51 protein-coding genes, 2 tRNA genes and 3 rRNA genes (1 of these 56 running past the window's edge) are annotated in these 57,671 nt (G+C 41.0%); 29 read left to right on the top strand and 27 right to left on the bottom strand.

Going from position 1 to position 57,671, the window contains the following annotated elements:
* Positions 1–520: the beginning of an amino acid permease gene (locus J671_RS15175; RefSeq protein ID WP_031982752.1), read on the bottom strand. The gene continues 869 nt to the left of window position 1, outside the view; 520 of the gene's 1,389 nt are visible here — the first part of the coding sequence; it begins with the start codon at positions 518–520; its stop codon lies beyond the left edge, outside the window.
* A 357-nt stretch (positions 521–877) separates the two neighbouring features.
* On the opposite strand from J671_RS15175, the gene fahA reads away from it, so the two are divergent.
* The 4 genes from fahA (at position 878) to J671_RS15155 (ending at position 4,447) form a co-directional block, all read left to right on the top strand.
* Positions 878–2,185, top strand: a complete 1,308-nt coding sequence (gene fahA, locus J671_RS15170; protein ID WP_031982751.1) for a fumarylacetoacetase — start codon at positions 878–880, stop codon at positions 2,183–2,185.
* Positions 2,172–2,804 carry a maleylacetoacetate isomerase gene (maiA, locus tag J671_RS15165; protein WP_002053862.1) on the top strand — a complete coding sequence of 211 codons (633 nt, stop codon included), beginning with the start codon at positions 2,172–2,174 and terminating at the stop codon, positions 2,802–2,804. The genes fahA and maiA overlap by 14 nt, the downstream gene beginning before the upstream one ends.
* 16 nt (positions 2,805–2,820) lie before the next feature.
* Positions 2,821–3,369, top strand: a complete 549-nt coding sequence (locus tag J671_RS15160) for a VOC family protein (protein WP_004711359.1) — start codon at positions 2,821–2,823, stop codon at positions 3,367–3,369.
* A 298-nt stretch (positions 3,370–3,667) separates the two neighbouring features.
* Positions 3,668–4,447: an IclR family transcriptional regulator gene (locus J671_RS15155; RefSeq protein WP_002053886.1), complete on the top strand. Its 780-nt coding sequence runs from the start codon at positions 3,668–3,670 to the stop codon at positions 4,445–4,447.
* Between the two features lie 66 nt (positions 4,448–4,513).
* On the opposite strand, the gene hppD is transcribed toward J671_RS15155, so the two are convergent.
* A complete protein-coding gene (gene hppD, locus J671_RS15150; protein ID WP_002053927.1) occupies positions 4,514–5,569 on the bottom strand; it encodes a 4-hydroxyphenylpyruvate dioxygenase in 1,056 nt (351 codons plus the stop codon).
* Between the two features lie 521 nt (positions 5,570–6,090).
* Here hppD and J671_RS15145 point away from each other — a divergent pair.
* Positions 6,091–6,561 carry a DUF523 domain-containing protein gene (locus J671_RS15145; protein ID WP_000924621.1) on the top strand — a complete coding sequence of 157 codons (471 nt, stop codon included), beginning with the start codon at positions 6,091–6,093 and terminating at the stop codon, positions 6,559–6,561.
* A 20-nt stretch (positions 6,562–6,581) separates the two neighbouring features.
* On the opposite strand, the gene J671_RS15140 is transcribed toward J671_RS15145, so the two are convergent.
* From J671_RS15140 to pncA, 3 genes are all read right to left on the bottom strand, one after another.
* Positions 6,582–7,925: an MATE family efflux transporter gene (locus J671_RS15140; RefSeq protein WP_031982750.1), complete on the bottom strand. Its 1,344-nt coding sequence runs from the start codon at positions 7,923–7,925 to the stop codon at positions 6,582–6,584.
* A 180-nt stretch (positions 7,926–8,105) separates the two neighbouring features.
* Positions 8,106–9,038 carry a bile acid:sodium symporter family protein gene (locus J671_RS15135; protein WP_031982748.1) on the bottom strand — a complete coding sequence of 311 codons (933 nt, stop codon included), beginning with the start codon at positions 9,036–9,038 and terminating at the stop codon, positions 8,106–8,108.
* 54 nt (positions 9,039–9,092) lie between these two features.
* On the bottom strand, positions 9,093–9,737 hold the full coding sequence (gene pncA, locus J671_RS15130) for a bifunctional nicotinamidase/pyrazinamidase (protein ID WP_017393104.1): 645 nt from the start codon (positions 9,735–9,737) through the stop codon (positions 9,093–9,095).
* Positions 9,738–10,066: 329 nt separating this feature from the next.
* Between pncA and dapA the strand changes: the two genes are divergently transcribed.
* The 5 genes from dapA (at position 10,067) to J671_RS15105 (ending at position 13,863) form a co-directional block, all read left to right on the top strand.
* The gene (dapA, locus tag J671_RS15125) at positions 10,067–10,960 is read left to right on the top strand and encodes a 4-hydroxy-tetrahydrodipicolinate synthase (RefSeq protein ID WP_002054045.1); all 894 of its coding nucleotides are present in this window, start codon (positions 10,067–10,069) and stop codon (positions 10,958–10,960) included.
* Between the two features lie 15 nt (positions 10,961–10,975).
* The gene (locus J671_RS15120) at positions 10,976–11,575 is read left to right on the top strand and encodes a hypothetical protein (protein ID WP_002053789.1); all 600 of its coding nucleotides are present in this window, start codon (positions 10,976–10,978) and stop codon (positions 11,573–11,575) included.
* 36 nt (positions 11,576–11,611) lie between these two features.
* The gene (purC, locus tag J671_RS15115; protein WP_000917863.1) at positions 11,612–12,331 is read left to right on the top strand and encodes a phosphoribosylaminoimidazolesuccinocarboxamide synthase; all 720 of its coding nucleotides are present in this window, start codon (positions 11,612–11,614) and stop codon (positions 12,329–12,331) included.
* Between the two features lie 193 nt (positions 12,332–12,524).
* Positions 12,525–12,728 (top strand): hypothetical protein, encoded by a 204-nt coding sequence (locus tag J671_RS15110; protein ID WP_002053827.1) that lies wholly within the window; start codon positions 12,525–12,527, stop codon positions 12,726–12,728.
* A 298-nt stretch (positions 12,729–13,026) separates the two neighbouring features.
* Positions 13,027–13,863: a formate/nitrite transporter family protein gene (locus J671_RS15105; RefSeq protein ID WP_004885032.1), complete on the top strand. Its 837-nt coding sequence runs from the start codon at positions 13,027–13,029 to the stop codon at positions 13,861–13,863.
* A 17-nt stretch (positions 13,864–13,880) separates the two neighbouring features.
* On the opposite strand, the gene J671_RS15100 is transcribed toward J671_RS15105, so the two are convergent.
* From J671_RS15100 to J671_RS15090, 3 genes are all read right to left on the bottom strand, one after another.
* Complete coding sequence (locus J671_RS15100; protein WP_031953573.1) at positions 13,881–15,146, bottom strand: replication-associated recombination protein A; 1,266 nt, start codon at positions 15,144–15,146, stop codon at positions 13,881–13,883.
* Positions 15,147–15,251: 105 nt separating this feature from the next.
* Positions 15,252–16,424: a PQQ-dependent sugar dehydrogenase gene (locus tag J671_RS15095; protein WP_004885036.1), complete on the bottom strand. Its 1,173-nt coding sequence runs from the start codon at positions 16,422–16,424 to the stop codon at positions 15,252–15,254.
* A gap of 109 nt (positions 16,425–16,533) precedes the next feature.
* Positions 16,534–16,992, bottom strand: coding sequence for a YcgN family cysteine cluster protein (locus tag J671_RS15090; RefSeq protein WP_004711336.1), 459 nt, complete (start codon positions 16,990–16,992; stop codon positions 16,534–16,536).
* Positions 16,993–17,185: 193 nt separating this feature from the next.
* Here J671_RS15090 and J671_RS15085 point away from each other — a divergent pair, with 193 nt between their 5' ends.
* The 8 genes from J671_RS15085 to ahr all read left to right on the top strand — a co-directional run bounded on the left by J671_RS15085 (position 17,186) and on the right by ahr (position 22,476).
* Positions 17,186–17,344 (top strand): DUF1328 domain-containing protein, encoded by a 159-nt coding sequence (locus tag J671_RS15085; protein WP_002053759.1) that lies wholly within the window; start codon positions 17,186–17,188, stop codon positions 17,342–17,344.
* Positions 17,345–17,514: 170 nt separating this feature from the next.
* Positions 17,515–18,252 carry a dienelactone hydrolase family protein gene (locus J671_RS15080; RefSeq protein ID WP_004885039.1) on the top strand — a complete coding sequence of 246 codons (738 nt, stop codon included), beginning with the start codon at positions 17,515–17,517 and terminating at the stop codon, positions 18,250–18,252.
* Positions 18,253–18,439: 187 nt separating this feature from the next.
* Positions 18,440–18,802 (top strand): HIT family protein, encoded by a 363-nt coding sequence (locus J671_RS15075; RefSeq protein ID WP_002053765.1) that lies wholly within the window; start codon positions 18,440–18,442, stop codon positions 18,800–18,802.
* A gap of 142 nt (positions 18,803–18,944) precedes the next feature.
* Entirely contained in the window at positions 18,945–19,979 is a 1,035-nt protein-coding gene (gene mutY, locus J671_RS15070; RefSeq protein ID WP_004885042.1) for an A/G-specific adenine glycosylase, read from the top strand.
* A gap of 47 nt (positions 19,980–20,026) precedes the next feature.
* Positions 20,027–20,563 carry a M23 family metallopeptidase gene (locus J671_RS15065; protein ID WP_004885044.1) on the top strand — a complete coding sequence of 179 codons (537 nt, stop codon included), beginning with the start codon at positions 20,027–20,029 and terminating at the stop codon, positions 20,561–20,563.
* A gap of 9 nt (positions 20,564–20,572) precedes the next feature.
* Positions 20,573–20,818 carry a hypothetical protein gene (locus J671_RS15060; RefSeq protein ID WP_001287365.1) on the top strand — a complete coding sequence of 82 codons (246 nt, stop codon included), beginning with the start codon at positions 20,573–20,575 and terminating at the stop codon, positions 20,816–20,818.
* 30 nt (positions 20,819–20,848) lie between these two features.
* The gene (locus tag J671_RS15055; protein ID WP_004711326.1) at positions 20,849–21,409 is read left to right on the top strand and encodes a DNA-3-methyladenine glycosylase I; all 561 of its coding nucleotides are present in this window, start codon (positions 20,849–20,851) and stop codon (positions 21,407–21,409) included.
* A 38-nt stretch (positions 21,410–21,447) separates the two neighbouring features.
* Positions 21,448–22,476, top strand: coding sequence for an NADPH-dependent aldehyde reductase Ahr (gene ahr, locus J671_RS15050; protein ID WP_004885048.1), 1,029 nt, complete (start codon positions 21,448–21,450; stop codon positions 22,474–22,476).
* A gap of 2 nt (positions 22,477–22,478) precedes the next feature.
* Here the strand turns inward: ahr and J671_RS15045 are convergent, their stop codons facing one another.
* Positions 22,479–23,903: a PLP-dependent aminotransferase family protein gene (locus J671_RS15045; protein WP_031959804.1), complete on the bottom strand. Its 1,425-nt coding sequence runs from the start codon at positions 23,901–23,903 to the stop codon at positions 22,479–22,481.
* Between the two features lie 90 nt (positions 23,904–23,993).
* On the opposite strand from J671_RS15045, the gene J671_RS15040 reads away from it, so the two are divergent.
* Complete coding sequence (locus J671_RS15040; RefSeq protein WP_004885051.1) at positions 23,994–24,368, top strand: hypothetical protein; 375 nt, start codon at positions 23,994–23,996, stop codon at positions 24,366–24,368.
* Here J671_RS15040 and J671_RS15035 read toward each other — a convergent pair.
* The gene (locus J671_RS15035; RefSeq protein WP_031982746.1) at positions 24,352–25,254 is read right to left on the bottom strand and encodes a LysR family transcriptional regulator; all 903 of its coding nucleotides are present in this window, start codon (positions 25,252–25,254) and stop codon (positions 24,352–24,354) included. The genes J671_RS15040 and J671_RS15035 overlap by 17 nt on opposite strands.
* A gap of 120 nt (positions 25,255–25,374) precedes the next feature.
* On the opposite strand from J671_RS15035, the gene dkgB reads away from it, so the two are divergent.
* Positions 25,375–26,178: a 2,5-didehydrogluconate reductase DkgB gene (dkgB, locus tag J671_RS15030; RefSeq protein ID WP_004885055.1), complete on the top strand. Its 804-nt coding sequence runs from the start codon at positions 25,375–25,377 to the stop codon at positions 26,176–26,178.
* A 4-nt stretch (positions 26,179–26,182) separates the two neighbouring features.
* Positions 26,183–27,373, top strand: coding sequence for an MFS transporter (locus J671_RS15025; protein ID WP_016804288.1), 1,191 nt, complete (start codon positions 26,183–26,185; stop codon positions 27,371–27,373).
* Positions 27,374–27,413: 40 nt separating this feature from the next.
* Here J671_RS15025 and J671_RS15020 read toward each other — a convergent pair whose 3' ends face one another.
* Both J671_RS15020 and dapB read right to left on the bottom strand, forming a co-directional pair.
* Positions 27,414–28,067 (bottom strand): START domain-containing protein, encoded by a 654-nt coding sequence (locus J671_RS15020; protein WP_004885059.1) that lies wholly within the window; start codon positions 28,065–28,067, stop codon positions 27,414–27,416.
* 51 nt (positions 28,068–28,118) lie between these two features.
* Positions 28,119–28,940 (bottom strand): 4-hydroxy-tetrahydrodipicolinate reductase, encoded by an 822-nt coding sequence (gene dapB, locus J671_RS15015; RefSeq protein WP_002053870.1) that lies wholly within the window; start codon positions 28,938–28,940, stop codon positions 28,119–28,121.
* 184 nt (positions 28,941–29,124) lie between these two features.
* Here dapB and J671_RS15010 point away from each other — a divergent pair, with 184 nt between their 5' ends.
* A complete protein-coding gene (locus J671_RS15010; RefSeq protein WP_004885061.1) occupies positions 29,125–29,490 on the top strand; it encodes a hypothetical protein in 366 nt (121 codons plus the stop codon).
* A gap of 113 nt (positions 29,491–29,603) precedes the next feature.
* Here the strand turns inward: J671_RS15010 and dnaJ are convergent, their stop codons facing one another.
* From dnaJ to J671_RS14990, 4 genes are all read right to left on the bottom strand, one after another.
* Positions 29,604–30,716: a molecular chaperone DnaJ gene (gene dnaJ, locus J671_RS15005; RefSeq protein ID WP_001119029.1), complete on the bottom strand. Its 1,113-nt coding sequence runs from the start codon at positions 30,714–30,716 to the stop codon at positions 29,604–29,606.
* A gap of 104 nt (positions 30,717–30,820) precedes the next feature.
* Positions 30,821–31,198 carry a hypothetical protein gene (locus J671_RS15000; protein WP_002053984.1) on the bottom strand — a complete coding sequence of 126 codons (378 nt, stop codon included), beginning with the start codon at positions 31,196–31,198 and terminating at the stop codon, positions 30,821–30,823.
* 139 nt (positions 31,199–31,337) lie between these two features.
* Entirely contained in the window at positions 31,338–34,463 is a 3,126-nt protein-coding gene (locus J671_RS14995; RefSeq protein WP_004885063.1) for an efflux RND transporter permease subunit, read from the bottom strand.
* Positions 34,460–35,566 carry an efflux RND transporter periplasmic adaptor subunit gene (locus J671_RS14990; protein ID WP_004885065.1) on the bottom strand — a complete coding sequence of 369 codons (1,107 nt, stop codon included), beginning with the start codon at positions 35,564–35,566 and terminating at the stop codon, positions 34,460–34,462. The genes J671_RS14995 and J671_RS14990 overlap by 4 nt, the downstream gene beginning before the upstream one ends.
* Before the next feature lie 148 nt (positions 35,567–35,714).
* Here J671_RS14990 and J671_RS14985 point away from each other — a divergent pair, with 148 nt between their 5' ends.
* From J671_RS14985 to J671_RS14970, 4 genes are all read left to right on the top strand, one after another.
* A complete protein-coding gene (locus J671_RS14985) occupies positions 35,715–36,338 on the top strand; it encodes a TetR/AcrR family transcriptional regulator (protein WP_004885068.1) in 624 nt (207 codons plus the stop codon).
* A 170-nt stretch (positions 36,339–36,508) separates the two neighbouring features.
* Positions 36,509–39,193 carry a phosphoenolpyruvate carboxylase gene (gene ppc, locus J671_RS14980; RefSeq protein ID WP_004885070.1) on the top strand — a complete coding sequence of 895 codons (2,685 nt, stop codon included), beginning with the start codon at positions 36,509–36,511 and terminating at the stop codon, positions 39,191–39,193.
* A gap of 298 nt (positions 39,194–39,491) precedes the next feature.
* The gene (locus J671_RS14975; protein ID WP_004885072.1) at positions 39,492–40,787 is read left to right on the top strand and encodes a solute carrier family 23 protein; all 1,296 of its coding nucleotides are present in this window, start codon (positions 39,492–39,494) and stop codon (positions 40,785–40,787) included.
* Positions 40,788–40,866: 79 nt separating this feature from the next.
* Entirely contained in the window at positions 40,867–41,757 is an 891-nt protein-coding gene (locus J671_RS14970) for a LysR family transcriptional regulator (protein WP_004885075.1), read from the top strand.
* 9 nt (positions 41,758–41,766) lie between these two features.
* Here J671_RS14970 and J671_RS14965 read toward each other — a convergent pair whose 3' ends face one another.
* The 3 genes from J671_RS14965 to ilvD form a co-directional block, all read right to left on the bottom strand.
* Positions 41,767–42,498 (bottom strand): sulfite exporter TauE/SafE family protein, encoded by a 732-nt coding sequence (locus J671_RS14965; protein ID WP_004885077.1) that lies wholly within the window; start codon positions 42,496–42,498, stop codon positions 41,767–41,769.
* Positions 42,499–42,576: 78 nt separating this feature from the next.
* On the bottom strand, positions 42,577–43,866 hold the full coding sequence (locus J671_RS14960) for a hypothetical protein (protein ID WP_004885079.1): 1,290 nt from the start codon (positions 43,864–43,866) through the stop codon (positions 42,577–42,579).
* Positions 43,867–44,179: 313 nt separating this feature from the next.
* Positions 44,180–46,009 carry a dihydroxy-acid dehydratase gene (gene ilvD / locus J671_RS14955; protein ID WP_004885081.1) on the bottom strand — a complete coding sequence of 610 codons (1,830 nt, stop codon included), beginning with the start codon at positions 46,007–46,009 and terminating at the stop codon, positions 44,180–44,182.
* Between the two features lie 348 nt (positions 46,010–46,357).
* Between ilvD and fmt the strand changes: the two genes are divergently transcribed.
* Together fmt and rsmB are read left to right on the top strand one after the other, a co-directional pair.
* On the top strand, positions 46,358–47,320 hold the full coding sequence (gene fmt / locus J671_RS14950) for a methionyl-tRNA formyltransferase (RefSeq protein ID WP_004885083.1): 963 nt from the start codon (positions 46,358–46,360) through the stop codon (positions 47,318–47,320).
* Positions 47,317–48,621: a 16S rRNA (cytosine(967)-C(5))-methyltransferase RsmB gene (gene rsmB / locus J671_RS14945; RefSeq protein ID WP_004885085.1), complete on the top strand. Its 1,305-nt coding sequence runs from the start codon at positions 47,317–47,319 to the stop codon at positions 48,619–48,621. The genes fmt and rsmB overlap by 4 nt, the downstream gene beginning before the upstream one ends.
* A 41-nt stretch (positions 48,622–48,662) precedes the next feature.
* On the opposite strand, the gene J671_RS14940 is transcribed toward rsmB, so the two are convergent.
* Together J671_RS14940 and J671_RS14935 are read right to left on the bottom strand one after the other, a co-directional pair.
* The gene (locus tag J671_RS14940) at positions 48,663–48,806 is read right to left on the bottom strand and encodes a methionine/alanine import family NSS transporter small subunit (RefSeq protein WP_002053803.1); all 144 of its coding nucleotides are present in this window, start codon (positions 48,804–48,806) and stop codon (positions 48,663–48,665) included.
* Positions 48,807–48,818: 12 nt separating this feature from the next.
* Positions 48,819–50,297, bottom strand: coding sequence for a sodium-dependent transporter (locus J671_RS14935; protein WP_031982745.1), 1,479 nt, complete (start codon positions 50,295–50,297; stop codon positions 48,819–48,821).
* A gap of 628 nt (positions 50,298–50,925) precedes the next feature.
* Here J671_RS14935 and J671_RS14930 point away from each other — a divergent pair.
* A complete protein-coding gene (locus tag J671_RS14930) occupies positions 50,926–51,618 on the top strand; it encodes a TIGR04219 family outer membrane beta-barrel protein (protein ID WP_004711287.1) in 693 nt (230 codons plus the stop codon).
* 28 nt (positions 51,619–51,646) lie between these two features.
* Here the strand turns inward: J671_RS14930 and J671_RS14925 are convergent, their stop codons facing one another.
* The 6 genes from J671_RS14925 to J671_RS14900 all read right to left on the bottom strand — a co-directional run bounded on the left by J671_RS14925 (position 51,647) and on the right by J671_RS14900 (position 57,497).
* Positions 51,647–52,060 carry an SRPBCC family protein gene (locus J671_RS14925; protein WP_004885088.1) on the bottom strand — a complete coding sequence of 138 codons (414 nt, stop codon included), beginning with the start codon at positions 52,058–52,060 and terminating at the stop codon, positions 51,647–51,649.
* Between the two features lie 107 nt (positions 52,061–52,167).
* A 5S ribosomal RNA gene (rrf, locus tag J671_RS14920) occupies positions 52,168–52,282 on the bottom strand.
* A 179-nt stretch (positions 52,283–52,461) separates the two neighbouring features.
* Positions 52,462–55,352, bottom strand: a 23S ribosomal RNA gene (locus J671_RS14915).
* A 340-nt stretch (positions 55,353–55,692) separates the two neighbouring features.
* Positions 55,693–55,768: transfer RNA gene (locus J671_RS14910), tRNA-Ala, on the bottom strand.
* A gap of 55 nt (positions 55,769–55,823) precedes the next feature.
* A tRNA-Ile gene (locus tag J671_RS14905) sits at positions 55,824–55,900 on the bottom strand.
* Positions 55,901–55,959: 59 nt separating this feature from the next.
* A 16S ribosomal RNA gene (locus tag J671_RS14900) occupies positions 55,960–57,497 on the bottom strand.
* Together the 16S, 23S and 5S rRNA genes with 2 tRNA genes alongside form the textbook arrangement of a ribosomal RNA operon.
* Between the last annotated feature and the right edge of the window lie 174 nt (positions 57,498–57,671).

Genomic DNA, 57,671 nt, shown 5'->3' with positions numbered 1-57,671 from the left:
CAAGTAAATACGAACCGAAACCGATCATAGCTAAAATAGCTAAGATTTTGACAATGGAAAACCAAAATTCCATTTCGCCAAAAAACTTAACATGCAGCAAATTAATGCCATTAATGAGAATAAAGAACGTTAGAGCGGATGCCCACGTTGGGATTTGCGGCCACCAATATTGGATATAAAGACCAATTGCACTTAACTCTGCCATACATACCAGTACGTTGAGTACCCAGTAGTTCCATCCTGACATGAAGCCTGCAAAAGGTCCCCAATATTTATAAGCAAAATGACTAAAAGAACCACTTACTGGCTCTTCGACCACCATTTCACCGAGCTGGCGCATCATTAAAAAAGCAATAAATCCGGCAATCGCATAACCCAAGATTACCGATGGACCTGCCAATTTAATCGATTGTGATATACCAAGAAACAGCCCTGTACCAATCGCTCCACCCAATGCAATCAGCTGGATGTGACGATTACTCAAACCGTGTTTCAGGTTTCCTTGCTCTTGTGTTGACATATGATTATTCTCATCCTTGTCACGTAATTTTTTTCCAATAAATTACGTATATCATAAATTGATCAGATTTTCATAGGGATTGATGAAAAAATAATTGCGTTACTTTTCTCACAACCGCGCATGAAAACAGAAAATGCAAGAAATAACAATTATTATGCAATGTGTAATCAAATTATGTATTGCGTAATTTAATGAATTCAGTATTATAAGAACCATGAAGTAATTGGTTGTTCTCGGTCTCTATCAAACTCATAAGTAAAAAATGACCTCAATAAAGGTTAAAACTTACTGAGTAGCTCAGTCCCTAGACCGAACTTTTATTTGTATAAGACGCGAGATGAAGACAAGGAAGCGAAAATGGAACAAAAACTAAACTCTTTTATTGAAGTTTTACCTCAATCTGATTTCACTATTCATAATTTGCCTTATGGTATTTTTAGTAGAACAGCCGAAGGCGAGCGTCAGGTCGGTGTAGCTATCGGTGATTGGGTGATTGATCTCGCTGCTCTTGAAAAGCATGGTCTTTTAAAACTTTCAGATCAAGACACATACTTTAATCAATCTACACTCAATAAATTTATTGAATCTGGCAAAGCCAACTGGTCTAAAGTTCGTAAAACGCTACAGTCTCTTCTTTCAGTTGAAAACTCAACGCTTCAAGAAAATGAAGCATTACGTCAGGAAGTTTTAGTTAAGCAAGACAGCGTGACTTTACATTTGCCTGTCCAAGTTCCTGGCTATACCGATTTTTATTCTTCTAAAGAACATGCAACTAATGTGGGCTGTATGTTCCGTGACCCTAAAAATGCTTTGCTTCCAAACTGGAGCGAGTTGCCTGTTGGTTATAACGGCCGTGCTAGCTCTGTTGTGGTCAGCGGAACTCACGTCGTACGCCCTTCTGGTCAGATTAAGCTTCCAAATGAAGAACGTCCGGTTTTCTCAGCAACTCGCAAACTCGATTTTGAACTTGAGACTGCATTTATTGTGGGCAAACCAACCCAATTAGGCCAGCCAATCGCAATTGAAGATGCATGGGATCATATTTTTGGCATGGTTTTGCTAAACGACTGGTCAGCACGCGATATCCAGCAATGGGAATATGTTCCACTTGGACCTTTCAACGCTAAAACATTTGCAAGCTCGATTTCACCTTGGGTGGTTACACTTGAAGCACTTGAGCCATTTAAAGTTGAAGGACCAAAACAAGAACCGAAGCCTCTCGCTTACTTACAAGAAAATATAGCGAATAGTTACGACATTAATTTGAGTGTTGAAATTCAAAGCCCAAATTCAGCACAAACTGATGTGATCTGTAAAACCAATTTCAAATATATGTATTGGTCTATGGCTCAGCAGCTGACTCACCACACGATTGCTGGTTGTAACGTTCAGGTCGGCGATTTAATGGGTTCAGGTACTATTTCAGGTTCTACACCTGACTCTTATGGTAGCTTGCTTGAGCTGACGTGGAACACCACCAAACCGTTAACACTTGCGAATGGTGAAACTCGTGGTTTCTTACAAGATGGGGATACGCTCATTATGAAAGGACACTGTGAGAAAAATGGTATTCGCGTTGGCTTTGGTGAAGTTCGAAATACGGTACTTCCTGCATTAAATTTCGATTTTGCAGAAACTTCGGAGCCAGACTATGAAGCTGTATAGTTACTTTCGTAGCTCTGCAGCTTACAGAGTACGGATTGGCCTCAACCTTAAAAATCTCGCTTATGAAACTGCACCAGTTCATTTGGTTAAAAATGAGCAGCAAAGTGAAGACTATTTAAAGTTAAATCGCAGTGCCTTAGTGCCAACTTTAATAGACGGCGATTTAACTTTGTCACAGTCATTAAGTATTTTGGAATATCTAGATGAACAATATCCGGAAACCAAATTACTCCCAAATGATGTGAAAGAGAGAGCCAAAATCCGTGCTTTTGCACAGGCAATTGCCTGTGATATTCATCCGTTAAATAACTTACGTGTGCTGAAATATTTAAAAAATGACTTAAATGTTTCGGACGAACAAAAAAATTATTGGTATCAGCACTGGATTCTTGAAGGTTTTCAAACGCTCGAACAGCAACTTCAAGATTCAAATGGACAGTTTTGCTTTGGGCACGAAGCAACGATTGCCGATTGCTGCCTCATTCCACAGGTCTATAACGCGAAACGCTTCAAGATAGATTTATCTGCGTTTCCAAAAATTGAATCAATTTATCAACATTGTTTGTCTATCCCAGCCTTCTATAACGCGGCGCCAGAACAACAACCAGATTGGGAATAGTAAAAGGAGTTTCAACATGACATTTGCCATTAAAAAAATACATCACGTTGCATATCGCTGTAAGGATGCGAAAGAAACTGTTGAGTGGTATAAAAAAATGCTCAACATGGACTTTATCTTAGCTTTTGCTGAAGACCATGTACCTTCAACGAAAGCTTTCGACCCTTATATGCATTTATTCCTAGATGCTGGTCAGGGCAACGTTTTGGCATTTTTTGAATTACCAACCCAACCAGAAATGGGCCGAGATGAAAACACGCCTCAATGGGTACAACATATTGCCTTTGAAGTTGAAGATTTAAATGCCCTTTTAGCTGCCAAAAAACATTTGGAAGACAACGGCGTTAAAGTGCTAGGTATTACCAACCATGGTATCTTCCATTCAATTTATTTCTTTGACCCAAATGGCCATCGTTTAGAACTGACTTATAACGATGTACATGCTGAAGAGAAAATTGCAAAAATTACTGAAGAAATGAAAACTGAAATGTTAGATGAATGGAGCAAAACCAAACGTGCGCCACACCATACTCATTTCTTGCATGAAGAAGAATTAGGCGCATAATTCTTTCAAAGCAATCGTTTTAAAAGTCGGCATTGGTGGGAATAGTTTGAATGAACTGTTCTATATCAATGCCGATTTATATTGTTTAAATCTACTAAACTTCTATCAATTCACGCTATAAATGAAAGATGAAGGTGTTTGTAAGAATTGTTGATTATTAAACATGTGAATTTCGCTAATAGAAAAAGGTGATTTCTATTTTTCTATAGGCTCAGGCATGATGTAAATCGCATCAATTCCAATTTATGTTTATACGTAACTGCTTAACTGCTGAAGTAAATCGATTAAGGGTATTTAAATGATTGAAGAAAAAATATCTGGGGGGGTTCAATCACTTGAAGTTGGCTTATCCGTACTAAATGCCCTTTTAGAGCACAATCAACCGATTATTCTCAAAGACTTATCGAGTAAGCTTGAGATGCATCCTGCCAAAGTACACCGTTATTTGGTGAGCTTAATTCGCATGGATTACGCCAAACAGCTTGAAGACGGTCAATATGCTCTAGGCGATCAGGCATGGCGTTTAGGCTTAAACTGCATTCAGCACAGTGACACTTTACAGTTGGTACAACATCTAATTTACGACCTACAAAGCAAAATTGGCTGTGGCATTCAAATTAGTAAGTGGTCGCCAAAAGGCCCTGTGGTGGTTCAATCTATTGAATCTAATCACCCTATTTCGATTGTGACCAAAGTCGGTTCAATTATGCCTTTAGTCAATTCTGCTGCAGGACGTTTATTTGCTTCTTACCTTCCGGAGCATTTTATTCGTCCATTGCTAGAAGCTGAATGGCAAAAACATCAAGAACTTGGGCTAAACATTGCACCACATAATTGGGAAGAGTTTTTAGAACTTAAAGAGAAGATTCGCCAGCAACAAATGTCTGCAGCTAAAGGTGATTTACTTACGGGTATTAACGCTGTAGGTCTGCCAGTATTTAACTCAAACCAAGGGATTGAGTTTTGTATTGTGGCGCTTGATAGCGAAATGTTTTTACCCGTTGACCCACAAAGTAAAATTATTGAAACACTTAAAAATGAGATTAATTCAATTAATCAATATATTAAAAGCCGCTAAATCAATAGCTATAAAAAAACCAAGAGCATTGCTCTTGGTTTTTTTAGATTAGAGACAAAGCAAAACTTATTTTGCTTCGAGAACACCACGGCGAATTTGGTCACGTTCAATCGATTCAAACAATGCCTTGAAGTTACCTTCACCAAAACCGTCGTCATCTTTACGTTGAATAAATTCGAAGAAAACTGGCCCAATCATATTTTGAGAGAAGATTTGCAATAAAAGCTTCTTCTGACCATCTTTAGTATTACCATCAAGCAAAATACCGCGCTGTTTTAATTCATCAGTCGGTTCGCCATGCTCAGGTAAGCGATCTTCCAACATTTCATAATACGTGTTTGGCGGTGGAGTCATAAATTGCAGACCCAAGCCTTTTAACTTATCCCAAGTCGAAATTAAGTCATCACAAATAAATGCAATATGCTGAATACCTTCGCCATTAAAATCAGCTAAGAATTCTGCAATTTGGCCGTTACCTTTGTCTGAATCTTCATTTAAAGGAATACGGATCATGCCATCTGGAGCAGTTAATGCTTTAGATGTTAAACCTGTATATTCACCTTTAATGTCGAAGTAACGAATTTCTTGGAAGTTAAAAATCTTCTCGTAGAAGTTCGCCCAGTACTCCATACGGCCTTTGTAGACGTTATGAGTTAAGTGGTCAATTTCTTTTAAGCCCGCACCTTCAGGATTACGCTGGGTATCATCAAAGAAAATAAAGTCATTTTCATAAATGTCGCGGTCAACTAAGAAGATTGGCATGCCACCAATACCTTTAATTGCCGGAATGTTAAGCTCCATTGGCCCAACATTCGAATACATTGGTTCTGCACCAAGTTCAACAGCCTTTTTAAAAGCTTTTGCCGCATCACGAGTTTTGAATCCCATTGCGCAAGCAGATGGACCATGCTCATTAAAAAAGAATGAAGCATAAGATTCTGGCTGATAATTCAGGATAATATTGATATTTCCTTGACGCCATAAGTACGCTTTTTTCGATTTATGCTTGGCTACTTTTGAAAAGCCGATTGTTTCAAAAATTGGATCTAATTCATTTTCTTTTGAAACAAACTCAATAAATGCAAAACCGCATAGTTCTAATGGGTTCTCTAAAATATCCATCTAGTTTCCCTCTGGTAATTACCTGATCCGTTTACTTCTCATGCTGATCTGGTCAGCTCCTTTCTCTATAGAATACGCATTTGCTGGGAGAGTGTTTGAACCGTCAAATGCCTTAGCCCAACGCATCCTATGAGAAAAAAACCAATAACTAAAACGAAGATTGAGTGAGCGCAAAGCCGATGATTAATTTCCCTTCTATATGGTGTTTATTTTCCATATACACTGTCCTTTCTTATCTAAAAGTACGATTGAGATTTTTCAATAAACCTTTAAAAATCGTCTTTTCCTAAAGTCATTCCTAGATTTATGGAGGCCAACATCCTTGTTGGTCCTCCAATGGCCATTTACCTTAAAACAGATGCTACTAAAAACAATTAAATTATGCAATACATAATTTAATTATGAATTGTGTAATTTATTAATCAAATTACGCCATTTGTTTGTACTTGTTTTAGATTTCATATTTTATAAATCATTGGGTACACTCACATGGCTTTTAAAGTTCTAATGACGGAAAACCCATGCTTTTAATCAGTGCCTGTTTAATTGGGGAGCCTGTACGCTACGATGGGCGCTCTTGCTTGCACACTACGCTTCAGCAGTTATTTTTAAATAAAAAAGCCCATGCACTTTGCCCAGAGTTATTAGGTGGATTTAGCACCCCTCGTCTACCCGCAGAAATTGTGGGAGGAACAGGTCAAGATGTACTTGATGGCAAGGCAAAAATCGCGGATTCATCTGGTTTAGATGTAACCGAGCTATATTTAAAAGGCGCCTACCGTACTTTAGAAATTGCACGGCAAATACAAGCAACTTGCGTGGTTTTAAAAGAAAATAGTCCGTCTTGCGGTAGCCAAAAAATTTATAACGGTACTTTTCAAGGTGAGAGAATTACAGGTGTGGGGATTACCACAGCACTGTTACAGCGCCATGGCTTTAAAGTAATTTCTGAAAATGAGATTGAAGAATGGTTAGCAACACATCCTCTTTAAGGTTGTGTTGATTTACCTAATCAAAAACCTCTTAATTGCTTTCTAAAACGGAAACAGAAAGCACTCAATACACAAGCTACTAAATAGCTTATGACTGCCATACTCCAAAAACCATAAATTCCCATTGCAGAAATCGAGTGACTCCCCCAGTGCAGCCCTTTATAAGCCATCCACCAACCACCACCCAATCCGAAAAATAGCACCACGACTAAAAAAATCAGCATGGGTAAAATCGACACATCCCAACAACGCAGCAAAGAGGTTAGTAAAGACATTAAGCCATCTAGAAAATGAGACATGCAGACAATCAACAGCAGTGATGCTGCCAAAATCTGTACAGCCAAATCATCTGAATAGAACGTGACAATCAAGTCCCGTTCCAACCATAAACACAGGGACAGACTGCCACTCACTGCCATAATTACCCATATACTTTGTCTGGCAATTTTGTTTGCTTCGTCCATGTTCCCGCTGCCCATAGACCTCGACACCAAAATGCTATAAGCCGAGGCAATTGAGGAAGGAAAAATAAACATGAAGCCGCCCGTGCTTGCGACAATTTGATGGGCTGCAGACACCACACTCCCGAAAGGCAAAATTAAAATAGCAACCGAACAAAATGCAACAACATCCATCAACGCCATGATCGCGGTAGGTATCCCTATTTTTAGAATCATACGCAGACTTTGCCGGTTATCTTCAACTGACCGCTCTGGATGTTCAATAAAGATGTATCCTTTCTCCAAGAAAAACAGGTAATAAATAGCCAACATAAACCACCGAACAATAATAGTGGCTAATAAAGCTCCTATCGCACCGAGTGGCGGAATTGAAAATGAAGCAACACCATAAATTAAAAGATAAGACAAAATAATTTTAAGAATGAAGAAAAGACTATCTGATAATAAAACCTTGTGCGCATTTTCAGTGACCTGAGACAAAGCTGTAAATAAACGCATCAGTAAATGCGCAGGTAAAATAAATACCAAAGCCCAAATACAGTTTTTAGTAATTGAAACGACATGTTCAGATGCACCAAATAATTTTGGTAAATCACGGAATACGTAAAGCAGGCCAATACTGATCAATGCCGAACATAACATTAGCCAAATGCCTTGAATAAAAATCTGACGTATACGCGATAAATCATGGCAACCATATGCTTCTGAAAGCTTGAGTATCACACCTTGCAGAATCCCCATCCCAATGACATAAATCACTGTATATAAAGATAAGGTTACCGATAATGCGGCGACATGGTCATTGCTAAAATGCCCTACATACGCAATATCAACCAATCCACTTAAAACTACAATTAAATTGCTAGAAAGCATGGGTATAAATAATTTAAAAATCTGGTTCATCAAAAAAAGCCTTATTTTTTTCTTTGCGATTTATATTGATATTCACGTTATTTTTAGTGCATCAATTCAAAGCAAAAGACATACCAGTTCTAAATTCAGCTCTCCCTAAAATATTCTTTAAATAAAAAGGCCAAACTATTCGTTTGGCCTTTTTTTAATGTGTGTTGTATACAGTTATTCCTATTTGTGTTTACTTGCCCAATAAGTTGCAAGCGCCGGGCCCGAAATATTATGCCAAAGACTGAAAATAGCACTCGGTACTGCTGTAATCGGAGAAGCCGCAAAATGCACTGCTGCAAGCGCCACACCTAAGCCTGAGTTTTGCATTCCTACTTCTACCGCAATTGCTTTACTGTCTGCATAAGGCAATTTGAAGAAACGCGCTGCGGTAAAACCTAATAAATAACCCAACCCATTATGTAATATCACTACCGCCAAAATGAGCAAACCCGATTGAAAAATAGCTGCTTTACTGCCACCAATAATGGCTGCCACAATCGCAACAATTGCAATCACTGAAACTAATGGCATGACTTGAATATAGGATTCAACCTGACGTTTAAGCCAAGTTCGTAAAATCAGCCCAATCACAATCGGAAGTAGTACAACCTGCAAAATCGAAATAAACATCGAAGCCGCGTCAATCTTTAACCATTGACTGGCAAGTAGATAGAAAATCGCAGGAGTTAGCACAGGAGCCAAGAGTGTTGATACCGATGTACAGGCGACCGATAAAGCCACATTGCCTTTAGCCATATAGGTAATTACGTTTGAAGCTGTTCCGCCTGGGCAACAACCTACCAAAATAACGCCGACTGCAATTTCAGGCGGTAAATTAAATAATTTACATAGAACATATGCTAAACCAGGCATCACCACAAACTGGGCAACCACCCCAATTAAGACGGCTTTAGGGCTTTGCAATACCCCTTTAAAGTCATCAACGGTCATGGTCATTCCCATACCGAGCATAATAATCCCTAAGATCCATGGGATGTACGCTTTAAGCCAGACAAAAAACTCAGGTTGCCATAGCGCTAGAGCCGCAAAAACGATGACCCATAAAGCAAACGTTTTCTGAACAAATTGAGTAAAACGTAATAATGCAGACATGCTGTTCATCCATATCAAATCGCAATTAAAGCCCAAACAACATGAGCACTCTCTCTAACATTCACTCAACAAATCAGTCGATTGAATACGGACAACACCCTGTTGCTGCATCGCTTGCCATGCCTGTTCTAAAGAGCCGTTCAGATTAATACCCTTACAAGCATCTTCAATCACTAAAGTTTTAAAGCCGAGTTGAATGGCATCTAAAGCAGTCCATGCGACACAAAAGTCTGTAGCTATACCGACCACATAAACCGTATCAATGCCGCGCTCTTTTAAGTAACCCGTTAAACCCGTCATGGTGGTGTGGTCTGCTTCCACAAAAGCCGAGTAACTATCAATATGCGCATGAAAACCTTTTCGGATAATCAGTTGAGCTGACGGGATATTTAAATCTGGATGAAACTCGGCATCATGCGTGCCTTGTACACAATGCTTAGGCCAAAGCACTTGCGGTCCATAGTCAAGTTCAATGGTTTCAAATGGCTGCTTACCCGAGTGGTTAGCTGCAAAAGAAATATGATTATCTGGATGCCAGTCTTGTGTAAGAATTACATTTTCAAAACAACCCGCCAATTGGTTAATAGTTGGAATAATTGTATCGGCGTCGGCAACTGCTAGGTTACCACCTGGCGTAAAACCATTTTGTACATCAACTACGACTAAAGCCGCATTTTGTGGTTGTTTATTCATTTTCATGCCATCTTAAGTCCCATTCGGGAGAAATATGCATTTTATCTTGCCATAAAAAAGACTGTGTTAAGTAGAAACTGGAAGAATTGCACCATATTGTCATCTTTACTGTCTTTTACTTGAAATGATCAAATTGGCATTCTATGTTTCACTCAAGTTTACATAGGGTTTATCAGTTAAGCATATTGTTCTTATGCGTCTGATCAGTCATAATTTGCATAATTGTCATTCAACAATCTGTTATTGTTAGAACTGGACAATCAAAATACTGCAACCATCCCACATTTTGTTTTTCTTACCTCAGATTCGGATGGATAAATAGGATATTTTTTAAAATGACTCAGCAAGCACAGACCATTCAAGGCTCAATCGTCGCAATTGTCACTCCCATGTTGAAAGATGGCGGTGTAGATTGGAAGGGTCTTGAGAAGCTGGTTGAGTGGCACATAGAACAAGGTACAAACAGTATTGTAGCCGTCGGTACAACCGGCGAAGCCTCAACATTGAGCATGGAAGAGCACACACAGGTTATTAAAGAAATTATTCGTGTAGCCAATAAACGTATTCCAATTATTGCCGGTACTGGTGCAAACTCAACCCGTGAAGCAATCGAATTAACTAAAGCTGCTAAAGACCTCGGTGCTGATGCAGCTTTACTTGTAACGCCATACTATAACAAACCAACCCAAGAAGGCCTTTACCAGCACTACAAGGCAGTTGCTGAAGCTGTTGAATTACCTCTTATTCTCTATAACGTACCTGGTCGTACAGGCGTAGACTTGTCAAATGATACAGCAGTACGTTTAGCAGAGATTCCTAACATTGTGGGTATTAAAGACGCTACAGGTGACGTACCTCGTGGTAAAGCCTTAATTGAAGCTTTAAACGGCAAAATGGCTGTTTACTCAGGTGACGATGAAACTGCATGGGAACTTATGCTTCTTGGCGCAGACGGTAATATCTCGGTTACTGCAAATATTGCACCTAAGGCAATGAGTGAAGTATGCGCGGTTGCAATTGCTAAAGATGAGCCACAAGCGAAGACGCTTAACAATAAGATTGCAAATTTACACAATATTCTATTTTGCGAATCAAACCCAATTCCTGTGAAATGGGCACTACATGAGATGGGACTGATTGATACTGGTATTCGTTTACCACTCACTCCTCTCGCTGAGCAATATCGCGAACCTCTCCGCAATGCCCTAAAAGATGCGGGAATTATTTAATAAGAGCAATTTATGATGCAATTACGTCTTGGTTTAGTCCTTGCAGTTTCAGCCTTAAGTTTAGCTGGCTGTGGTCGCTTCGCACTCAATAATCACTCTTTAGATTATAAAAAAGCAAAGCAACTCGCCCCGCTTGAGTACCCTGCCGATGCAACTGTACGACCAGCGACTCCTTTGTATCCTGCACCAACAGTAGACCAGCTCGCTATCGATCATGCGCCGAAGTTTGAAAACAAACGTGGCAACCGTTTTGCATTGCCACGTCCTGAACAAACCCAAGCTGATACAGCAGATACATCTGCTCAATCAGGTAGCGCGCTTAGTCGCCCTCAACTTGTAACGGATGGTAATAAGAATCCACTGTTAAAAATTGATGGAAGTACTGCGGAGATTTGGCAATACACCAAAGCAACCTTAAGCACGTTAAATTACAATGTTATCGCTCAAGGCAGTAATCAAGCGACGATCAAAGTAAATGACAAAACTTATGTGCTTAAACTGACTGGTGTTGGCTCTAGTCATAGCCTTGCTCTCTTTAATCCAGACAACACTTTTGCAAGCCCTGATGTTGCTGCGGAAGTGTTAAACCAGATTTACCAAAATTGGCCAGCCTAGTCGTTTACTAGGCATTTTTTTTTAAAAGGTTCCCTCATGTTAAAACAAACCTTGCTCTATACTGGTAAAGCAAAATCTGTATATGAAACAGACAATGCCGACCATCTGATTTTAGTCTTTCGTGATGATGCCTCTGCGTTCAATGGCGAAAAAATCGAACAACTAGATCGTAAAGGCAAGGTGAACAACCGTTTTAACGCCTTCATCATGGAAAAGCTTGCTGAAGCGGGTATCGAAACGCATTTTGAAAAATTGCTTTCTCCAACTGAAGTTCTTGTTAAAAAACTTCAAATGATTCCTGTTGAATGTGTAATCCGTAACTACGCAGCTGGTTCTTTATGCCGTCGTTTAGGTGTAGAAGAAGGTAAAGAGCTTACTCCTCCTACATTTGAATTGTTCTACAAAGATGATGGCCTAGGCGATCCAATGGTTAACGAATCTCAAGCGATTGCTTTAGGTTGGGCGACTGCTGAACAGTTAGAACAAATGAAAGTGTTAACTTATAAAGTAAATGATGTATTAAAAGCATTATTTGCTGAAGGCAACATGATTTTGGTGGACTTCAAACTTGAATTTGGTGTTTTCCATGACCGTATCGTACTTGGTGATGAATTCTCTCCAGACGGTTGCCGTTTATGGGATAAAGACACTAAGAAGAAACTCGACAAAGACCGTTTCCGTCAAGGTTTAGGCGGTGTTGTTGAAGCTTATGAAGAAGTTGCTGCTCGTTTAGGCGTAGATTTATCTGACATCTAATTCGTCAGCTTCATTAAAAAAACCGGGCATTTCAGCTCGGTTTTTTTATTTCCAGCACCCAAGAATTTAAGGAAAGTAGACAGATTTGTATATTTAATTAAATTATGACTTGCACAATCTAAAAACAAAGCACTAAAATCTAAAAAAACATTAATTGCATCACAATAATTAAATTTAAAGTATGGTGAATCCAATGAAACTATTTAAGCCTGAAAAGAAATTAATGAATCACTCGATACATTTTGGTGAAAACCCATTAGTGATTTTATCTAATTTTAGCGACTCTGCTTTGAAACAAGGTTGGAGCCAAGCTGAAGTAGAAACCGTTATTTCTGAAGCTTCTCAAGGTGACTATATGAAGCTTATACGTACATTGAGAACATATACATTACTTTAATTCTCTGCGTTGCTGTAAGCGCTCAATCTCAAACCTAACTAGTTTATAGAGATCGCTCGCCTTTCATTCAGGCGGTAAATAGTCTTGCCATACGATACTCTTAATCTCTTTTTATACTTAATGGTCTTATCTGGTTAATTACGTTCATCCGTATATTATTTTGCTTACTGCCGTACTCTTCAATTTATAAAAAGACACATAAAGCTGGTAGGAATAAACTGGATTTATCCCGAATGCTGCCTTAACAATGAATAAAAATAATAAGTAAAAAATATTTATTCAGTGAGGAGCAAATCTGATGGATCATGAAATAGAGGAAAAAAAGGTCGAGCAAACCTTAAGCTGGCGTGAAAAAATGGCAGTAGAAGAACACGAGAAACTGTCACCCCGTTTAGTCTATGAAATTATCCGCCGTGATGGTGCGGAAGAACTGGATCGCCCAACAGCTGCACTGATCTTTTCAGGAATTGCTGCTGGTTTGGTCATTAGCTTCTCATTTGTATTTAAAGCGATTATTGCTTCTTATATCCCAACTGATGCCATCTGGACCGATTTAATCACCAATTTTGGTTATACCATTGGGTTCCTGATTGCTATTTTGGGCCACATGCAACTTTTTACCGAAAATACCATTACTACAGTTGTGCCCTTATTTAAGCCTTTTAGTTTGGACAAATTACGAGCTGTGGGGCGTTTATGGGGAATTGTGATTCTATGCAATATCATTGGAACAGCTTTGGCGAGTTTATTTTTCCTGACCACAGACCTGTTTACTCCAGACATTGATAAAGCACTAGATGAGCTGGCGCATCATGTTGCATCTTTTTCTGCAATCCAGAACCTGCTTAAAGGGGTTATGTCGGGACTTTTAATTGCCGCATTGGTGTGGATGCTGCCTTCGGTCAGCAATAAATTCCTAGTCATCTTTTTCATGACTTATCTGATAGGACTAGGCGACTTTACCCACGTTGTGGTTGGTTCTACCGAAATGTCCTATCTGGTCTGGCAAGGAGAGGCTTCTATTGGCGAATATCTATTTAATTTTCTAATTCCAACTACTATTGGAAACATTATTGGTGGTACAGGTGTGTTTACCCTACTAATTTACGGTCACGTCACTGAAGAATTGGATTAGCAAGAAGCAATAGAGAACTATTGCTCCTGCTGCCATCGGCGTTGCTGGAGGCGCTCACCTTCAACTTCACGCTTGTTTCTCGCCGACTCATAAAGTTTAGTTCCCTTCAACTCAGGTGGTAAGTAGTCTTGCAGCACAAAGTGCTCTGGGTAGTCATGAGGATAGAGATAATTAATTCCATAACCTTGCTGTTTCATCAGTTTGGTCGGTGCATTTCTCAAGTGTAAAGGCACTGGTAAATTTGCCGTTTTCTCAGCAAGTTCTAAGGCCTTATTAATCGCCAAATAAGTACTGTTACTTTTCGCGCTGGTTGCTAGGTAAACCGCGGTTTGACCCAAAATAATTCGCGCCTCAGGCATTCCAACTGCCTGTACAGAACGGAAACATTCACCAGCAAGCAATAGCGCATTTGGATTCGAATTTCCAATATCTTCTGAGGCAGCAATCAGCATACGTCTTGCAATAAAAACCGGATCTTCCCCGCCTTTGAGCATACGAGCCATCCAGTACAGAGCAGCATCTGGATCACTACCACGAATCGATTTAATAAAAGCAGAAACGAGGTCGTAATGCTGTTCACCCGATTTGTCATAACGCGCAATATTTTGCTGAGCGACTTTTACAACCACAGCATTGGTAATGGTATTTTCAACTTCTGGCTCTAAAGTACTTGCAATTAAGTCTAGTAAATTTAGTGCTTTACGGGCATCACCTGCTGCAAACTGTAAAAGAGCATCATACTCTTCAATATGAATGTAGCGTTCTTTTAAGAATTTATCGTTTTGAAGTGCATTGTTAAGTAAAGTCTGAATTGCCTCACTGTCTAAACTGTTTAAGGTATAGACCTGACAGCGCGATAAAAGTGCACTATTGACTTCAAAAGACGGGTTTTCAGTGGTCGCACCTATTAAGGTGATTTTTCCTTTTTCCACGGCACCTAATAATGCATCTTGCTGTGATTTATTAAAGCGATGGATTTCGTCAATAAAAACTACAGGTGTGAGTAAATCACCACTTTCCGCAATCACTTCACGTAATTCTTTTACGCCCGTATTCAGCGCAGATAAGCTCACAAACGGACGATCTATTGCCTGAGCTAAAAGCAAAGCAATTGTCGTTTTACCGACGCCTGGAGGCCCCCAAAAAATAATAGAAGGCAAATGTCCCTGATCAATCATTTGACGTAAGGGTGCATGTTCACCTAACAAATGATCTTGCCCAATAATTTCAGACAAGTCTCTCGGGCGCAGGCGTTCAGGAAGTGGAATATGGGTGTCTGACATCTCAAATAGCTTTATCGTCTTTTCACTATAGTCTATTGTGTCTCACAGAAATCTACAATTTGAATCTATGAGACCCATCCTTTATTTATAGGCTAACTCAAGGCCTTAAGAGAGTTTCTTACTCAGCTTGAGTAAGCGAGCATTGGGGCCATCTTCAATTATCCAAATTGAACCGTCTTGTGCTTCATGTAACCCACGAATACGTTGCTTCATCTCTAATCTTTGCACTTCTTTTACGGGCTTATGCTCTAAATCTACAACTACAATGGCTTGTGAAGACAACCCACCAATTAAGGCTTTATTTTGCCATGCCGGAAATTGTTGCCCGCGATAAATAATTAAGCTCGACGGTGAGATTACAGGAGTCCAGTCTATCTCGGGGGCTTTAAACTCTGGGCGAGTGTTATGGTCTGGAATAGGCTGACCTGAATAATGGTCGCCATTTGAAACAACCGGATACCCATAGTTTTCACCTTTGGTAATAATATTAAGCTCATCACCACCTTTAGGCCCCATCTCAACCACCCATAGCTGTCCTTGGCGGTCAAAGGCCATGCCTAATGGGTTACGATGTCCAAGTGACCATATTTCAGCAGTGACACCGCCTTGCTTATAAAAAGGGTTACCTACAGCTGCTGAACCGTCATCATTTAAACGTAGAATTTTACCCAAATTACTTTTCATGTCTTGGGCAGGGTCAAACTTTTGGCGCTCACCTGAACTGATCCAAAGCTTACCATCTGCGCCAAAAAGCATACGATGCCCATAATGACCCTGTCCTGAAACTTTAGGTACTTGCTGCCAAATCTGCTTTATATGGTTAAGTTTTGGCTGATTAGGGTTAGATAAATCTAATTTTGCACGTGAAATCACCGCACCAGATCCACCCTGCCCTTTGGCCGCAAAACTGAGATATATCCAGTGATTTTTGGCAAAATCTGGATGCAAAGCGACATCTCCTAAACCACCTTGGCCACCATAGTTCACTGCTGGAACACCCTGAACATCTTGTACTTGTTTATTTTGGGGATTAAAAATTTTTAATTTACCTTGCCGTTCAGTGACTAATAAACGTTGGTCCGGCAAAGTGGTAATTGCCCAAGGCTCATTAAAATGTGCGACTGCCTCGACCTGATAAACTTGTTTGGCACCACTAGTTTGCTCTGTTTTTGCAGTTGTATTTTGTTCAGGACTTTTTGAATTAGTATTGTTAGAACCACAAGCCATTAACAAGAAAAAGCTACTACATAATAAGGGGGCTGCTAGTCGTTTCATCATTTTTATCTCCTTCTCTTTTATTTTTTATATAACGGAGATAGTTAAAAAATTTACGATAAAAATGTTACTTTATTATACGCTGTAATTAAAAATGCCCATCGGGAGCGTATTAACGCACCCAACGCACTACATAATCTTCTAAGTCATCTTCATGTACATCGGTTTCAGGAATACATCGTCCTGCAACCGACTTTTTCGCCTTAACCACGCTTTGTCTCGTACCCGTATTTAAATAGTGCCAAGAAGGTAAATTCTTGCCTTCATTCAAACGTTTATAGGCACAGCTCGATGGTAACCAGTGTATGGTTTTTAAACTTTCCGGCGTCAACTGTAAACAGTCAGGAACTTGCTGCTGACGATTTGAATAGTCTGAACAACGTCCGGTAGAGCAATCCAGCAATTTACACGCTACCTTGGTGTAAGCTACTTCATGGGTATCTTCATCTTCTAGCTTGACCAGACAACATAAACCACACCCATCACACAAAGCTTCCCACTCAGGCGGTGTAAGCTGCTCAAGCGTATAATTTTTCCAAAACAATGGACGAAGTGAGGTCTCGGTAGACATAGGTTTTAACAGCTATATACATAAAGCAAACTCAGATTATAGCATTGAAGTAATCTCTGCTTAAGGAAAGAAACCGTATTTTTAGCATCACAAAATGATTGTTTAATATACATTTCAACCACATAAACGACACATTCCGTGTAAAAAACACGCTATATAGTAAAAACACAATGAAAAATAAGGAGGACAGCATATGTTCCGTTGGGCAATAATTTTTGCAGTGATTGCACTCATTGCCAGTCTATTAGGGTTTGGTGGTGTTGCAGGGTTATCTAAAGACTTTGCCGTGATTTTATTAGTTGTGGCTGTAATTCTCGCTGTTATTGGTTTTATTTCGCGAGGCCGAACCTAATTTAATTATGACCATATAAAAAAGAAGGAACCTGTTCCTTCTTTTTTATTGCCCAAATGTTTCTATGTTTTTCTTTTGATGTAGATTTTTACATAGTTATTTATATAGCTTTTATTTTTTATGCTTTAATCAAGTGTATTTAAACCAAGTTAAATTTCAGGATTAATGTCATGAGTACAGCAATTAAAACCCGTGAAATTCAATACACTGCACCAGATGGCAGCCATTTAATTGGTTACTTTGCAGCTCCAGAAAGTGAGCCCCCTGTACCCGGTGTCATTATTGGTCCTGAGTGGTGGGGACGTAACGAATACACTGAACAACGTGCGCGTGAACTTGCTGAACACGGCTATGCTGCACTTGCAATTGATATGTATGGCGATAAAAAAGTGACGACGACTGCTGCTCAAGCTTACGAATGGATGATGCAGACATTTGAAGAGTTAGACACAGTGACTGATCGTGCTAGTGCTGGGCTTCAAACTTTGGCTGCTCAACCAGAAGTAAATAGTGAAAAACTTGCAGCAGTAGGTTTTTGCTATGGCGGCAAAGTGGTACTCGATTTAGCTCGCTCAGGTGCTCCCCTCAAAGCAACAGCGACATTCCATGGTACATTAACTCCTAAGGCACCTGCTCAAAAAGGCAACATTCAAGGTGAAGTTTTGGTTCTACATGGTGAACTAGACAGCATGGTCACCTTAGAAGATGTTGCTAATTTTGAAAAAGAGATGCAAGCTGCTGAGGTTAAACATGAGGTAGTGGTTTTAAAGGATGCTAAACATGGCTTTAGTAACCCGCTTGCAGATGAAAGAGCTAAAGCGAACGGCGTAGATCTTGGCTACAACAGCGAAGCGGAAAAACAAGGCCTTGCTAAAATGTACGCTTTATTAGAACGTACTTTAAAATAAAAGAAGCAAATTTGGAGCAAATGGTTCTTTTTTCGCATTTGCTCCCTTAAATCTTTATGACTTTGCAATATTTTTCCTGTATTTTTTAAACCATACTTCAATAACTATACTCCCGTTGAGCTAGAGCAAAGCCTAGTCTTATTTCCCGCACTCGGGGTTTAATGGAATAACATGAGAGGATACAACAATGACTGACAAGAAATGTCCGTATTGCAATTTTGATGAATATGACATCATTGATAAGAATGAATTTGCTGTAATTTTACCTGACCCAAATCCGTTGTCTAAAGGCCACTGTGTAGTGACTCCACTGCGCCATGTAAGTTCGTTTTTTGACATTACCTCTAAAGAGCATGAAAGCTTACTGACACTTCTTGAAATTGCCCGTCATGAAACACAGCTTCGTCATCAACCAGCTGGTTTCCATATTGGCTTTAATGATGGTGAAGTGTTTGGACAAACTTCTGACCATTTCCATATTCATGTCATTCCTTACTATAAAAACCAACCGTTGAAACTTGATCAACGTTGGGGCGTAAAAGAGGATTAATCCTTTTTTATGCTTGAAGCAGAGACTACTCGTTTTAAAGTAGTCTCTGTTTTAACAGGCTCGTTCTGATTGCTTGCTTTAAACAAAACTTAACCCAAATTTCAGCTATAATTTAACCCTTACTTTTCTTCTATAGCTGTTCATGCCTGAATTTTCTTTTTCTGATGCCCTCTTAAACTGGTTCGATCAACATGGTCGTCATGATTTGCCTTGGCAAGTCGCAGATGATCCATACAAAGTCTGGGTTTCTGAAATTATGTTACAGCAAACTCAGGTAAAAACAGTTCTGCAATATTTTGATCGCTTTATGGAGCGCTTCCCAACTGTAGAAGCTTTAGGCCATGCAACTTGGGATGAAGTAGCCCCTTTTTGGGCAGGTCTTGGCTATTACGCTCGTGCACGCAATTTGCATAAAGCTGCCAGACTTGTAGCACAGCAAGGCAAATTTCCTGAAACCCTAGAAGAATGGATTGCACTACCCGGCATTGGTCGCTCGACCGCAGGCGCGCTTATGTCTTTAGGTTTACGTCAGTACGGCGTGATTATGGATGGCAATGTGAAACGCGTTTTAGCTCGTTTCTTTGCCATTGAGGATGACTTAAGCAAGCCACAACACGAACGTGAAATGTGGAAACTCGCTGAAGAGCTATGCCCAACCCAACGCAACCATGACTACACACAAGCGATTATGGACTTGGGTGCAACCATCTGCACACCTAAAAAGCCTCTTTGTTTATATTGTCCAATGCAATCTCATTGTCAGGCTTATCAGCAAGGTTTAGAACAAGAATTACCTTTTAAAAAACCGAAAAAAACACCGCCTGTTAAAACGGCAGATGTTCTTATTATTCAGTGCGAAGATGAATGGTTCTGGCAGCAACGCCAAGCTCATGGTCTATGGGGCGGTTTATTTTGTTTACCTATTTTAGAAAATGAACATGAACGCTTAAAATTAAGTCAGCAATTTAAACTACAACCTCAAGCACAAACCTTTCAGATCAGTCATAGCTTTACTCACTTCACATGGTTACTTAATGCTCATGTGTTCCACGTGGAACCTGATCAGAAAGAACATCTGGCGATTGAACTTGAAGGCCAATGGCTGAGTCCGGAACAAGCTGTCGCTAAAGGTGTTCCAACTGCTATGAAAAAATTGATCTCGACAAGCCGTTCATGACATAGTGAGCAAAATAATTTTGATATGGCTGTGACAGGGAGTATTTTGTGCGACGTTTAGTTTCCCATCTCTCACTTGGTTTTCTCATTATTCTATTAGCAGCCTGTGCCAGTGCGCCTAAAAAGCCTGCTCCGCTTTCACCAGCCCAAGTTAGCAAACTCAAGAGTATGCAGCTTCCAAGTCGGCTTCCTGTTCCGGTAAAAGGTGTCGATCGAGATGAGTTAAAAGACACATGGGGCGCTGCTCGGAGTCAGGGTCGTAGCCACGAAGGAATTGATATTTTGGCTCCACGTGGAACCAAAGTGTACAGTACAACCGAAGGGCTGGTGGCAGATCTTCGTAATAATAACCTCGGTGGCAAAGTCATCTGGATTTTAGGCCCGGCAGGAACATGGCATTATTATGCTCATCTTGATGGACATAAACGTGGCTTAAACGTGGGTGACTATGTCAAAAAGGGCGATCTGATTGGCTATGTCGGCAATACGGGAAATGCACGTTATACTTCACCTCATCTTCATTATGGTTTTTACTTAGATGGTAAAGGTCGTGGTGCTGTTAATCCTTATTCATATTTACGCTAGGAACATTTTATGTCGGAAGCGCTGATCAATCGCTTAGTAGAGTTTGCCGAGTCTGGCAACCAGCAAAAGATCATTCTAAATGGCAATAGCTATCAAGGCTGGATCATGGAAATCAGCGATGATGCCCTACTGATCAGTACCGGTTTTTCAGATAAAGTCGGCAAAGATTTTTGGCTAAAGTTTGAAGACTTAACCCAAGCCGAACTATATTATTGGGATACTCGCCCAAATGAATGGGTACCATTCAAACTCTAAAATACTAAGATAAATATAAGGAGCATCATCATGAAAATTCAACGCTGCGGATGGTGTTCCAACGATCCACTCTATATTGCTTACCATGATGAAGAATGGGGCAAACCAGAACACAACGAAGCCCGATTATTTGAAATGCTCTGTCTTGAAGGGCAACAAGCAGGTCTATCTTGGATTACCGTACTCAAAAAAAGAGAAAGCTACCGCCAGCACTTTTTTAATCATCCTATTGCTGACATTGCCGCATTTACGGATGACTTTTTAGAAAAAAAACTATCCGATGCAGGCTTAATTCGTCACTTAGGCAAACTCAAAGCCATTCGCGATAATGCGATTGCTTGGCAAGCCCTTAAAGCCCAAGTTGGTGATGTTCCTGCATGGCTTTGGCAGTTTGTAGATGCCACTCCTCAGCACAATGATGTTATAGATTATCGTAAGGCCCCTGCTCAAACTGAGCTCAGTGTAAAGCTATCTAAAACGCTTAAAAAAAATGGTTTCAAATTTGTTGGTCCAACCACCTGCTATGCGTTTATGCAGGCAGTGGGTATGGTCAATGATCATGAAAACGATTGTCAATTTAAAGCTTCATAACCCACCAGAACGGTTCAAATCCGCTTAAGGAGTTTCCGATGAGCAATAATACGATTCAGGCTTATGCAGCAATGCAGGCAGGTGAAAAACTGGTTCCTTACCAATTTGATGCAGGTGAATTACAACCACATCAGGTTGAAGTAAAAGTTGAATACTGTGGTTTGTGTCATTCCGATATTTCAGTTCTGAACAATGAGTGGCGCTCAACCGTCTACCCCGTAGTTGCAGGCCATGAAATTATTGGAAGAATTGTAGCTTTGGGTTCAGAAGCCAAAGGTTTACAAATTGGGCAACGTGTTGGTATTGGCTGGACTGCTGAAAGTTGCCAAGCGTGTGATGAATGTATTGGCGGTCAGCAAGTTCTTTGTACGGGCGAAAATGTCGCAACAATCGTGGGTCATGCAGGTGGCTTTGCCGATAAAGTCCGTGCAGGCTGGCAATGGGCCATTCCCCTTCCAGATGATTTAGATGCTGAAAGTGCTGGTCCCCTACTTTGCGGCGGAATTACCGTTTTTGACCCACTCCTCAAACACAAAATACAAGCAACGCATCATGTGGGTGTGATTGGTATTGGCGGTTTAGGTCATATCGCCATTAAGCTACTCAAAGCTTGGGGCTGTGAAATCACTGCTTTTAGTTCTAACCCAGATAAAACTGAAGAACTCAAAGCAATGGGAGCCGACCATGTAGTAAATAGCCGCGATACAGAAGCGGTAAAAGCTCAAAAAGGTAAATTTGATTTATTGCTGAGTACCGTAAATGTGACTTTAAATTGGCGAGCTTTTATTTCTACGTTAGCACCAAACGGTTCGTTGCACTTCTTAGGGCTGACTTTAGAACCTGTTCCTGTTTCTGTCGGCTCACTTATTGATGGTGCCAAATCAGTAACAGGCTCACCTACTGGTTCACCTGCTGCTCTACGCCAACTTTTAAAGTTTGCCGCACGCAAAAAAATTGCCCCTCAAATTGAGCTATTTCCAATGTCACAGCTCAATGAAGCAATTGAACGTCTACACTCAGGTCAGGCACGCTACCGTATTGTGCTTAAAGCAGACTTTGCAGAATAAAACTAACTCACTGTTTTCATCTGTTGTCGCGACCAGTCTGCCAAGCTCATAATTGCTTGGCGGACATCGGCAGTTAACTCATGGCCTGCGTTTAAACGAATGAAATGTCGATAGCGTTCATCCTCACCAAAAACATGACCCGGTACCACCGTAATTCCCTGAGCTTGAGCAGTGTAATAGAGCGCTAAACTATCTACACTCTTAGGTAACTGTATCCATAATGCATATCCGCCTTCGGGCTGGCTCAATGCAATTGGTATACCTTCAAAAGCTTTTAAAATACAGCTACGGTATTCTTCGACTTGTCGCATCAAGTTGGGTCTTAACTGCTCTAAATGCTCTCGATAACCACGACTATAAATAAAATCAGCTAGACCTAACTGCAAGGGTGTATTCACGCCAATATTACTTACCAGCAGTTCAAGTTTTAAATGTTCTAGCTTTGTTGTTAAACAAAACCCCCCTACCCGATATGCGCTCGACAAGGACTTAGAAACCGAACCACACCAAACCACATAACCTTCACGGTCCCAATATCGAATGGGTAATGGCCGCTCACTACTGTAGCCACATTCACCAAAAATATCGTCTTCAATAATAAAACACTGATACTTTGCAGCTAACTCAGCAATCTTCTGTTTCTCTGCATTACTAAAACAATATCCCAATGGATTTTGATAGTTGGCTGTCATTAAGCAAACCTTCACCAAACCTTGCTGCATTAAAGACTCTAAGCGCTCAAGATCAATGCCACGATGATCTGCCGGAATCTCAACAATTTGTCGTTTTAAACTTGCTAATAACTGTAAATGACCATTGTAGGTGGGTGTAGGTATAAGAATACTATCGCCCACTTCAGTGAGTTTCTGAATTATTAAAGACAAAGCCGGCATACAGCCATTGGTAATAAAAATATCTTCCGGAGCGATATAAATACCATCTTCACGCCAATGATCAGATAGCGCTTTTCTTAATTGTTCATGGCCTTGTTTATTACAATAAAGAAAATCTTGAGGCTGACAATTTTTTAAAGCACGTTGAATAGAACGACGTAACCCCTCTACAGGAATAAAGTGGGGCGTTAACTGAATCGATCCTAAAGGTACAAGGTGGCTTTGTAAGGCAGCTTCCTGAATTTGGTTATGCAGTTCCAGATTTGAGACATGCCGAGGCAAAGATAAGAAATCCGGACTATCCGGAATAGGGCTAGATGGGGTGCGAGCAACCACAAAATAACCTGACTTCGGCTTTACATAAATAAGCCCCCTCGCCTCAAGCAATTCATAGCAACTTTTTGCGGTACTTAAGCTAATACCATGTTGACGGGCAAAATCTCGTAAGGAAATAAGCCTCTGATGAGGTTTCAGTTCATCTTGATAAATACGGTGTGCTAACTGATTGGCAAGAACCTGATATTGGAAAGTCATTCTGTGCTGCTTTTTTAAAAATTTCTGTATCTGTATTGATTTATAGAACACCTTTAGGCTATGGAAATCAACTCAAAGAGTAGCAAACTAATGAAATTAAAAGCTATATTGTTATTTACTATTGTTTTAGCAGGTTGCCAACCACAGCCCAAAAATGAGCAGCACAGACACACGATTTGCCAAAGTTTGATTGAAGGTTATTTAAAAATGACCAACCAACAAGACTATAAAATGGAACAGCGAACTGATGACGAGACCAGTGCGATTTCTCATTATCAATATAAACGAAATAGCTCAAATGAAGTTGTCATGGTGAATTCAGTTTATTCGAACTTATATTTTAGCTGCCGAGACCAGCAAAAAAGCTATTTTCTTTCCCAACATTCAGCAGAAGGACAAACAATTCCCATTTTAGAAGTTCATTTTCCAAGTGATATCTATGGAACTTTTAGAGACAGGTTTTAAAACCATCTTTTAACTGTTCTGCCAAAAACTCAATAAATAAGCGTATTCGTTTTGGTAGATGCTCTTGTTGATAATACACAGCATGGATGCTTTGATATTGATGTTCAATTTGATCTTCAAATAATGTAATCAATCTCCCTTCTTCCATATCTTTCCAAATTTCAAATTCAGATAGCCGTGCAATACCATGTCCTCTAATCGTCAGCTGGCGCACAGTCTCACCACTAGAAGCTTTAATGTTTGCTTGTGCGAAAAAATATTCGTCACCGATTTTAATTGGCCAGCTATTGATATATGTCGGTCTGGTAAAACCAATCAAATCATGCTGCTTAAGTTCTTCAGGTTGTGTTGGTGTTCCCTTAAAAGCTAGATAGTCAGGACTTGCCACAATATATAAACGGCTCTTACATACCAATTTGGCGTGCAGACTAGAGTCATTAAGCTCCCCAAATCGAAATGCGACATCGGTTTTATGCTGAAGTAAGTCAATCACCTGATCATTACTATTTAACTCGATTTCAATATCGGGATAGCACGCACGAAACTTATGCATTAATGGTGCAATCACGTGCAAAACAAACGGTGTGGCGGAATCAACACGAATAAGGCCAGCAGTCCCCTGATCAGACTTTTGTAGTTCTTCTTCGGCCGCATTCAGTTCATTTAAAATTTTTCGAGCCTTCGTAAGGAACTGTTGCCCTTCTTGAGTGAGTTTTAGTTTACGCGTTGTTCGTTCTAACAATGTTACATCTAACTTCGCTTCCAAACGTGTTAAAGATCGACTCCCCCCTGAAGGTGTTTGCTTTAAATGTTCTGCTGCCGCCACAAATGAACCTGTATCAACAATTGTGATAAAGGCAATAAGTTCTTCAATTGTTGATTTCATGGTTTATTCTATTATTGACTAAACTTCAAAGATATTTTGCTTATTCATCTATTTTTTCGCAACAATAAAAAAAGCAAAATGCATCTCAAGTTAAACAATTATTTAATTCCAGGTGAATACATGAATATCCCACGTTTTGGTCTAGGAACTTTCCGCCTTAAAGAACAAGCTGTGATTGATTCTGTTAAAAATGCGCTAGATGTCGGTTATCGTGCAATTGATACTGCTCAAATTTATGAAAATGAAGCAGCAATTGGTCAAGCGATTGCTGAAAGTGGCGTATCACGTCAGGACTTATTTTTAACTACAAAAATCTGGGTAGATAATTTTGCCCAAGAGAAGTTTATTCCAAGCTTAAAAGAGAGCTTACAAAAGCTTCGTACTGACCATGTCGATTTAACTTTGATTCACTGGCCAGCACCGGACTTAGGCGTTTCGATTCCTGAAGTCATGCAGCTTTTACTTGAAGCAAAACAACAAGGCTTAACCAAACAAATTGGTATTTCGAACTTTAATATTGCACTTACTCAACAAGCAATTGACACAATTGGTGTAGAGCATATTGCAACAAATCAGATTGAGCTGAGTCCTTATCTTCAAAACCATAAACTTGTAAATTTCTTACAAGAGAAGAATATTGATGTCACTTCATACATGACGCTTGCATACGGCAAAGTGCTTCACGATCCTGTTTTAGCTGAAATTGCGGCAGCAAATAAAGCGTCAACAGCACAAATTGCACTGGCATGGGCATTGCAACGTGGTTTTGCAGTTATTCCATCTTCGACTAAACGTGAAAACCTGATTAGCAACTTAAAAGCACAGGATATCGAGTTAACTTCAGCTGAAATGCAAATGATTGCTGAGCTCGACCGTAATGGCCGTGAAGTTAGCCCAGAGCCATGGGCACCTGTTTGGGACTAAACTCATGAACACTCAATCAAATACGGCGTTCTCGTTATTGGCCTTGGCAATTGGTGCCTTTGCCATTGGTACCACGGAATTTTCTCCAATGGGATTGCTACCGAATATCGCTCATGATTTAGGTATTTCAATTCCAACAGCCGGAATGTTAATTACAGGCTATGCACTTGGTGTAATGCTCGGTGCCCCCTTCATGACCCTATGGTTTGGTGGTTTTGCACGACGTAATGCGCTTATTTTTTTGATGGCGATCTTTACGGTGGGTAACCTGATTGCAGCGTTTTCACCAAGCTATATGAGCTTATTAGGTGCACGTCTCATTACAAGCCTGAACCACGGTGCCTTTTTCGGGATTGGCTCTGTTGTGGCAGCGAGTATTGTCCCTGCGCACAAACAAGCCAGTGCTGTAGCAACCATGTTTATGGGTTTAACCATTGCCAATATTGGTGGTGTACCTTTGGCAACATGGGTTGGGCAAAATATTGGCTGGCGTATGTCTTTCCTTGCAATCTCCGTGCTCGGCGTTATTACTATGCTCGCTTTATGGAAAGCACTACCGCAAGGTATGGTTGCCCAAAAACCTAATGTAAAGGCCGAGTTGAAGGTATTAACGCGTACTCCTGTGGTGCTTGCATTACTCACAACCGTACTTGGTGCAGGAGCAATGTTTACGCTCTATACCTATATTGCGCCAAGTTTGACTGAGTTTACCCATGCTTCACCGACCTTCATTACGTTCATGTTAGTGTTGATTGGTGTCGGTTTCTCGATTGGTAACCATTTAGGTGGCCGTTTTGCAGACTTGTCCATCAACAAAACTCTGATTGGTTTCTTGGTGCTGTTGATCGTGATGATGGTGACTTTCCCAATTCTTGCCCAAAGCCAGATTGGAGCAGCCATTGCGTTGGTGATTTGGGGTGCAGCAACCTTTGCTTTAGTACCGCCCTTACAAATGCGTGTCATGTCAGTGGCTCACGAAGCTCCAGGGCTTGCCTCTTCAGTAAATATCGGTGCGTTTAACCTAGGTAACGCAGTCGGTGCCGCCGCAGGTGCGTTAGTACTCGATTTAGGTTGGGGTTATAGCGCAGTATCATTTGCTGGTGCATTATTGGCGGGGTTAGGTTTGTTACTGGTTCTATTCCAAATCAAACGTGAAAGCAGCCCGACACAAGCTTTGCAACAGTGTTCAGATTAATAAAAAAAGCGCCTGATCTCAGGCGCTTTTTTTCACTTACTTATTTTAAAATATCGGGTAATTTAGGTTGCTCATAAATCGGGTTCATTACTTCCCGCTTCATTTTAAGCAGCATCTGATAAGGTTGCTGTTGAACAAACATATTTACGAAGCTTAAAGGAATTGAACCTGCAGGATCAGCATAACCACTCGTGGTTACTTTAACTTTGTTATTCGCTAATTTCTGGAACGTCCATTCACCTTCATAACGGGTTAAACGAACCACATCAGGTTGAGTCGGATAGTTACTATTAATCGCTGTGTTCTTAATCGTAATAACACCATTAGCAGCTTTACTCATTTTTCCTTTAACGACTACATCGCGATCTTTTAGGGGAAAAGGAAAATCTAATACCATATATAAAGTAAATTCACCCTTCTTCTCATCTTGAGAGAGCATTTCAACTTTACCCATATAAGGAACCCATTGCGCTGCGCGATTTACATCTAAAATTACTGCAACAGCACGCTCAATGGGTACATCAAAGGTTGTTTCAGCTTTGTATTGAAAGACTGGATTATCGGCCTTTTGATAGGTCCAGACTTTAATATGATTACGGTCTAGACTGAGTTTAGCCTTGTCTGTAGGGGCAGCCCCTACACAGAGGCTGCTTAAGCAAAGAAGAGTGGTTAAAGCAATTTGTTTTTTATTCATGTTCTGCTCTATCTTGTTTTTCTCGCCACATATAGGACGTGTACAGATGGTTTACACCTGTACGTCGTTCAACCCTAACACATCTTTCATGTCGTATTTGTGCGCTTCACGACCTACAACCCATGCAGCAGCTCGTACTGCGCCAGCAGCAAAGTTCATACGGTTAGTGGCTTTATGAGTCACTTCAACGCGCTCACCCTCACCAATAAACATGACAGTATGTTCACCAACAATATCGCCACCACGGATGGTCTCAAACCCAATGGTTTGGCGATCACGTGGACCGGTATGCCCTTCACGACCATAAACAGCAACTTCTTTTAAGTTACGGCCTAAAGTATCAGCAATCGCCTCACCCATCATGAGTGCTGTACCAGATGGTGCATCTACTTTATGACGGTGATGAGCCTCAATCACTTCAATATCTACTGTATCGCCAAATACTTTTGCTGCAAGCTCAAGTAACTTGATTGATACATTTACGCCAACAGAATAGTTTGCCGCATATACAACAGGTATGTGTTTTGCCGTTTCATCAAGCTCAGCTTTTTGTTCATCGGACATACCCGTTGTTCCAATCACTATAGCTACCCCAGCTTCACGACATAACTTTAGGTGCTCAGATGTCGCAGCAGGAGTCGAAAAGTCAATTACAACGTCACAGTCTTTAAGAACCTCAGCCAAGCTTCCGGTAAGCTTCACTCCAATTGAACCAATTCCTGCAAGTTCACCAGCATCAGCACCGATTAAAGTACTTTCTGGGCGTACAACAGCAGCTCCCAATTGATAACCTGCTTGTTGAACTGCCTGAATAAGTATACGACCCATACGGCCGCCTGCACCCAAAATACCAATGCGTGGAGCTGCTGACATAATCCTTCCCAATCTTGTGTTTTACGTAATTGGCTTACTATATCAAAACTCTTTGCTCACAATAAAAAGTAAAAAATATTTTTTAAGATGAACCGAAATTTAAACAGTTTTCACAAAAGTTAAAGAATTGATCTGCACACTACTGAGCCACGAATGAAAAAAAGATGACTATAAGGAGTTCAGCATGCATTCGAAAATTATGGGCTTAATAGCCGTTATGGGGATGATGAGTTCAGTGGCATTTGCAGAACCTGCAATCCAACCTGGGGACACACTAGAAAGCTTATCTAAAGCACGCATTACCACAAATGTAAATTCTCAGGCAGCAACACCTACACCTCAAAAAAGTCTGGCAAGCAATACTAATGCTGAAGTTAAAGTCGAGGATATCGACCCGATCATTGAAGAAAAAACCGCAGAAGTAGAAACAGTAAAAGTAGCTGTACAACCAGTGACTCAAGCTACTGTCGAGGCTGTAGTAGCTCCAGTTGCATCAAACGAACTTATTGTAAGTGTTGACGATATTGATGTCGCTCATCCTACAGAGTAATCGCTAGTCATTTTCTTTTAAGCAGAATAACAATAATAAGATAAATCAGCGCAATAAAAAGGCGGATATTTTTGAATATCCGCCTTCTTTTTAATTTCTGATCTAATCAATCATTAATCAAATAAGCGATCAAAGAATGATTTTTTCTTTGGTGAAGAGGCACTGTCTTCGCCATCAAAAGATGCTTGTAATTCTTTAAGCAATTCACGTTGACGAGAGGTTAAGTTGACTGGTGTTTCTACCACGATACGGCAAAGTAGATCACCCACCATACTGCTACGTACAGGGCGCACACCTTTACCACGTAAACGGAATAATTTACCTGTTTGAGTACCCTCAGGAATCTTCAAGCTAACGCGGCCTTCCAACGTTGGGATTTCAATTTCTTTACCAAGTGCAGCATCCGCAATGCTTACTGGTACGTCCATATATAAATCGGCGCCATCACGTTGGAAAATTTCGTGTTCACGAACCACCACTTCAACGTATAAGTCACCAGCTTGACCATCACGGATCGCCTCGCCTTTACCACTTAAACGAACGCGGTCACCGTTGTCGACACCCGCTGGAATAGTGACTTCTAATGTTTGCTGACGATCAGCTACACCTGAACCATGACATGCATGGCATGGGTTCTTAATAATTTTGCCTTGGCCACGACATGTGCCGCAAGTTTGTTGTACAGAGAAGAAACCTTGCTGCATACGCACTTGTCCTGAACCATGACAAGTTTTACAAGTTTCCACATCTTTTGGATTTTTAGAGCCTTTACCATCACACACGTCACATGGTGCCGGAGCAGTAAAGGTAATTGTTTTCTTAACCCCTTTTACAGCTTCCTCAAGGGTAAGTTCCATTACATAGCGTAAATCTGAACCGCGACGTTGGCGTTGCTGACGTCCGCCGCCACCAAACGCTCCACCAAAGATATCACCGAACTGGCTAAAAATATCTTCTGCACTGAAACCGCCAAAGCCACCACCAGCGCCACCAAAGCCACCTTCAAACGCATTATGTCCCATACGGTCATACATGCTGCGTTTTTCGCTGTCCGATAAAATCTCATAAGCTTCTGAAGCTTCTTTAAATTTTTCTTCAGCCTCGGCATTGTCAGGGTTTCTGTCAGGATGATATTTCATCGCCAATTTACGATAGGCTTTTTTGATCTCATCATCACTTGCGGTTTTTGAAACGCCTAAAACCTCATAATAATCACGTTTAGCCATGTTTGGCGGTGCTCCTCACGGAAATTTTATCAATACTCTATTGCCGACTAAATGGGGGGCTTTAGCCGAATTTACAAGGGGAAAACTTTCAAAAAACAGATATATTAAAAAACTGCCTTATTTTTTAAATATTTAGACAAGCCTTTTAACCATGCATTTAATAAAAATAACCAAGCAATAGCGCTAAAAACAACACCAGCAACTGTTGATGCCGTTACCCAAAGGTTACTGTTCCATGCAAAAAAGAAAAGAGGAATAAACCAAACAACAGCAAAAACTGACATGAAGAGGAATAGAATACCATTGCGCATAATCCAGAGCGCATGAGCATGAATCCAAACTTCCGCATCATCCACAACAGCTACTTTACGAGCGACCAGATAAGCAAAGGCCGCAAAAATAACCGTAAACAATGCAAGAAACATGAACGCATAAGAAATCACAATATAACGGCGATGCTGTTCGATATGGTCTTGCCCCATCTGTATTTCACCTCAATTCACTGCACTGTGCCTATTTTTTATGCAGTGAAATAATCCTGTATTTTTTGTGTAAAGACAGGTGCTACTATATTGGAGTTTTCAATATTTCGCACCTTTATTCACAAAAAATTTATGTATTTTATGCTGTTTTTTTCACCTTAAACCACGCAGCATACAATGCAGGCAGGAAAAATAATGTCAGCAAGGTGGCTACAATCAGTCCACCCATAATTGCAACGGCCATTGGACCGAAGAAAATACTTCGTGAAAGTGGGATCATTGCTAATACCGCTGCCAAGGCTGTCAGAATAATTGGACGGAAACGGCGTACGGTTGCGTCAATAATCGCTTCCCATGTTGGATGCCCTGCTTGCCGGTCTTGTTCAATCTGATCAATCAGAATGAGTGAGTTACGCATAATCATTCCGGATAAAGCAATGGTTCCCAGCATAGCCACAAAACCAAATGGCTTATTAAATAAAAGTAAGAACAAAACTACTCCAATTAAACCTAATGGTGCAGTCAAAAATACAATAGTTGCTCTCGATAGACTCTTAAGCTGAATCATGAGTAATGTCATGACCACTGCCAAAAATAATGGCATACCAGCATTGACCGAACTTTGTCCTCGTGCTGACTCTTCGACAGTTCCCCCCACTTCAATGAGGTAACCACTTGGTAACTCAGCACGTAACTTATCCATTGATTCGGCTAACTCGCCAACAACAGTCGCTGGCTGTAATTTGGTACGAATATCTGCACGTACGGTAATTGTTGGTAAGCGGTTACGATGCCAGATCAGGCCATCTTCAAATCTATATTCAATTTTAGCAATCTGAGCTAAAGGCACTGTCGTACCATTTGCAGTTGGGACTGCTAAACTTGCAAGAGAAGCGACTTCAACACGCTCAGCTTGATCACCACGTAAACGGATTTCGATCAGCTCACGCTTTTCACGATACTGTTCAATCGCACTACCTGTAATTGAAGCATTCAGGAAGTTTGCCAAATCCACACTTGAGACACCCATTTGTCGAGCACGATCTTGATCAATCTGAATCGCAATGATTTTGCTCGGCTCACCCCAGTCCAAATGTACATTGGTAGTATTTGGGTTTTCACCAATCACCTTCGCAACCTGCTGTGCTTCTTTACGTACCAGATTGAGATCTTCACCTGACACACGATACTGCAATGGATAACCTACAGGCGGACCATTTTCCAGTAATGACACACGGGTACGAACTTGTGGGAGCAACTGTTTAATTTGAGTTTCTAGCGAGCGACGAATTTCATCACGGTCATCAAGTGAGGTCGCTAAAACAACAAACTGTGCAAAGCTCGCTTGTGGTAATTGCTGGTCTAACGGTAAATAAAAACGTGGTGAGCCTGTACCCACATAGGCCACATAGTTATCAATACCTTTTTGTTTAGACAGGAACTGTTCAACCTTTTTCACCGCTTGTTCTGTAGCAGTTAAAGAAGCGCCTTCTTCAAGTTTTAGATCAACTAAAATTTCGGTACGGTTTGATGGCGGGAAAAACTGCTGAGGAACCATTTTAAACATCAGTACAGAGAGCACGAATATCCCAACCGTTGTCGCAATTACAGTCTTACGATAGGTCACACAAAACTCGACCATTTTCCTAAAACGTAAATAGAAACTAGATTGATAAGGATCGTAATGATGGTCCTGTGAAATCTCGATCGTTTGTGGTTGCGGTTTTTTCGTTAATCTTGCCCATAAACGAACATACCAAGGAGCTTGATGCCCAGTCTTGGTAAAATCAGGCAGTAGTTTTTCACCCAAATAAGGCACAAATAAAACTGCAGCAACCCAAGACACCAATAAGGCAATGGTCACCACCTGAAAGATTGAACGTGTATATTCACCCGTACTGGACTGTGCCGTAGCGATAGGTAAAAAACCTGCCGCGGTAATCAATGTTCCTGTCAGCATTGGAAAGGCCGTTGTTTTCCATGCAAATCCAGCAGCCTTAATTCGGCTATAGCCCTGTTCCATCTTAATTGCCATCATCTCGACTGCAATAATGGCGTCATCAACCAGTAGACCTAAAGCTAAAATCAGAGCACCGAGAGAAATTTTATGTAACCCGACATCGAATACATTCATGCCGGCAAAAGTCATTGCTAAAACTAAAGGAATGGAAAAAGCGACTACCAATCCGGTACGGAAACCTAAAGAGAAAAAGCTCACTAACAAGACAATAATGATTGCTTCAGCGAGTACTTTTACAAATTCATGAATACTACGTTGTACTGCTACAGGTTGATCAGATACCTTCTGTAGTTTCATGCCTAAAGGTAAGGTTTTTTGGAGCTGGGCAAATTCGGACTCTAGATTTTTGCCCAAGGCAATAATATCCCCGCCTTTACGCATAGACACGGCGAGACCAATACCATTTTCCCCCATAAAACGCATACGTGGCTGAGCCGGTTGACTAAAACCACGGTAGACATCAGCAACATCACCAAGCTGGATGGTTTTATTGCCGACTAATAAAGGAATTTTTTTAATTTCATCAACGCTGTTTAAATGCCCACTTACACGTATTTGAATACGGTCTGTACCGGTTTCAAAGAAACCTGCGCTTGCCATACTATTTTGCTTTTGTAAGGCTTCTTGAATTGCAGAAAGAGGAATACCGAGTTGGACTGCTTTTGTATTTGAAATCTCAATCCAGATTTTTTGATCTTGTAAGCCAATCAATTCAACTTTACTAACATCCTTGACTCTTTGTAGTTGTAATTGCAAACGATCTGCATATTCTTTGAGAAGTGCATAGTCAAAGTCTTTGCCTGTCAGTACATAAATATTACCGAAAGTATCCCCGAACTCATCATTGAAAAAAGGACCCTGTACACCACTTGGCAGTTCAGTACGAATGTCATTAACCTTTTTACGAACGTTGTACCAAACATCAGGAATTTGTGCAGAAGTGAGCGAGTCCTTAGCAACAAATGTAACCATCGACTCACCTGGACGGGAGTAGGCCATAATCTTTTCATACTGCCCAGTTGTCATCAGTTCCTTTTCAATACGATCAGTCACTAACGTTGAAACTTCTTTGGCAGTCGCTCCAGGCCAGAATGTTTTGACAACCATCACTTTAAAGGTAAATGGCGGATCTTCACTTTGAGATAATTTGGAATAGGAAATTGCACCGATAATGGCAAGCAACAACATAAAATAAAGGACGATACCTTTATTGTTCAGTGCCCATTCCGAGAGATTGAATTTCATGGCTTTGTTGCCCCCTGAATTTTCACCGCGCGGTTTTCACGGTCAATCGGATGGATCTTCTGCTTATCACGTAGTAAATGGACACCACCAATCACAACCCAATCATTTGGTGTTAACCCCGTTAATACAGGCACACTGTCTCGGCCATAAGCTCCCACGGTTACAGGTACTTTGCGTAAAGTTTGATTTGCATTTACGACCCATACATAGGGCTGATTATCTGTGGCAGAAACACTCGAAAGTGGCACACTCATGACATTGGTTTGAGTCGAGCTAAAAAATACCCGAGCACTTTGTCCAAGCTGAATAGCAGATTGGCCTTCTTTGAGTGCTACTTTGACTGTAAAAGTACGAGACTGGTCAGCCGCTGGAGAAACTTCACGTACATATCCGGCAAATTTTTCATTCGGTTTAGACCACAAGGTAATCCAAGCTGCTTGACCAACCTTGATCTCGGTAACTGCTTGTTCTGGTACGCCTATAACCACTTCACGTTCGCCATCAATAGCCAATTGATAAGCTGCTTGTCCTGCTGAAACGACTTGTCCAATTTCAATATTACGCGCGGTAATCACTCCGTTTTTATTAGAAATAAGTTGGTTATAACCAGTTTGATTTGCAGAAACTTCATAGTTAGAGCGGGCTTGTTGTAACGCTGCTTGCGCTGCGTCGTATTGATTTTTTACCGTATCAAATTGTGAACGGCTAACTGCATTTACAGGTAATAATTGTTGGAAACGTTTAAGTTCATCTGATGCTGTTTTCGCTGCTGCCTGTGCATTTTGTAATTGAGCTTTGGCCGCATTTAATTGTAACTGTGCATCTGCTACATCGAGTTTCGCTAAAACTTGTCCAACTTTAACTCGGTCACCTACATCGACATAGCGAGCCGTAACTTGTCCACCTACTCGAAATGCCAAGGCAGTTTGTTGTCGAGCCTGTACATCTCCTGCATAGCTTTTTAATTCGTTTAGTGTGGTCGAAGGCTGCGTTACCATCACGTAGGGTATTTCTTCTGTTTTGGGTGCCTCTTTACTACACCCCATTAATGTGACCGTGCAAACAATCACCATACTCATGATGAGAGGTTTTAACAGATTCATATCTTATCGCTCTTATTCAAACTGATTTTTTAAGGCACAATATGCTTGCATCATAGTTTGTTTGTTTTTTAATTAATATACCCATGGGTACATTAATTAAAAAAAACTTATAAATATTTATTTTTTTAATCTTTTATTAGAGGGTTTTGTGCAAACAGTTAATCAAAGTGGTCGCCCCAAAGATCTAGAAAAGCGTGCTCGTATCCTACAAGCTGCTAAAGCTATTTTTTTAAAATCTGGTTATCACGGTACCAGCATGAACCAGATTGCGCAGGAAGCAGGCGTTACCAAACTTACGGTTTATAACCACTTTCAAGACAAAGCCAATCTATTTATCTGTGCGATTACGGAAACATGTGAAGAGACACTCGGCACTAAACAATTTGAATTAGATGCTTCCGTAGACTTTTATCAAGCACTTTTTAGTGTGTGTTCACGCGCCTTACAAATTATTTATTCACCTGAGGCACTAAAACTTGAACATGTATTATTTGAACTCGCAGCGGAACAAAGCCCATTAGCTGAACAATTTTTTACGGCATCTCATACTCGCCTGCAAAATGAGTTAGCTGCGTTCTTCCAAAAGGCAGCCGAATTAGGCTTTATTCAATCCGATGATCCGATTTATCAAACAGAACTTCTTTTAACTTTATTGCTTGGTGTACGCCACCATAAGGTTTTACTTGGAATTATTACTGTACCCAATGCTCAAGAACTAAATCAGATTATTCGAGATGCTCTTGACTTATTTTTCCTCAAATATCGGAATTAAACCAAAGTCCGATTGCCAAAATTTGCATCAGGTGCATGCCATCTTTTGAAGCGTTATAAGCGATTTAAATGTTATTTTTTAAGCAAAAATTCACATTTTCTTACGCTCAAAGCTTGGAATGTTCGTTAATCGCGCTATATTCGATAAGAATAAGAACAGGAGAAAATAGCATGGTTCAGCAAATCGATGCGCCACTGCGTGAGGATGTCCGCTTACTTGGCAATTTGTTAGGTGAAACCCTAAAACAACATGCAGGACAAGAACTGTTTAATCAGATCGAGCAAATCCGTGCTCTTGCCAAAGGTGCACGTGATGGTCAAGCTGAAGCCGAAAAGCAATTAGAACAATTATTTTTAGAACTGCCCGATGAAGAGCTATTACCTCTTACCCGCGCTTTCTCTCATTTTCTGAATTTTGCCAATATTGCCGAGCAATATCATGTGGTACGTAGCCGCAGACAGGCAGAGTTTGATTCGGAGGCTAATTCTCCAAATCCACTTGTTCACTTATTTCAAAAGTTTAAAGATAAAAGTATTTCGACAGAAAAACTATTCCAGCAAATTTGTGATCTTAAGATCGAATTGGTACTTACAGCACACCCAACCGAAGTAAGCCGTCGTACCCTCATTCAAAAATATGACGATATTAATGCTTGTCTTTCACAACTCGATCAGCAAAAACTTACTCCACGCGAACGTCAAAATGCGCTTGCCAACTTAAAACAACAAATTAGTTCAGCTTGGCAGACAGATGAAATCAGACAGCACCGCCCGACTCCTGTCGATGAAGCAAAATGGGGCTTTGCAACCATTGAGCAAACGCTTTGGAATGCCGTACCTAAGTTTATTCGTGAATTAAATGAGTTAGTTCAAGACAATTGCCAACAAAACTTACCACTCAATATTGCACCAGTCCGCTTCGCATCTTGGATGGGCGGCGACCGTGATGGTAACCCGAACGTTACTCATCAAATCACTCAAGAAGTATTATGGTTATCACGCTGGCAAGCTGCCGACCTTTACCTAAGAGATATTGAGAATTTACGTTGGGAGCTTTCAATTCAGGCTTGTTCTGAAGAGATGATCCAAGCGATTGGTAGTCCACACCCAGAACCTTATCGCGAGTATTTACGTGCAACACGAGAGCGTTTAAAAGCAACTCGTCATTGGTTAGCCCAGCGCCTACAAGGTTTAGAAGCAGACGATAGCAATGTCATTAAAAGTAAAGATGAGCTATTACAACCATTATTACTGTGCTATCGCTCTTTAATTGATAGTAATCTGCCTGAAATCGCAAATGGTCAACTTCTCGACTTTATCTACCGTGTGAACTGTTTTGGTATTGAACTACTTAAACTTGATATTCGCCAAGAATCGGGCCGTCATCGCCAAGCCATTTCAGCCATTACCGAATACTTAGGTTTGGGTAATTTTGAGTCATGGACTGAACAAGCCCGTCAAAACTTCCTGATTCAGGAGCTCCAAAGCAAACGTCCGTTGCTACCGAAATATATTAATGAGCCTGAAGGTAGTTTGATTGGCCACCCAGATGTAGAGGAAGTATTTGCAACTATGCGTACTTTGGCAGACCAACCACCAGAGTCGTTAGGGGCTTATATTATTTCGATGGCTGAATATCCGAGTGATGTTTTAGCTGTATTGTTATTGCAAAAAGAAGCCGGTATTCAGCATCCTTTACGTGTGGTGCCTCTATTTGAAACTTTAAAAGATTTAGATGGCGCTGCAACTACCATGAATACGCTGTTCAATATGCATTGGTATAAGCAGCACATTCAGGGCAAACACGAAGTGATGATCGGTTACTCCGACTCAGCAAAAGATGCTGGCTTCATGTCTGCTAACTGGGCACAATACCGTGCTCAAGAAGAGCTGACTGCAATTGCTAGTAAACACGGCGTACAGTTGACTCTGTTCCACGGTCGTGGCGGCTCAATTAGCCGTGGTGGTGCTCCAACTCAACAGGCACTATTCTCACAACCGCCAGGTTCAATCTCTGGTGCAATTCGTGTAACAGAACAAGGTGAAATGATCCGCTTCAAATTCGGTCTAGAAGGTATTGCCATGCAAAACCTTGAAATCTATACCGCAGCAACACTTGAAGCGACATTATTGCCACCACCAGAGCCTAAGGCCGAATGGCGTGAACTCATGAACCGTATGACAGATCATTCCGTGAAGGTTTATCGTCAAACAGTGCGTGAAAACCCACATTTTGTGAAGTATTTACGTACCGTCACGCCTGAGCTTGAGTTACAAATGTTGCCACTAGGCTCGCGTCCGGCAAAACGTAAAGTGAGTGGTGGCATCGAATCTTTACGTGCTATTCCATGGGTATTTGCGTGGACTCAAATCCGCTTGATGTTACCAGCATGGTTAGGTACAGGCGCTGCCATTAATGAAGTAATTGCCGATCAGCAAAAAGCAACACTTGATGAAATGCTCCAGCAATGGCCTTATTTCCAAACGCTCATTGATATGTTGGAAATGGTATTGTCTAAAGCCGATGCCAACATTGCACTCTACTACGAGTCTCATTTAACTGAAGATGAAGATTTAAAAGTGCTCGGTAACCAATTACGTCAGCGCTTAAAAGATGCTGTTGAAACGTTACTTAAATTGAAAGATGAATCAAAGCTTCTTAGCAATAACGAGGTTCTGGATCAATCTATGCAGGTCCGTAAACCATATTTACTTCCTTTGCATCTTTTACAAGCTGAACTCATGAAACGCCGCCGTGATTATCTCGCGGAGCGTCAGGCAGAACATACCCCTGTTGACCATGCACTGATGGTGAGTATTGCAGGTATTGCTGCTGGTTTACGTAATACGGGCTAAGCTGTTTTTACCAATTGTTTGACAAAGCAGTACATCGGTGATGTGCTGCTTTTTACTTGCAAAGTTCCCCATTTTTTATAAATTTTCCACGATTTATTATTTTTTTAAATATTTTTTAAAAATCATAAAATTAATTTTTATAATAAAAAAATAACTAATTCCTTATATTTAGAATTCTTTAAATTATACCAATCGTTAAAAAATAATTACTTTTCACTCACATACTGCTCTCTAGAGATTAAATGCATTCCCAAGAAAGAGTATCATTGCACCAATTAAAGAATAACGAGCTCATTTTATGTCCAACTGGTTTCCAAAATGGCAGCCTTACCAAGGTGATGTTGACCATCGACCGGTCTCTACCAATGAATATCTCCCCCCAGTTCAAAGTGCCATTTTAGGCATCCAACATGCATTTGCCATGTTCGGAGCCACCGTTTTAGCACCATTACTCATGGGCTTTAATCCTAACCTTGCTATTTTAATGTCTGGTATCTGTACCATCCTGTTCTTCTTAATTACAGGTGGACGTGTTCCAAGTTATTTAGGATCGAGTTTTGCCTTTATTGGTGTTGTTGCAGCAGCTACGGGGCATATCACAGGTTCAGGGGCCAATCCAAATCTTTCAATTGCGTTAGGCGGAATCGTAGCCTGCGGTATCTTTTATGCACTCATCGGTTTTATTGTGATGCTTACTGGTACACGCTGGATTGAAAAACTCATGCCACCTGTGGTGACTGGTGCAATCGTGATGATTATTGGTCTAAACCTTGCACCTGTCACCATTAAAGGTGTTGCAGGCCAACCCTTTGAAATGTGGATGGCTTTAATTACCGTACTTTGTATGGGCAGTATTGCGGTCTTTACGCGTGGTTTATTACAACGTTTACTTCTATTAGTTGGTTTAATTTTGGCTTATGCAATTTATGCCATCACGACTAATGGGTTAGGTTTAGGTAAACCAATCGATTTTAGCCAGATCTCACAGGCTGCATGGTTCGGTATTCCAAGCTTTTCACATCCTACTTTTGATACCAAGGCTATTTTAATTATCGCGCCGGTTGCACTCATTTTAGTGGCAGAAAACTTGGGCCATATTAAAGCAGTAGGTGCAATGACTGGTGAAAACCTGACGCCACAATTAGGCAAAGCATTTGTTGCAGATGGTTTAGCGACTACACTTTCTGGTAGTGTTGGCGCACCAGGCATGACCACTTACGGTGAAAACATTGGTGTGATGGCGGTTACTCGTGTGTACTCAACGATTGTATTTGTGATTGCAGGTATCTTCGCTATTTTCTTAGGGCTATCCCCAAAATTTGGTGCTGTCATTAGCACTATTCCCAGTGCAGTCCTCACAGGTGCATCTATTGTGGTATTTGGTTTAATTACCATTGCTGGTACAAAAATCTGGATCGAAAACAAAGTTGATTTTTCTAACAATAAAAATCTGATTGTGGCTTCAGTAACCATTATTTTGGGTGCTGGTAATTTTGAATTATTGTTCGGTAATTTCAATTTAGGCGGTATTGGCACCGCAACATTTGCAGCCATTATTCTAAACTGGTTGTTTAGTTTAAAAGATAAAACTTAAATTCAAAAAGGCAGCGTAAGCTGCCTTTTTTCATTGCGATTTAGTATGATGAATTTTTGCATTTCAATACGTTCCTATCATGCGTTTTGATTTTTTTGATTTACAGCTAGTTCTTCATATTGTCTCGACTGGTAGTCTAACCAAAGGTGCTGACCGTTCTGCAATTTCACTTCAAGCAGCGAGTGAGCGTATAAAAAAACTCGAACAGTATTTTGAAACACCCTTATTTATTCGCCAAACCACAGGCGTAGAACTCACCACAGCTGGACATGCATTTGTAGAGCATGCTCGTCAGCTTTTAGCTCAAAAAGATCAACTCGAACAAGAAATGCAGCGCTTTAAGTCTTCTACAACTCAAGCATTAACACTTTGGTGTAACTCTTCTGCTCAAAGCGAATATTTGCCTCCGTTATTACCGCAATATCTGGTGCTTCATCCCGAAATGAGTATCGATTTGCACGAAGCAGAAAGTTCAGAAATTGTAGATGCATTAACCCAAGGAATTGCGAGCCTTGGCTTGGTCTCAAGCTTTTTTGATACTCGACATTTGCAAACAAAAGAATTTGCGAGTGATCCTTTAGTTTTGATTTGTCCTGCTACACATGAGTTAGCTCAATATCAAAAGCTAAATTTGGTAGAGGCTTTAAGCTATGGTTTTATTGGCCTTAAAGCCCATCACTCTTTGCAACAGTCCATTGAAACTCAAGCGAAATTAGTAGGATTTAACATACAGTACCGTTTACGCTTACCTAACTTTAGTGCAATTGCTGAGGTTGTTGCCAAAGGCGTGGGTATTGCGATTATGCCTGCCCGTGCGGCGCAGCGCTTGCAATCGGACTATGATTTTCATTCCATCCAATTACTCGGCGCATGGGCAAACCGAAAACTACTTTTGGCAACACAAAATTTCAGCCAACTGTCTAGTAGTTATAAGCAATTTGCAGATTTCCTATTAGAGCATCGCCCTTAGAAATTTGGCTTAGTGCAAAATCATATAAAGTCCTAATGACACTAAACCTATAAAAAAGATACGGCGAAATAACTGCTCATTGAGTCGATAACGAATTCTTTTACCGATCCACATTCCAACGAGTGCCGCCAACAAAGCAGCAAAAGATAAACGATAGTCCAGTGTTACTCCCGACATCGGGTTATGATGTAAAAACACTGCAAGGCAAATGGTAGAGACGGTAAATGTTAATCCCAAGGCTTGTACCAGTTCGTCACGTTTTAAATGTAAAGACTGCAAATATGGCACGATAGGAATAATAATAACGCCTGTTGCTACTGTCACTGCCCCACCAATATATCCAATAATCGGCGATAACCAGCGCTCATGTTTACCTAAGTGTGGAAGTTTCTTGACACATAATCCATAAAGCCCATATAAGGCCAACATACTTCCTAATAAAATCTCACTACTGTGCCCATGGCTTTGACTTAAAGTCGGCAAAAAGCTCCATATTGAACCAGCAACAATGCCTATAAGCAAAGTCCAGAAACGGCGAATAAAAGTCCAAACATGCCCCTCAGCAAAAAGTTGCCAGACATTGGTGACCATTGAAGGAACAATGAGTAGGGATGCTGCCTGAAAAGGACTCATTGCGATGGTAAGTAAGCCCATTGAGACCGCGGGCAATCCTAAGCCGATCATGCCTTTAATCATGCCCGCAAAGACAAATACCATCATAATAATAGCTAGAAATGTCACTGTTTATCTCCGATTCCCTACATGGTTATGCTACGGAAAAAACAGGTTTTGCCCTATTCTTGTTTTTTGGAGTAGGCCTCAATTAGAAGTTGAGGCTGTTTTATATTTTTCTTCTAAAACATTGCTAAAAATGCTTTCAATCATCCAAACCCGATACAAACTATTAAATACATAACTTTGCCCATCAATACGCAACTCTAAAACTGGTAAATCAGGCTGATGTTTATTCTTGCAAAGCGCATCATTTTGCTCCAAAACAGACGGTACATCCTGTTCGGTTAAATGCTCAATGCCAAGTTGTTGCTGTAACTGTTGGAAATGCTTCTGGAAAGATGGATCTTTTCCTTTAGTCCAAACGGCCTGCAAAATAGTAAAAATTGCATCGAGTTGCTGATTTTCTGGCACACTATAAAAAAGCTTTGCCATCTCAAGCGTACTTTCTTCTGTAGGGCGGCAAAAAGGAGTAAAAGCCACTTCAGTACGTTTAGAAACACGGGTTGCCAAGCTCCAGTCAAACCAGTCTCTGCCCCGATAACTCAGCGGATAGACTTTTAACTGAATATCATAATAGTCTGCGAGTTCTTCTTTAATATATGCAAGAAGTAACCAGCTCATTGGATCTTCTAAAGCAATAAATACATCAAGCTCAGGGTGAAGAGCCTGAATTTCATTAAGTGCTTCAGCATCATTAATCAAATGTTCACGCCATTCGATATGATTAATTAAAAAAATCGGAATACCTGTCAGTAACTTTTGTTGTTTTAAACGACGGGTTAGACGTAATAAATCATCCACTGCGTGATATTTACGTCCACCAAACTCAAAATACGCTGCCTGTACAGGCTCATCTGTAAAAATACGTTCTGGGAAGTGCTGTGGCATCTGATGCTTCACCGCCATGGCATGTAAAGTACGTAACTTTCCATATTGCTGTTGCCAAAGCATGTGAAAGATATCTTCAAGTAAATGGAAGAAGTTCTGACCTTGTAATGGGGTTCTTTTTAGTATGACAGCGGCTTGTTTTAAAGCTTCTTGGCTTGGGATTTCTGGGAACTCATCAAAAGCAAATCGATGCTGATTTGCTAAAATCTTGGCATCATTTAAACAATAATGCTGCCACTCCTCATGCGTCATGCTGTTTGGAGGTTCAGAAGCTGTATGAGAAATAATAATTTTTAAAGGTTTAAGCTCATCACTTAAAATTTCATCAAGCTGAGACAATTGCTGAACAGCCAGATAGCTATACACATCATCAAGTCGTAAATAAATACTTAAACCATTTTCCGTGGGTAACACCGCTTGACGAGAAGGCTTTTGGTAAAACCAGCTCGATCGGATAGGGTCAAACCAACGGCGTAGCAATGACATGAGTAGTGCCTCTAAAAATAAATCCTAAGCGAGATCAAAAGTTATTTTGATCATAGTGCAAGGTGAAACAGTAGTCGAGATGGAAAAATGACTACCTAAGTTCGCGCAGAAAATATGTCATGTTATTTCGCGAATTTCTGCGTAGGTGAAGATTTTATCACCATTTTATGGCAAACCCATAGAATGATCTGAAAACACCTTTTTCTACAAGCGGATTTTTTTTACCAGACATAAAAAATGCACCCTTAACATGATAACAATTCATCGTGTTAATGGGTGCATGTTTCCTACTCAATTATTAAAATTGAATATTTTATAGAACGCGTACCGCTCCTTTTGCTGCACTTGTGGTATGCATTGCATAAACTTTTAACGCTTTTGATACCTTACGTTTACGTTCTTCCTTCGGATGCCAACCTTTCGCTTCCTGAACTGTACGACGGTGTGCCAAAGTCGCATCATCAATATTCAAGTGAATGGTACGGTTTGGAATATCAATTTCGATGGTATCGCCATCTTCAACTAAACCAATTGCACCGCCTTCAGCAGCTTCTGGCGAAACGTGACCAATTGAAAGACCTGATGAACCACCAGAGAAACGACCATCTGTAACCAAGGCACAGTCTTTTCCTAAACCTTTAGATTTAAGATAGCTGGTTGGATAAAGCATTTCTTGCATGCCTGGACCACCACGTGGACCTTCGTAGCGAATAACAACAACATCGCCAGCTTTAATCTCATTGCCTAAAATTGCTTCTACAGCTGCATCTTGGCTCTCAAAAACGCGTGCTGTACCAGTGAATTTTAAAATAGATTCATCTACACCCGCAGTTTTTACGATACAACCATCAAGTGCGATGTTGCCGTATAAAACAGCTAAACCACCATCTTTAGAAAATGCATGTTCTGCATTACGAATTACGCCCTTTTCACGGTCGCCATCTAAAGTTGAGTAGTAACGGTTTTGTGAGAATGCAACTTGAGTCGGAACACCACCCGGAGATGAACGATAGAACTCATAAACCTCTGCATTTTCAGTACGGATAATATCCCACTTATCTAACGCATCTTTTAATGTTTTCTCATGTACAGTTGGTACAGATACATCAAGTAGATTCGCACGATCAAGCTCGCCTAAAATGGCCATGATACCGCCTGCACGATGTACATCTTCCATATGTACGTCTTGTTTTGCTGGCGCTACTTTTGAAAGTACTGGTACTCGACGTGACAATTCATCAATATCGTCCATTGTAAAATCAACTTCAGCTTCATTTGCCGCAGCTAATAAATGAAGAACTGTATTGGTTGAACCGCCCATTGCAATATCAAGTGTCATCGCATTTTTAAAGGCAGCTTTAGTGGCAATTGAACGAGGCAAAATACTTGCATCTTCTTGTTCGTAATAGCGCTTAGCCAATTCAACAATAAGCTGACCTGCTTTTAAGAATAATTTTTTACGGTTTGCATGCGTTGCAACGATAGAACCATTGCCCGGTAAAGATAAACCTAAAGCTTCGGTTAAACAGTTCATTGAGTTTGCAGTAAACATACCTGAACATGAACCACAAGTTGGGCATGCTGAACGTTCAAACTCTGCAACTTCTTCGTCGGTGTAACTATCATCAGCAGCAACAACCATCGCATCTACAAGGTCAATGGCCTTTTCATCACCACGGAATTTAACCTTACCTGCTTCCATTGGTCCGCCAGACACAAACACCACAGGAATATTTAGACGCATCGCAGCCATCAACATTCCCGGAGTAATTTTGTCACAGTTCGAAATACATACCATCGCATCGGCGCAATGAGCATTCACCATATATTCAACTGAATCCGCAATTAAATCACGTGATGGTAATGAATAAAGCATGCCGTCATGCCCCATCGCGATACCATCATCCACCGCAATTGTATTGAACTCTTTAGCAACACCACCTGCTGCCTGAATTTCTGCTGCGACAAGCTGCCCTAAATCTTTTAGATGGACATGGCCCGGAACAAATTGAGTAAATGAATTGACCACTGCAATAATTGGTTTGCCGAAATCTTCATCTTTCATTCCTGTTGCACGCCATAAGCCACGTGCGCCAGCCATATTTCTTCCGTGTGTCGATGTTTTTGAACGATAGTCAGGCATTTGTATTTCCAACAAGTTGTGCTTGAGTGAAATGACTTCCACTCTGGCTGAATGATACTGATATAGCGTTAGATCAGTCGGAATATTGACTCATCATCATAATTTGATCATTCTCCATTCTATAGAAGCAAATAATATAGGGAAAGCCAAGAACGATAATACTCAGTCAATATTTAGCAAAACTTACATGAATAATTTTTTATTTTTTTATAACCTTTTTTTATCAATAAAATTTTTTCAATAATTTTTTGTTCACTATTTAAAAACTAAAATGCTCAATCGCCATGAGTTTAGGGCTTCAAACGTTTTTCACGTATACTACTCATAAACTCTTTTTGGATTGCATTTGTGAAAATTATTTTTGCTGGCACCCCCGAATTTGCTGCAACAGCATTGGCGGCTTTATTAAAAACTTCCCATGAAATTATCGCGGTTTATACTCAACCAGACCGTAAAGCAGGCCGTGGACAAAAACTAACACCGTCTCCTGTCAAACAGCTTGCACTGGAACATAATATTCCTGTTTATCAACCGCTTCACTTCAAAGCTTCAACTGAAGAAGGCTTGGCTGCTCAACAAGAACTGGCTGCTTTAGGCGCTGATGTCATGGTGGTTGCAGCATATGGTTTAATTCTTCCACAAGCTGTGCTCGATACACCTAAATATGGCTGTTTAAATATTCACGGCTCGCTATTACCACGTTGGCGTGGTGCAGCGCCAATTCAACGCGCGATTGCAACAGGTGATGAAGAAACCGGCATTACCATCATGCAAATGGCGGCAGGTTTAGATACAGGCGATATGATGTATAAAACCTATTGTCCGATCACTACCGAAGATACTTCTGCGACTTTACATGACAAGTTAGCAGCACAAGGAGCAACAGCAATTTGTGCGGTACTCGAGTCAGAAGAAACTCTGCAAAAATATTTGGCAGAACGCGAAGTCCAAGACGAAAGCTTAACGGTCTATGCTCATAAACTCGTGAAGTCAGAAGCTCGTATTGATTGGTCTATGAATGCAGTTCAAGTAGATCGCAATATCCGTGCATTCAACCCTTGGCCAGTCGCTTTTGTTCAACTTGATGAAAATAATGCACTGCGTGTTTGGAATTCTCTAGTTTCTAGCCAAAGCAAAGCACATGCTCAAGCTGGTGAAATTATTGCAATTGATAAACAAGGCGTACATGTTGCTTGCGGTGAAAATACATTTATTTGTCTAACGAGCGTACAGTGGCCAGGTGGTAAAGCATTAAATGCTCAACAAATTGCACAAACTCAAAAACTTCATGTAGGACAGATTCTGCCATGAGTCAGGTTACTTCAAACTCATCACGTTTTAACCTGCGCGCTCAAGTCGTCCAAACGTTACTCAAAGTTCAGCAGGGCCAATCATTGGCTAGTATTTTAAATACACAGCTGAATCAAGTCGCAGAGCGTGATCGTGCGTTATTTCATGAACTTGTTCTAGGTACTTTACGCCAATGGTTCGCACTTAAGTCAATTAGTCTGCCTTTGCTCAGCAAACCTTTAAACAATGAGACAGTAGAAACTTGTTTATACGTTGGTCTTTATCAAGTTTTATGCACGCGTATTGCAGCGCACGCTGCCATCTCAGAAACAGTAGATGCGACTAAACAACTTGGTTTCCCTGCACTCAGCGGTATTGTGAATGCAATTTTGCGCCGAGCAACTCGCGAAACTGAGGACTTTCAACAAGGTTTACAGCAAGCCCATGGCTTACCAAGTTGGCTTTTTAAGCGTTTAAAAAAGGATTGGGGAGAACAAACAGAAGCTCTCTGCCAATCGTTAAAGCAAGCCGCACCTTTGACTTTACGAGTAAACCAACGCCATATTGGTCGCGATGCTTATTTAGCAAAACTACAAAGTTTAGATATTCAGGCACGTGCGTGTACTCTATCTGACGCGGGTATTATTCTTGAACAATCTGTACAAATCACACAGTTACCGGGTTTTGAACAGGGCTGGTTTTCTGTACAAGATGAACATGCACAGCTATGTGCAACCTTATTGCCTGATTTAAACAATAAAACAGTTATTGATGCGTGTGCGGCTCCAGGTGGAAAAACGGCTCATTTGCTTGAAAAATTTAAACCAGCCCAGTTAATCGCCATTGATCAGGATCCAAGTCGTTTAGTCCGTGTAACTGAAAACCTAAACCGACTAGCACTAGATCAAAGCCATACTGAAATTCTGGCAGCCGATGCAACCAAGTGGACTCCAGCCCAACCTGTGGATTGTATCGTGCTTGATGCACCTTGTTCTGCGACAGGTGTAATTCGACGTCATCCTGACATACGTCTATTGCGCCAATCTAGTGACATAGCCCAAACCATTGAGCTACAAAAGCAGATCTTAGAGCACATGTGGCAGCAACTTAAAGTTGGAGGCACCCTGCTTTACATCACCTGTTCAATTTTAAAAGCTGAAAATGAACAGCAGATGACTAGCTTCTTTGCAAAGCATACCGATGTAAAAGAAGTAAAAATTGAAGCAGATTGGGGAATTGAACAAACTCATGGTAGACAACTGTTGCCAGAAGCACAATCTGGTGATGGTTTCTATTATTGTAAAATTCAAAAAATTGCATAAAAAAAGCAGGCTTTTAAGCCTGCTTTTTTACTAGATCAGTATTAAAGAGTGTGCTGGTCTTTGACTTCTTCTAAGACTTCATCTAACTCTTCAGGATGTCTTGATAAATGTAAAATGGATAAAGCTAGTCCACCCCATACAAATACCATTGAAATTATCATCATCACGATTGCCGAAGTATTCATTATTTTATCCTCCTAGCGATCTTTCATTTTACTTAACACGATAGCAACGACTGCACAGAAAATAACACTGCCCCAGCCAAATACACCTTGTAAGCTCATACTATAAGTATCATAGCCATTTTTGATCAAATTAAAAACAGTCATAGTGAGTGTTGTTAATAGGATAAAAGTAGTAATCACGGTTAAGGTGAAATCCCATCCCTTACCCAATTGAATGGTTGAGATACGATTGACATGATCACGAAGCTCTCTAAGAGCTGAGCGCTTAAACCAAGCTACGCTAATAATTGATATCAATGCTCCCCCAATAATGCCAATGTTATTGATAAAATGGTCGACAATATCAACGAGCTTAATTGCATTTACACTTGAGAATAAAATAATTGAGACTAGAGCACTACCACCACCAATAATGGTTACCGCTTTCTTACGACTCCACTTCAACTTATCTTGCATCGCTGCAATAGGTACTTCCAAAATACTAACCATTGAAGAAATACCAGCTACAAATAATGAAGAGAAGAATAAAAGGCCGAATAGATCAGCACCAGAACCTAAACTTGAAATAATTTTAGGGAAGGCAATAAATGCGAGACCAATACCACCACTCACCACATCTTTAACTTCAGTACCTGCAGCATGTGCCATAAAGCCAAGCGCTGCAAAAATACCGATACCCGCTAAAATCTCTGTCGATGCATTCGCAAATCCAACAATAAGACCTGAGCCAGTTAAATTGGTTTTTGGTTTTAAGTAAGATGCATAGGTCACCATAATCCCGAAACCAACAGAGAGTGAGAAGAAAGTATGACCATAGGCTGCTAACCAAACTTTATAGTCCATCATGGCAGACCAGTTTGGAGTAAAGAAAGCATTTAAACCTTGTACTGCACCCGGTAAACGTAATGACTGAATCACTAAAATCGTAAATAAGATGAATAATAAAGGCATGAAAATCTTATTAGATAATTCAACACCTTTTTTCACTCCACCATATAAAATGATTAAAGTCAGTGCCCAAATTCCAACAATTGGCCAGAATAAATGGCCTACAAACTGCAAATCAAAGCCAGTCGCTTTTGTGGTTTGTAAATAGGTATTGAAGAAGAAGCCTTCCGGGTCACTTCCCCACATTTGGCCAATAGAAAAATAAATGTAGCTACCAGCCCAAGTCAGAACACTTGCGTAATACAAACCAATAATGATACAGACGCAAACCTGCCACCATCCTAGAGTTTCTCCGCCTTTAAACAAAGCTCTATACGCTTTAGGAGGCGATCCTGTACTACGATGCCCTACTGCATAATCAAAAAATAGTAATGGAAACCCTGCCGTAATAAGTGCAAGTAAGTAAGGAATAAGGAACGCACCACCACCATTTTCATAAGCAACGTAGGGGAAACGCCAAATATTACCTAAACCAACAGCCGAACCAACGGCTGCGATAATAAAACCAGATCGTGACGTCCAGTTTTCACGAGAATCTGTCATAGAACACCTAATGTTAAAAGATTACTTATTTTTACTGCTTTTGTTGATTGTTATTCCGCACGCAAAAAAAGAACCAAAGAATACTTTTGTGTTTGATAGAGAATAAAAGGCACCTTTTGAGTATTTTTATTTTCATGTCAAACAAGCAAAAATAGAAAATTCTTCCTTAAAGATTTTTGTCCATTTTTTGCCCCTATATAGTTGAACAATACCCGTTTTTATTTATTTTTACTGTAATTTCCGTCTGAAATTTTACGTTTTTTAGAGATTTTGATTTAGATTGGTTATTTTTTAGCTAATATTCATGTTCTAAAACATATTATTAGAGAATATAAGCAATGATATTTTCTACCATTTAAATTATTTTCTACTTTATAAAGTAGATATATCAACCAATTTTAGATGAGTAAAATCACAGAATCTTACCGACGTATTACACAAAATTTATACTAAAATTTTTCCTAACAAGCTCCACTTAAAATCTATATTTTAATAATAAAATCAAAAACATAAATTAATAAAAATAATTATAATTCTAAAAGTTTTATATTCACCATTTTTCATCAATGCATAACTTCTCAGATGTCTATATCATGCGCTCAAAGATTTCTTTTCTTAGGATATGATGATGAAGATATTAAAAATGTCTTTTTTGACACTCGGGATGAGTCTTAGCGGATTTGCTCAAGCGGATTTTATAGGAGTTAAAGGGGACGTGGGCTATTGGTTTTACGATGGTAAAGCAAACATGTCTACACAATTGCCAGATGACCAAGACTTAGATCGAAAAGGCAGTGCACAACTTTCATTAGCATTCGAGCACCCAATCCCATTTATTCCAAATGCAAAAATTCGTTACGTTAATCTAGATACTCAAACTAAATCAGAGACCTTAGGTCAAGCTAACTATAAGATTAATTTAGATCATAGTGATTTTATTCTTTATTATGAATTACTAGATAATATTGTGAGTGTGGATGCGGGTCTGGGTGCAACCGTATTAAATGGTGATATCACCGCCTATACAGGTAAACGTGTAGATATTGATAAAACATATCCTATTGCTTATTTGTCGGGAGAAGTAAAACTTCCATTCACAGGTTTAAGTGCTAAAGGTGAAGCAACTTATACAAACTTTAATGATGCAAAAATCACAGATGCATTGGCAGAAGTAAAGTATAAATTTGTCGATAATTTAGTAGTCGATTTAGGCCTTAAAGCAGGCTATCGCGTACTTAATATTGACTTAGATGATTATGATAACAATGACCTTAAATTTGAGTTTAAAGGCCCTTATGTTGGCTTAGAAGCACATTTTTAGACTCAATGAGGGTGAGAGAAATATCCTTTCACCCTATTTTTTTATAATTAGAAATTACCGTCTCAATTCGACTTAAAATTTGTGGCCAACCTTTTCTCATACCCATAAAAGCTTGTTGTCCCACAGAAGAATTCTCATTAAATCCCGAATGTTTAAGCTGCAAAAGTGTGCCCTCTCCTTGAGGAATTAATTGCCATCTTAGAGTTGTATCAAGTACACCAATTGCAAAGTCATATTCAAATAAAATTTCTTTATCAGCCACCTTAACTAGGCAATGTTGTACTCCAAAACTACCCATATCTAAAGTAAATTGATGACCAGCTTTAGGCTGAATATCTCCTTTAACCCACCATTGTTGAATGAGTTCAGGTGTGGTCAATGCTTCCCATACTTTCTTAGGTGGATATGGAATATATTGAGATAACTCAATTGCCTTCATCATTTTGTATTTTTCCATATTTTATCGAATTTATATTATTCTTGAAGTAATCATATGACAAATAAAAAAACACCCCAATCTCTTTTGAGATTGGGGTGTTTAGAATAATGAGCTGGCGATGACTTACTCTCACATGGGTAACCCCACACTACCATCAGCGCTAAGAGGTTTCACTTCTGAGTTCGGGAAGGGATCAGGTGGTTCACTCTTGCTATGGTCGCCAGCACAACTGTTTATGGATACTTGCTTTGGTCTTATTGACTGCCGAAGTGTTTTCCAAATCTTTACAGATTGGGCTGATTGAATCTGATTGTGTTCATTTTATCTAGTGGAATAACTAAATCAAGTTTGTTTGTAGATTTATGAATCGATTGATGCTTTGTATACAACTGCTTGGGTGTTGTATAGTCAAGCCTCACGAGCAATTAGTATTGGTCAGCTTCACATATCACTATGCTTCCACATCCAACCTATCAACGTCCTAGTCTCGAACGGCTCTTTAGAGGAATAAATTCCTAGGGAAATCTTATCTTGAGGTAGGCTTCCCGCTTAGATGCTTTCAGCGGTTATCCCTTCCGAACATAGCTACCCGGCGATGCGACTGGCGTCACAACCGGTACACCAGAGGTTCGTCCACTCTGGTCCTCTCGTACTAGGAGCAGATCCTCTCAAATTTCCAGCGCCCACGGTAGATAGGGACCGAACTGTCTCACGACGTTCTAAACCCAGCTCGCGTACCTCTTTAAATGGCGAACAGCCATACCCTTGGGACCTGCTTCAGCCCCAGGATGAGATGAGCCGACATCGAGGTGCCAAACACCGCCGTCGATATGAACTCTTGGGCGGTATCAGCCTGTTATCCCCAGAGTACCTTTTATCCGTTGAGCGATGGCCCTTCCATACAGAACCACCGGATCACTAAGACCTACTTTCGTACCTGCTCGACTTGTGGGTCTCGCAGTTAAGCGCGCTTTTGCCTTTATACTCTACGCGTGATTTCCGACCACGCTGAGCGCACCTTCGTACTCCTCCGTTACTCTTTAGGAGGAGACCGCCCCAGTCAAACTACCCACCAGACACGGTCCTCGTCCCGGATAACGGGACAGAGTTAGAACCTCAACATTACCAGGGTGGTATTTCAAGGACGGCTCCATTGGAACTAGCGTTCCAACTTCAAAGCCTCCCACCTATCCTACACAAGTAAGGTCAAAGTTCAGTGTCAAGCTGCAGTAAAGGTTCACGGGGTCTTTCCGTCTAGCCGCGGGTACACTGCATCTTCACAGCGATTTCGATTTCACTGAGCCTCTGCTGGAGACAGCGCCGCCATCATTATGCCATTCGTGCAGGTCGGAACTTACCCGACAAGGAATTTCGCTACCTTAGGACCGTTATAGTTACGGCCGCCGTTTACTGGGGCTTCGATCAAGAGCTTCGCTTACGCTAACCCCATCAATTAACCTTCCAGCACCGGGCAGGCATCACACCCTATACGTCCACTTTCGTGTTTGCAGAGTGCTATGTTTTTAATAAACAGTTGCAGCGGCCTGGTTTCTGCGGCTGTCATCAGCTCAGGAAGCAAGTTCCATCACCAACAACAGCGTACCTTCTCCCGAAGTTACGGTACCATTTTGCCTAGTTCCTTCAGCAGAGTTCTCTCAAGCGCCTTGGTCTACTCGACCTGACCACCTGTGTCGGTTTCGGGTACGATTCCTGTGTAACTGAAGCTTAGAGACTTTTCCTGGAAGCATGGTATCAGCCACTTCGCTGTACAAGTACAGCTTGCTATCGGATCTCAGTATAGAGTACCCCGGATTTGCCTAAGATACATACCTACATCCTTCCACCTGGACAACCAACGCCAGGCTGACTTAACCTTCTCCGTCCTCTCATCGCATTACACAGAAGTATTGGAATATTAACCAATTTCCCATCGACTACGCCTTTCGGCCTCGCCTTAGGGGTCGACTCACCCAGCCCCGATTAACGTTGGACTGGAACCCTTGGTCTTTCGGCGAACGGGTTTTTCACCCGTTTTGTCGTTACTCACGTCAGCATTCGCACTTCTGATACCTCCAGCATACTTCTCAATACACCTTCATCGGCTTACAGAACGCTCCCCTACCACTTGACTAATGTCAAATCCGCAGCTTCGGCACATAGTTTTAGCCCCGTTACATCTTCCGCGCAGGCCGACTCGACTAGTGAGCTATTACGCTTTCTTTAAAGGGTGGCTGCTTCTAAGCCAACCTCCTAGCTGTCTATGCCTTCCCACATCGTTTCCCACTTAACTATGATTTTGGGGCCTTAGCTGGCGGTCTGGATTGTTTTCCTCTTGACTACGGACGTTAGCACCCGCAGTCTGTCTCCCGGATAGTACTCATAGGTATTCGGAGTTTGCATCGGTTTGGTAAGTCGGGATGACCCCCTAGCCGAAACAGTGCTCTACCCCCTATGGTATTCGTCCGAGGCGCTACCTAAATAGCTTTCGGGGAGAACCAGCTATCACCAGGCTTGATTAGCCTTTCACCCCTATCCACAAGTCATCCCCTGGCTTTTCAACGACAGTGGGTTCGGTCCTCCAGTTAGTGTTACCCAACCTTCAACCTGCTCATGGATAGATCGCCTGGTTTCGGGTCTATACCCAGCAACTAAACGCCCTATTAAGACTCGATTTCTCTACGGCTCCCCTATACGGTTAACCTCGCTACTGAATATAAGTCGCTGACCCATTATACAAAAGGTACGCAGTCACACCACGAAGGTGCTCCCACTGCTTGTATGCATGCGGTTTCAGGATCTATTTCACTCCCCTCACAGGGGTTCTTTTCGCCTTTCCCTCACGGTACTGGTTCACTATCGGTCAGTCAGGAGTATTTAGCCTTGGAGGATGGTCCCCCCATATTCAGACAAGGTTTCACGTGCCTCGCCCTACTCGTCATCATTATGTGTGCCCTTTCGTGTACGGGAATATCACCCTCTACGTTCGCACTTCCCAGAGCGTTCCACTAAAACACACATAACTTAATGGGCTGATCCCCGTTCGCTCGCCGCTACTGAGGGAATCTCAATTGATTTCTTTTCCTAAGGGTACTGAGATGTTTCACTTCCCCTCGTTCGCCTTGCAACACTATGTATTCATGTTGCAATACCTACCTTAAAGTAGGTGGGTTTCCCCATTCAGACATCTCCGGATCAAAGGATATTTGCCGCCTCCCCGGAGCTTTTCGCAGGCTATCACGTCTTTCATCGCCTCTGACTGCCAAGGCATCCACCACATGCACTTAATTACTTGACTATACAACCCCAAACAGTCGACGTTACCTACAAGTTAGTAACTTCAACATTTTAGTTTAGAGCACTGTGTATTTAAACACTGTACAGCTTCAATCTAAATTCATATACCAAAACGCTTGATTCAGTTAATTTGCTAGTTCTCAATTCATTCAGATTAATTGCTTAATCTAAACTCTTGAGTGAACAATTTATTTCAGACTCAATTTTGCCAATCTGTTAATGAATAAACATGCCTTCGTCAGGTCATGCTTAATACCGTGATACTTAAATCACAGAAGTTAATAAACCAAGATCGAAATCTCTATTTACTAATTTCTGTAATCCGAACTTATCTTAAGTTCTGGTGGAGACTAGGAGAGTCGAACTCCTGACCTCCTGCGTGCAAAGCAGGCGCTCTACCAACTAAGCTAAGTCCCCAGCTTACATCATCAGTCATGTATCTTTTATCTATAACTTTAACCAGTCAAAGTCATGGTGGGTCTGACAAGACTTGAACTTGTGACCCCACGCTTATCAAGCGTGTGCTCTAACCAACTGAGCTACAGACCCTCAGATACATCTATGAAGAACAACTTGTTGTGGATTCTTACCAATCGTCAATCTTTCGTTAAGGAGGTGATCCAGCCGCAGGTTCCCCTACGGCTACCTTGTTACGACTTCACCCCAGTCATCGGCCACACCGTGGTAACCGCCCTCTTTGCAGTTAGGCTAGCTACTTCTGGTGCAACAAACTCCCATGGTGTGACGGGCGGTGTGTACAAGGCCCGGGAACGTATTCACCGCGGCATTCTGATCCGCGATTACTAGCGATTCCGACTTCATGGAGTCGAGTTGCAGACTCCAATCCGGACTACGATCGGCTTTTTGAGATTAGCATCACATCGCTGTGTAGCAACCCTTTGTACCGACCATTGTAGCACGTGTGTAGCCCTGGCCGTAAGGGCCATGATGACTTGACGTCGTCCCCGCCTTCCTCCAGTTTGTCACTGGCAGTATCCTTAAAGTTCCCGACATTACTCGCTGGCAAATAAGGAAAAGGGTTGCGCTCGTTGCGGGACTTAACCCAACATCTCACGACACGAGCTGACGACAGCCATGCAGCACCTGTATGTAAGTTCCCGAAGGCACCAATCCATCTCTGGAAAGTTCTTACTATGTCAAGGCCAGGTAAGGTTCTTCGCGTTGCATCGAATTAAACCACATGCTCCACCGCTTGTGCGGGCCCCCGTCAATTCATTTGAGTTTTAGTCTTGCGACCGTACTCCCCAGGCGGTCTACTTATCGCGTTAGCTGCGCCACTAAAGCCTCAAAGGCCCCAACGGCTAGTAGACATCGTTTACGGCATGGACTACCAGGGTATCTAATCCTGTTTGCTCCCCATGCTTTCGCACCTCAGCGTCAGTGTTAGGCCAGATGGCTGCCTTCGCCATCGGTATTCCTCCAGATCTCTACGCATTTCACCGCTACACCTGGAATTCTACCATCCTCTCCCACACTCTAGCTAACCAGTATCGAATGCAATTCCCAAGTTAAGCTCGGGGATTTCACATTTGACTTAATTAGCCGCCTACGCGCGCTTTACGCCCAGTAAATCCGATTAACGCTTGCACCCTCTGTATTACCGCGGCTGCTGGCACAGAGTTAGCCGGTGCTTATTCTGCGAGTAACGTCCACTATCTCTAGGTATTATCTAAAGTAGCCTCCTCCTCGCTTAAAGTGCTTTACAACCATAAGGCCTTCTTCACACACGCGGCATGGCTGGATCAGGCTTGCGCCCATTGTCCAATATTCCCCACTGCTGCCTCCCGTAGGAGTCTGGGCCGTGTCTCAGTCCCAGTGTGGCGGATCATCCTCTCAGACCCGCTACAGATCGTCGCCTTGGTAGGCCTTTACCCCACCAACTAGCTAATCCGACTTAGGCTCATCTATTAGCGCAAGGTCCGAAGATCCCCTGCTTTCTCCCGTAGGACGTATGCGGTATTAGCATCCCTTTCGAGATGTTGTCCCCCACTAATAGGCAGATTCCTAAGCATTACTCACCCGTCCGCCGCTAGGTCCAGTAGCAAGCTACCTTTCCCCGCTCGACTTGCATGTGTTAAGCCTGCCGCCAGCGTTCAATCTGAGCCATGATCAAACTCTTCAGTTAAAATCATTTTGCACCTTATTTATAGACAAGGTGCCAATTCTGGCTCATCAATTACTGACTTAAATTTCGCTCAAATAAACTTCGAGTAATTTAAACCAATCAATCAATGAAAATTATTTCGATTAATCAATCAGTAAAAATCCACACAAGTTGTTCTTCAATTCTCTTAATGAT

It is taken from the genome of Acinetobacter sp. 1130196 (assembly GCF_000588095.1).
Classification (GTDB): domain Bacteria; phylum Pseudomonadota; class Gammaproteobacteria; order Pseudomonadales; family Moraxellaceae; genus Acinetobacter; species Acinetobacter nosocomialis.
Note: the sequence above shows the minus strand (reverse complement) of the source record. Positions and strands in the feature narration are given on the sequence as shown.

Excerpts from the sequence above, each read along its gene's own strand:
- fahA (WP_031982751.1), top strand. The coding sequence starts at position 878 with ATGGAACAAAAACTAAACTCTTTTATTGAAGTTTTACCTCAATCTGAT.
- maiA (WP_002053862.1), top strand. The coding sequence starts at position 2,172 with ATGAAGCTGTATAGTTACTTTCGTAGCTCTGCAGCTTACAGAGTACGG.
- J671_RS15160 (WP_004711359.1), top strand. The coding sequence starts at position 2,821 with ATGACATTTGCCATTAAAAAAATACATCACGTTGCATATCGCTGTAAG.
- J671_RS15155 (WP_002053886.1), top strand. The coding sequence starts at position 3,668 with ATGATTGAAGAAAAAATATCTGGGGGGGTTCAATCACTTGAAGTTGGC.
- hppD (WP_002053927.1), bottom strand. The coding sequence starts at position 5,569 with ATGGATATTTTAGAGAACCCATTAGAACTATGCGGTTTTGCATTTATT.
- J671_RS15145 (WP_000924621.1), top strand. The coding sequence starts at position 6,091 with ATGCTTTTAATCAGTGCCTGTTTAATTGGGGAGCCTGTACGCTACGAT.
- J671_RS15140 (WP_031982750.1), bottom strand. The coding sequence starts at position 7,925 with ATGAACCAGATTTTTAAATTATTTATACCCATGCTTTCTAGCAATTTA.
- J671_RS15135 (WP_031982748.1), bottom strand. The coding sequence starts at position 9,038 with ATGTCTGCATTATTACGTTTTACTCAATTTGTTCAGAAAACGTTTGCT.
- pncA (WP_017393104.1), bottom strand. The coding sequence starts at position 9,737 with ATGAAAATGAATAAACAACCACAAAATGCGGCTTTAGTCGTAGTTGAT.
- dapA (WP_002054045.1), top strand. The coding sequence starts at position 10,067 with ATGACTCAGCAAGCACAGACCATTCAAGGCTCAATCGTCGCAATTGTC.
- J671_RS15120 (WP_002053789.1), top strand. The coding sequence starts at position 10,976 with ATGCAATTACGTCTTGGTTTAGTCCTTGCAGTTTCAGCCTTAAGTTTA.
- purC (WP_000917863.1), top strand. The coding sequence starts at position 11,612 with ATGTTAAAACAAACCTTGCTCTATACTGGTAAAGCAAAATCTGTATAT.
- J671_RS15110 (WP_002053827.1), top strand. The coding sequence starts at position 12,525 with ATGAAACTATTTAAGCCTGAAAAGAAATTAATGAATCACTCGATACAT.
- J671_RS15105 (WP_004885032.1), top strand. The coding sequence starts at position 13,027 with ATGGATCATGAAATAGAGGAAAAAAAGGTCGAGCAAACCTTAAGCTGG.
- J671_RS15100 (WP_031953573.1), bottom strand. The coding sequence starts at position 15,146 with ATGTCAGACACCCATATTCCACTTCCTGAACGCCTGCGCCCGAGAGAC.
- J671_RS15095 (WP_004885036.1), bottom strand. The coding sequence starts at position 16,424 with ATGATGAAACGACTAGCAGCCCCCTTATTATGTAGTAGCTTTTTCTTG.
- J671_RS15090 (WP_004711336.1), bottom strand. The coding sequence starts at position 16,992 with ATGTCTACCGAGACCTCACTTCGTCCATTGTTTTGGAAAAATTATACG.
- J671_RS15085 (WP_002053759.1), top strand. The coding sequence starts at position 17,186 with ATGTTCCGTTGGGCAATAATTTTTGCAGTGATTGCACTCATTGCCAGT.
- J671_RS15080 (WP_004885039.1), top strand. The coding sequence starts at position 17,515 with ATGAGTACAGCAATTAAAACCCGTGAAATTCAATACACTGCACCAGAT.
- J671_RS15075 (WP_002053765.1), top strand. The coding sequence starts at position 18,440 with ATGACTGACAAGAAATGTCCGTATTGCAATTTTGATGAATATGACATC.
- mutY (WP_004885042.1), top strand. The coding sequence starts at position 18,945 with ATGCCTGAATTTTCTTTTTCTGATGCCCTCTTAAACTGGTTCGATCAA.
- J671_RS15060 (WP_001287365.1), top strand. The coding sequence starts at position 20,573 with ATGTCGGAAGCGCTGATCAATCGCTTAGTAGAGTTTGCCGAGTCTGGC.
- J671_RS15055 (WP_004711326.1), top strand. The coding sequence starts at position 20,849 with ATGAAAATTCAACGCTGCGGATGGTGTTCCAACGATCCACTCTATATT.
- ahr (WP_004885048.1), top strand. The coding sequence starts at position 21,448 with ATGAGCAATAATACGATTCAGGCTTATGCAGCAATGCAGGCAGGTGAA.
- J671_RS15045 (WP_031959804.1), bottom strand. The coding sequence starts at position 23,903 with ATGACTTTCCAATATCAGGTTCTTGCCAATCAGTTAGCACACCGTATT.
- J671_RS15040 (WP_004885051.1), top strand. The coding sequence starts at position 23,994 with ATGAAATTAAAAGCTATATTGTTATTTACTATTGTTTTAGCAGGTTGC.
- J671_RS15035 (WP_031982746.1), bottom strand. The coding sequence starts at position 25,254 with ATGAAATCAACAATTGAAGAACTTATTGCCTTTATCACAATTGTTGAT.
- dkgB (WP_004885055.1), top strand. The coding sequence starts at position 25,375 with ATGAATATCCCACGTTTTGGTCTAGGAACTTTCCGCCTTAAAGAACAA.
- J671_RS15025 (WP_016804288.1), top strand. The coding sequence starts at position 26,183 with ATGAACACTCAATCAAATACGGCGTTCTCGTTATTGGCCTTGGCAATT.
- J671_RS15020 (WP_004885059.1), bottom strand. The coding sequence starts at position 28,067 with ATGAATAAAAAACAAATTGCTTTAACCACTCTTCTTTGCTTAAGCAGC.
- dapB (WP_002053870.1), bottom strand. The coding sequence starts at position 28,940 with ATGTCAGCAGCTCCACGCATTGGTATTTTGGGTGCAGGCGGCCGTATG.
- J671_RS15010 (WP_004885061.1), top strand. The coding sequence starts at position 29,125 with ATGCATTCGAAAATTATGGGCTTAATAGCCGTTATGGGGATGATGAGT.
- dnaJ (WP_001119029.1), bottom strand. The coding sequence starts at position 30,716 with ATGGCTAAACGTGATTATTATGAGGTTTTAGGCGTTTCAAAAACCGCA.
- J671_RS15000 (WP_002053984.1), bottom strand. The coding sequence starts at position 31,198 with ATGGGGCAAGACCATATCGAACAGCATCGCCGTTATATTGTGATTTCT.
- J671_RS14995 (WP_004885063.1), bottom strand. The coding sequence starts at position 34,463 with ATGAAATTCAATCTCTCGGAATGGGCACTGAACAATAAAGGTATCGTC.
- J671_RS14990 (WP_004885065.1), bottom strand. The coding sequence starts at position 35,566 with ATGAATCTGTTAAAACCTCTCATCATGAGTATGGTGATTGTTTGCACG.
- ppc (WP_004885070.1), top strand. The coding sequence starts at position 36,509 with ATGGTTCAGCAAATCGATGCGCCACTGCGTGAGGATGTCCGCTTACTT.
- J671_RS14975 (WP_004885072.1), top strand. The coding sequence starts at position 39,492 with ATGTCCAACTGGTTTCCAAAATGGCAGCCTTACCAAGGTGATGTTGAC.
- J671_RS14970 (WP_004885075.1), top strand. The coding sequence starts at position 40,867 with ATGCGTTTTGATTTTTTTGATTTACAGCTAGTTCTTCATATTGTCTCG.
- J671_RS14960 (WP_004885079.1), bottom strand. The coding sequence starts at position 43,866 with ATGTCATTGCTACGCCGTTGGTTTGACCCTATCCGATCGAGCTGGTTT.
- ilvD (WP_004885081.1), bottom strand. The coding sequence starts at position 46,009 with ATGCCTGACTATCGTTCAAAAACATCGACACACGGAAGAAATATGGCT.
- rsmB (WP_004885085.1), top strand. The coding sequence starts at position 47,317 with ATGAGTCAGGTTACTTCAAACTCATCACGTTTTAACCTGCGCGCTCAA.
- J671_RS14940 (WP_002053803.1), bottom strand. The coding sequence starts at position 48,806 with ATGAATACTTCGGCAATCGTGATGATGATAATTTCAATGGTATTTGTA.
- J671_RS14935 (WP_031982745.1), bottom strand. The coding sequence starts at position 50,297 with ATGACAGATTCTCGTGAAAACTGGACGTCACGATCTGGTTTTATTATC.
- J671_RS14930 (WP_004711287.1), top strand. The coding sequence starts at position 50,926 with ATGAAGATATTAAAAATGTCTTTTTTGACACTCGGGATGAGTCTTAGC.
- J671_RS14925 (WP_004885088.1), bottom strand. The coding sequence starts at position 52,060 with ATGATGAAGGCAATTGAGTTATCTCAATATATTCCATATCCACCTAAG.